General features: G+C 33.0%; 59 protein-coding genes (2 of these 59 cut by a window edge). 18 read left to right on the top strand and 41 right to left on the bottom strand.

The window, feature by feature from the left end; all coding sequences use genetic code 11:
- From rpsD to rpsL, 30 genes are all read right to left on the bottom strand, one after another.
- Window positions 1-597: the 5' portion of a 30S ribosomal protein S4 gene (rpsD, locus tag FUA26_RS10225; protein ID WP_147135371.1), read on the bottom strand. Its footprint begins 9 nt before the window's first position; 597 of the gene's 606 nt are visible here — the first part of the coding sequence; it begins with the start codon at window positions 595-597; its stop codon lies off the left edge, out of view.
- A 201-nt stretch (window positions 598-798) separates the two neighbouring features.
- Entirely contained in the window at window positions 799-1,182 is a 384-nt protein-coding gene (gene rpsK, locus FUA26_RS10220) for a 30S ribosomal protein S11 (RefSeq protein WP_147135368.1), read from the bottom strand.
- Between the two features lie 107 nt (window positions 1,183-1,289).
- On the bottom strand, window positions 1,290-1,658 hold the full coding sequence (rpsM, locus tag FUA26_RS10215; RefSeq protein WP_147135365.1) for a 30S ribosomal protein S13: 369 nt from the start codon (window positions 1,656-1,658) through the stop codon (window positions 1,290-1,292).
- A 104-nt stretch (window positions 1,659-1,762) separates the two neighbouring features.
- Window positions 1,763-1,879 carry a type B 50S ribosomal protein L36 gene (gene ykgO / locus FUA26_RS10210; protein ID WP_013305171.1) on the bottom strand — a complete coding sequence of 39 codons (117 nt, stop codon included), beginning with the start codon at window positions 1,877-1,879 and terminating at the stop codon, window positions 1,763-1,765.
- A 94-nt stretch (window positions 1,880-1,973) separates the two neighbouring features.
- A complete protein-coding gene (gene infA / locus FUA26_RS10205) occupies window positions 1,974-2,189 on the bottom strand; it encodes a translation initiation factor IF-1 (protein ID WP_007094967.1) in 216 nt (71 codons plus the stop codon).
- A 96-nt stretch (window positions 2,190-2,285) separates the two neighbouring features.
- Window positions 2,286-3,632, bottom strand: coding sequence for a preprotein translocase subunit SecY (gene secY / locus FUA26_RS10200; protein WP_147135362.1), 1,347 nt, complete (start codon window positions 3,630-3,632; stop codon window positions 2,286-2,288).
- A 15-nt stretch (window positions 3,633-3,647) separates the two neighbouring features.
- A complete protein-coding gene (gene rplO / locus FUA26_RS10195; protein WP_147135359.1) occupies window positions 3,648-4,100 on the bottom strand; it encodes a 50S ribosomal protein L15 in 453 nt (150 codons plus the stop codon).
- Window positions 4,101-4,117: 17 nt separating this feature from the next.
- The gene (rpmD, locus tag FUA26_RS10190; RefSeq protein ID WP_147135356.1) at window positions 4,118-4,297 is read right to left on the bottom strand and encodes a 50S ribosomal protein L30; all 180 of its coding nucleotides are present in this window, start codon (window positions 4,295-4,297) and stop codon (window positions 4,118-4,120) included.
- Between the two features lie 11 nt (window positions 4,298-4,308).
- Complete coding sequence (gene rpsE / locus FUA26_RS10185; protein ID WP_147135353.1) at window positions 4,309-4,833, bottom strand: 30S ribosomal protein S5; 525 nt, start codon at window positions 4,831-4,833, stop codon at window positions 4,309-4,311.
- Between the two features lie 6 nt (window positions 4,834-4,839).
- Window positions 4,840-5,196, bottom strand: coding sequence for a 50S ribosomal protein L18 (gene rplR, locus FUA26_RS10180; RefSeq protein WP_147135350.1), 357 nt, complete (start codon window positions 5,194-5,196; stop codon window positions 4,840-4,842).
- Window positions 5,197-5,206: 10 nt separating this feature from the next.
- Complete coding sequence (rplF, locus tag FUA26_RS10175; RefSeq protein WP_147135347.1) at window positions 5,207-5,749, bottom strand: 50S ribosomal protein L6; 543 nt, start codon at window positions 5,747-5,749, stop codon at window positions 5,207-5,209.
- Window positions 5,750-5,770: 21 nt separating this feature from the next.
- Window positions 5,771-6,169, bottom strand: a complete 399-nt coding sequence (gene rpsH, locus FUA26_RS10170) for a 30S ribosomal protein S8 (protein ID WP_147135344.1) — start codon at window positions 6,167-6,169, stop codon at window positions 5,771-5,773.
- A 71-nt stretch (window positions 6,170-6,240) separates the two neighbouring features.
- Window positions 6,241-6,510 (bottom strand): 30S ribosomal protein S14, encoded by a 270-nt coding sequence (rpsN, locus tag FUA26_RS10165; protein WP_136480159.1) that lies wholly within the window; start codon window positions 6,508-6,510, stop codon window positions 6,241-6,243.
- A gap of 3 nt (window positions 6,511-6,513) precedes the next feature.
- Entirely contained in the window at window positions 6,514-7,065 is a 552-nt protein-coding gene (gene rplE, locus FUA26_RS10160) for a 50S ribosomal protein L5 (RefSeq protein ID WP_147135341.1), read from the bottom strand.
- Between the two features lie 2 nt (window positions 7,066-7,067).
- Entirely contained in the window at window positions 7,068-7,379 is a 312-nt protein-coding gene (gene rplX, locus FUA26_RS10155; RefSeq protein WP_147135338.1) for a 50S ribosomal protein L24, read from the bottom strand.
- Window positions 7,380-7,391: 12 nt separating this feature from the next.
- The gene (gene rplN, locus FUA26_RS10150) at window positions 7,392-7,760 is read right to left on the bottom strand and encodes a 50S ribosomal protein L14 (protein WP_147135335.1); all 369 of its coding nucleotides are present in this window, start codon (window positions 7,758-7,760) and stop codon (window positions 7,392-7,394) included.
- A 2-nt stretch (window positions 7,761-7,762) separates the two neighbouring features.
- Complete coding sequence (rpsQ, locus tag FUA26_RS10145) at window positions 7,763-8,020, bottom strand: 30S ribosomal protein S17 (protein ID WP_044626931.1); 258 nt, start codon at window positions 8,018-8,020, stop codon at window positions 7,763-7,765.
- Window positions 8,021-8,032: 12 nt separating this feature from the next.
- Window positions 8,033-8,224 carry a 50S ribosomal protein L29 gene (gene rpmC, locus FUA26_RS10140; protein WP_147135332.1) on the bottom strand — a complete coding sequence of 64 codons (192 nt, stop codon included), beginning with the start codon at window positions 8,222-8,224 and terminating at the stop codon, window positions 8,033-8,035.
- 13 nt (window positions 8,225-8,237) lie between these two features.
- Window positions 8,238-8,657 (bottom strand): 50S ribosomal protein L16, encoded by a 420-nt coding sequence (gene rplP / locus FUA26_RS10135; protein WP_147135329.1) that lies wholly within the window; start codon window positions 8,655-8,657, stop codon window positions 8,238-8,240.
- Window positions 8,658-8,676: 19 nt separating this feature from the next.
- Window positions 8,677-9,396: a 30S ribosomal protein S3 gene (gene rpsC, locus FUA26_RS10130; protein ID WP_147135326.1), complete on the bottom strand. Its 720-nt coding sequence runs from the start codon at window positions 9,394-9,396 to the stop codon at window positions 8,677-8,679.
- 9 nt (window positions 9,397-9,405) lie between these two features.
- Window positions 9,406-9,813: a 50S ribosomal protein L22 gene (gene rplV, locus FUA26_RS10125; protein ID WP_147135323.1), complete on the bottom strand. Its 408-nt coding sequence runs from the start codon at window positions 9,811-9,813 to the stop codon at window positions 9,406-9,408.
- A gap of 6 nt (window positions 9,814-9,819) precedes the next feature.
- Window positions 9,820-10,098, bottom strand: coding sequence for a 30S ribosomal protein S19 (gene rpsS, locus FUA26_RS10120; RefSeq protein WP_013869040.1), 279 nt, complete (start codon window positions 10,096-10,098; stop codon window positions 9,820-9,822).
- A 3-nt stretch (window positions 10,099-10,101) separates the two neighbouring features.
- Complete coding sequence (gene rplB, locus FUA26_RS10115) at window positions 10,102-10,929, bottom strand: 50S ribosomal protein L2 (RefSeq protein WP_147135320.1); 828 nt, start codon at window positions 10,927-10,929, stop codon at window positions 10,102-10,104.
- 10 nt (window positions 10,930-10,939) lie between these two features.
- Window positions 10,940-11,230 carry a 50S ribosomal protein L23 gene (rplW, locus tag FUA26_RS10110; RefSeq protein ID WP_147135317.1) on the bottom strand — a complete coding sequence of 97 codons (291 nt, stop codon included), beginning with the start codon at window positions 11,228-11,230 and terminating at the stop codon, window positions 10,940-10,942.
- A 7-nt stretch (window positions 11,231-11,237) separates the two neighbouring features.
- On the bottom strand, window positions 11,238-11,867 hold the full coding sequence (gene rplD / locus FUA26_RS10105) for a 50S ribosomal protein L4 (RefSeq protein ID WP_147135314.1): 630 nt from the start codon (window positions 11,865-11,867) through the stop codon (window positions 11,238-11,240).
- The gene (gene rplC, locus FUA26_RS10100; protein ID WP_147135311.1) at window positions 11,867-12,484 is read right to left on the bottom strand and encodes a 50S ribosomal protein L3; all 618 of its coding nucleotides are present in this window, start codon (window positions 12,482-12,484) and stop codon (window positions 11,867-11,869) included. The genes rplD and rplC overlap by 1 nt, the downstream gene beginning before the upstream one ends.
- Before the next feature lie 141 nt (window positions 12,485-12,625).
- Entirely contained in the window at window positions 12,626-12,931 is a 306-nt protein-coding gene (gene rpsJ / locus FUA26_RS10095) for a 30S ribosomal protein S10 (RefSeq protein WP_007650482.1), read from the bottom strand.
- A 12-nt stretch (window positions 12,932-12,943) separates the two neighbouring features.
- Complete coding sequence (gene fusA, locus FUA26_RS10090; RefSeq protein WP_147135307.1) at window positions 12,944-15,070, bottom strand: elongation factor G; 2,127 nt, start codon at window positions 15,068-15,070, stop codon at window positions 12,944-12,946.
- Between the two features lie 5 nt (window positions 15,071-15,075).
- Window positions 15,076-15,552 carry a 30S ribosomal protein S7 gene (gene rpsG, locus FUA26_RS10085; RefSeq protein ID WP_147135304.1) on the bottom strand — a complete coding sequence of 159 codons (477 nt, stop codon included), beginning with the start codon at window positions 15,550-15,552 and terminating at the stop codon, window positions 15,076-15,078.
- 20 nt (window positions 15,553-15,572) lie between these two features.
- A complete protein-coding gene (rpsL, locus tag FUA26_RS10080; protein WP_147135301.1) occupies window positions 15,573-15,947 on the bottom strand; it encodes a 30S ribosomal protein S12 in 375 nt (124 codons plus the stop codon).
- A gap of 344 nt (window positions 15,948-16,291) precedes the next feature.
- Between rpsL and FUA26_RS10075 the strand changes: the two genes are divergently transcribed.
- The 6 genes from FUA26_RS10075 to rlmB all read left to right on the top strand — a co-directional run bounded on the left by FUA26_RS10075 (window position 16,292) and on the right by rlmB (window position 28,526).
- Window positions 16,292-17,899 (top strand): POTRA domain-containing protein, encoded by a 1,608-nt coding sequence (locus FUA26_RS10075; protein WP_246109119.1) that lies wholly within the window; start codon window positions 16,292-16,294, stop codon window positions 17,897-17,899.
- A gap of 147 nt (window positions 17,900-18,046) precedes the next feature.
- On the top strand, window positions 18,047-21,229 hold the full coding sequence (locus FUA26_RS10070) for a SusC/RagA family TonB-linked outer membrane protein (RefSeq protein WP_147135298.1): 3,183 nt from the start codon (window positions 18,047-18,049) through the stop codon (window positions 21,227-21,229).
- A gap of 6 nt (window positions 21,230-21,235) precedes the next feature.
- Window positions 21,236-22,711 carry a RagB/SusD family nutrient uptake outer membrane protein gene (locus FUA26_RS10065; RefSeq protein ID WP_147135296.1) on the top strand — a complete coding sequence of 492 codons (1,476 nt, stop codon included), beginning with the start codon at window positions 21,236-21,238 and terminating at the stop codon, window positions 22,709-22,711.
- A gap of 300 nt (window positions 22,712-23,011) precedes the next feature.
- The gene (locus FUA26_RS10060) at window positions 23,012-26,215 is read left to right on the top strand and encodes a SusC/RagA family TonB-linked outer membrane protein (protein ID WP_147135293.1); all 3,204 of its coding nucleotides are present in this window, start codon (window positions 23,012-23,014) and stop codon (window positions 26,213-26,215) included.
- Between the two features lie 14 nt (window positions 26,216-26,229).
- Window positions 26,230-27,705, top strand: a complete 1,476-nt coding sequence (locus FUA26_RS10055; protein WP_147135287.1) for a RagB/SusD family nutrient uptake outer membrane protein — start codon at window positions 26,230-26,232, stop codon at window positions 27,703-27,705.
- Between the two features lie 74 nt (window positions 27,706-27,779).
- Window positions 27,780-28,526 (top strand): 23S rRNA (guanosine(2251)-2'-O)-methyltransferase RlmB, encoded by a 747-nt coding sequence (gene rlmB / locus FUA26_RS10050; RefSeq protein WP_147135284.1) that lies wholly within the window; start codon window positions 27,780-27,782, stop codon window positions 28,524-28,526.
- A gap of 17 nt (window positions 28,527-28,543) precedes the next feature.
- Here the strand turns inward: rlmB and FUA26_RS10045 are convergent, their stop codons facing one another.
- Window positions 28,544-29,266, bottom strand: a complete 723-nt coding sequence (locus FUA26_RS10045) for a rhomboid family intramembrane serine protease (RefSeq protein ID WP_147135281.1) — start codon at window positions 29,264-29,266, stop codon at window positions 28,544-28,546.
- A 176-nt stretch (window positions 29,267-29,442) separates the two neighbouring features.
- On the opposite strand from FUA26_RS10045, the gene FUA26_RS10040 reads away from it, so the two are divergent.
- Window positions 29,443-30,723, top strand: coding sequence for a replication-associated recombination protein A (locus FUA26_RS10040; protein ID WP_147135278.1), 1,281 nt, complete (start codon window positions 29,443-29,445; stop codon window positions 30,721-30,723).
- Between the two features lie 4 nt (window positions 30,724-30,727).
- Here FUA26_RS10040 and FUA26_RS10035 read toward each other — a convergent pair whose 3' ends face one another.
- The 4 genes from FUA26_RS10035 to radC are packed head-to-tail and all read right to left on the bottom strand — an operon-like array spanning window position 30,728 to window position 34,334.
- Entirely contained in the window at window positions 30,728-31,585 is an 858-nt protein-coding gene (locus FUA26_RS10035) for a hypothetical protein (RefSeq protein ID WP_147135275.1), read from the bottom strand.
- 43 nt (window positions 31,586-31,628) lie between these two features.
- Window positions 31,629-32,315, bottom strand: a complete 687-nt coding sequence (locus FUA26_RS10030; RefSeq protein WP_147135273.1) for a YjjG family noncanonical pyrimidine nucleotidase — start codon at window positions 32,313-32,315, stop codon at window positions 31,629-31,631.
- On the bottom strand, window positions 32,308-33,609 hold the full coding sequence (locus FUA26_RS10025; RefSeq protein WP_147135271.1) for a polysaccharide deacetylase family protein: 1,302 nt from the start codon (window positions 33,607-33,609) through the stop codon (window positions 32,308-32,310). Before FUA26_RS10025 ends, FUA26_RS10030 begins: the two co-directional genes overlap by 8 nt.
- Window positions 33,610-33,635: 26 nt before the next feature.
- Complete coding sequence (gene radC, locus FUA26_RS10020) at window positions 33,636-34,334, bottom strand: RadC family protein (RefSeq protein WP_147135268.1); 699 nt, start codon at window positions 34,332-34,334, stop codon at window positions 33,636-33,638.
- 53 nt (window positions 34,335-34,387) lie between these two features.
- Between radC and FUA26_RS10015 the strand changes: the two genes are divergently transcribed.
- Both FUA26_RS10015 and FUA26_RS10010 read left to right on the top strand, forming a co-directional pair.
- The gene (locus tag FUA26_RS10015) at window positions 34,388-34,840 is read left to right on the top strand and encodes a DUF1569 domain-containing protein (protein ID WP_147135265.1); all 453 of its coding nucleotides are present in this window, start codon (window positions 34,388-34,390) and stop codon (window positions 34,838-34,840) included.
- Between the two features lie 48 nt (window positions 34,841-34,888).
- Entirely contained in the window at window positions 34,889-35,605 is a 717-nt protein-coding gene (locus FUA26_RS10010) for a hypothetical protein (protein WP_147135262.1), read from the top strand.
- A gap of 7 nt (window positions 35,606-35,612) precedes the next feature.
- Here FUA26_RS10010 and FUA26_RS10005 read toward each other — a convergent pair whose 3' ends face one another.
- On the bottom strand, window positions 35,613-36,968 hold the full coding sequence (locus FUA26_RS10005; protein WP_147135260.1) for a UDP-N-acetylmuramate--L-alanine ligase: 1,356 nt from the start codon (window positions 36,966-36,968) through the stop codon (window positions 35,613-35,615).
- A gap of 204 nt (window positions 36,969-37,172) precedes the next feature.
- Window positions 37,173-38,126: a tetratricopeptide repeat protein gene (locus FUA26_RS10000; protein WP_147135258.1), complete on the bottom strand. Its 954-nt coding sequence runs from the start codon at window positions 38,124-38,126 to the stop codon at window positions 37,173-37,175.
- Between the two features lie 168 nt (window positions 38,127-38,294).
- Here FUA26_RS10000 and FUA26_RS09995 point away from each other — a divergent pair, with 168 nt between their 5' ends.
- The 3 genes from FUA26_RS09995 to FUA26_RS09985 all read left to right on the top strand — a co-directional run bounded on the left by FUA26_RS09995 (window position 38,295) and on the right by FUA26_RS09985 (window position 46,717).
- Window positions 38,295-44,711: an alpha-2-macroglobulin family protein gene (locus FUA26_RS09995; protein WP_147135256.1), complete on the top strand. Its 6,417-nt coding sequence runs from the start codon at window positions 38,295-38,297 to the stop codon at window positions 44,709-44,711.
- Window positions 44,712-44,807: 96 nt separating this feature from the next.
- A complete protein-coding gene (locus tag FUA26_RS09990; RefSeq protein ID WP_147135250.1) occupies window positions 44,808-45,299 on the top strand; it encodes a hypothetical protein in 492 nt (163 codons plus the stop codon).
- A complete protein-coding gene (locus tag FUA26_RS09985; RefSeq protein ID WP_246109118.1) occupies window positions 45,299-46,717 on the top strand; it encodes a M64 family metallopeptidase in 1,419 nt (472 codons plus the stop codon). Before FUA26_RS09990 ends, FUA26_RS09985 begins: the two co-directional genes overlap by 1 nt.
- On the opposite strand, the gene FUA26_RS09980 is transcribed toward FUA26_RS09985, so the two are convergent.
- The 3 genes from FUA26_RS09980 to FUA26_RS09970 form a co-directional block, all read right to left on the bottom strand.
- The gene (locus tag FUA26_RS09980) at window positions 46,714-47,235 is read right to left on the bottom strand and encodes a DUF4136 domain-containing protein (protein WP_147135247.1); all 522 of its coding nucleotides are present in this window, start codon (window positions 47,233-47,235) and stop codon (window positions 46,714-46,716) included. The genes FUA26_RS09985 and FUA26_RS09980 overlap by 4 nt on opposite strands.
- Window positions 47,236-47,314: 79 nt before the next feature.
- Window positions 47,315-48,313 carry a GTPase ObgE gene (obgE, locus tag FUA26_RS09975; RefSeq protein ID WP_147135244.1) on the bottom strand — a complete coding sequence of 333 codons (999 nt, stop codon included), beginning with the start codon at window positions 48,311-48,313 and terminating at the stop codon, window positions 47,315-47,317.
- Window positions 48,314-48,390: 77 nt separating this feature from the next.
- Window positions 48,391-49,500: an adenylate kinase gene (locus FUA26_RS09970; protein WP_147135243.1), complete on the bottom strand. Its 1,110-nt coding sequence runs from the start codon at window positions 49,498-49,500 to the stop codon at window positions 48,391-48,393.
- A gap of 266 nt (window positions 49,501-49,766) precedes the next feature.
- Here FUA26_RS09970 and FUA26_RS09965 point away from each other — a divergent pair, with 266 nt between their 5' ends.
- The 5 genes from FUA26_RS09965 (at window position 49,767) to FUA26_RS09945 (ending at window position 54,589) form a co-directional block, all read left to right on the top strand.
- Entirely contained in the window at window positions 49,767-50,921 is a 1,155-nt protein-coding gene (locus tag FUA26_RS09965) for a 5-(carboxyamino)imidazole ribonucleotide synthase (protein WP_147135240.1), read from the top strand.
- Window positions 50,922-51,009: 88 nt separating this feature from the next.
- On the top strand, window positions 51,010-51,489 hold the full coding sequence (gene purE / locus FUA26_RS09960) for a 5-(carboxyamino)imidazole ribonucleotide mutase (RefSeq protein ID WP_147135237.1): 480 nt from the start codon (window positions 51,010-51,012) through the stop codon (window positions 51,487-51,489).
- Between the two features lie 156 nt (window positions 51,490-51,645).
- Complete coding sequence (locus tag FUA26_RS09955; RefSeq protein WP_147135235.1) at window positions 51,646-53,688, top strand: M3 family metallopeptidase; 2,043 nt, start codon at window positions 51,646-51,648, stop codon at window positions 53,686-53,688.
- 77 nt (window positions 53,689-53,765) lie between these two features.
- The gene (locus tag FUA26_RS09950; RefSeq protein ID WP_147135232.1) at window positions 53,766-54,317 is read left to right on the top strand and encodes a sigma-70 family RNA polymerase sigma factor; all 552 of its coding nucleotides are present in this window, start codon (window positions 53,766-53,768) and stop codon (window positions 54,315-54,317) included.
- An 11-nt stretch (window positions 54,318-54,328) separates the two neighbouring features.
- Complete coding sequence (locus tag FUA26_RS09945; RefSeq protein ID WP_147135229.1) at window positions 54,329-54,589, top strand: hypothetical protein; 261 nt, start codon at window positions 54,329-54,331, stop codon at window positions 54,587-54,589.
- Here FUA26_RS09945 and FUA26_RS09940 read toward each other — a convergent pair.
- A complete protein-coding gene (locus FUA26_RS09940) occupies window positions 54,586-55,422 on the bottom strand; it encodes a UbiA prenyltransferase family protein (RefSeq protein ID WP_147135226.1) in 837 nt (278 codons plus the stop codon). The two genes, FUA26_RS09945 and FUA26_RS09940, sit on opposite strands and share 4 nt — an antisense overlap.
- Before the next feature lie 120 nt (window positions 55,423-55,542).
- Here FUA26_RS09940 and gcvP point away from each other — a divergent pair, with 120 nt between their 5' ends.
- On the top strand, window positions 55,543-57,671 hold the 5' portion of the coding sequence (gene gcvP, locus FUA26_RS09935) for an aminomethyl-transferring glycine dehydrogenase (protein WP_147135224.1). 721 nt of this gene lie beyond the right edge of the window; 2,129 of the gene's 2,850 nt are visible here — the first part of the coding sequence; the start codon lies at window positions 55,543-55,545; the stop codon falls past the right edge of the window.

Here is a 57,671-nt window from a genome sequence, read left to right as displayed (position 1 = left end):
GTATAATTCGACGATGAATTGCTCGTTGATATTCTCAGGTATTTGAATTCTAGCAGGAACAGCTACATAAGTTCCTTGTTTAGTATCGTTATTCCAAGTAATCCACTCATAAACTTGAGATGAATTAGATAAAGAATTTGATATAACTTCTAAAGATTTCGATTTTTCTCTTACTGCAACAACATCACCAGCTTTTAATTGGTAAGAAGGAATGTTAACTAGGTTTCCATTTACAGTTATATGTCTGTGAGACACTAATTGTCTTGCACCACTTCTTGATGGTGAAATACCCATACGGTAAACAACGTTGTCTAACCTAGACTCACATAATTGTAATAAAACTTCACCTGTAATTCCTTGAGAAGCTCTTGCTTTTTTAAATAAACCTCTAAATTGACGCTCTAAAATACCGTAAGTATATTTAGCTTTTTGTTTTTCAGCTAATTGAATAGCGTATTCAGATTTTTTCCCACGGCGTCTGTTGTTTCCGTGTTGACCTGGAGGGTAATTTCTTTTTTCAAAAGATTTATCTTCTCCAAAAATAGCTTCACCAAATTTTCTAGCTATTTTAGTTTTAGGACCAGTATATCTTGCCATTTTAAATTGTTTTTAAGAGTGGTTATGAATTAAGGTCTTAATCTTATCCTTCGATAACCGTATGATCTCTTGTTGATACTTGTTATTATTTTTCAGTTTGCAAATGTACATAAAAAATTAATATCATCTGATAATCAGATGATATTAATTTTTATTTATGATTTTTGAATTAAAAAATTTAATTCTTCATCTAAATTTTAATTAGACTCTTCTGCGCTTAGGAGGTCTACATCCGTTGTGTGGTAGTGGTGTAACATCAATTATTTCTGAAACTTCAATACCTGCATTGTGTATTGAACGTATAGCAGATTCTCTACCATTACCAGGTCCTTTTACATACACTTTTACCTTTTTCAACCCTGCTTCTTTTGCAACACCAGCAGCATCTTCTGCAGCTAATTGAGCAGCATAAGGTGTGTTTTTCTTAGAACCTCTAAATCCCATTTTACCAGCTGATGACCATGAAATTACATCGCCCTTTTTGTTGGTAAGTGAAATTATAATGTTATTGAAAGAAGCTGTAATATGAGCTTCGCCTATAGACTCTACAATAACTTTACGTTTTTTTGTACTTGTTTTTGCCATATTCTTTTAGTTTCTAGCTGTTAGCTTTTAGTTGTTAGAATCCTAAACATTTCTATTTCAAGCAGATTCATCTAACGTCTAAATACTAATGACTAATATCTTATTAATTATGCTTTTTTCTTGTTAGCAACAGTTTTTCTTCTACCTTTTCTAGTTCTAGAGTTGTTTTTGGTACGTTGCCCTCTTAATGGTAAACCAGCTCTATGACGAATACCTCTAAAACAACCTATATCCATTAAACGTTTAATGTTTAATTGTGTTTCAGAACGTAATTCACCTTCAATAGTAAACGCTGAAATAGCTTCACGAATACCACTAATTTGGTCATCATTCCAATCTTGAACTTTAATGTTTTCATCTACTTTAGCTGTAGCTAAAATTTCTGCTGCTCTACTTTTACCTACTCCGTAGATATATGTTAAAGCAATTACTCCTCTTTTTTGTTTTGGTATGTCTACACCTGCAATTCTTGCCATATTTTTTAGTTTCTAGCGTTAGCTTTTAGTTGTTAGAATCCTAAACATTTCTATTTCAAACAGATTCATTCTAACCACTAAAAAACTAATGACTCGTTTCTAATTTAACCTTGTCTTTGTTTAAACCTAGGGTTCTTTTTGTTAATAACGTAAAGTCTTCCTTTTCTACGCACTATTTTACAGTCTGCGCTTCTTTTCTTTACTGATGCTCTTACTTTCATCTTTATATAGTTTAAAAGTTTAAAGTTCAAAGTTTAAAAGTTGAACAACTCTACTTTGCAACTTTTAACTTTATTACTTTATAACTTGATATAATTAATATCTATAAGTTATACGAGCCTTTGTTAAATCGTAAGGACTCATTTCTAATTTTACTTTATCACCTGGTAATAATTTAATATAATGCATACGCATTTTACCAGAAATGTGAGCTGTCACAATGTGACCATTTTCTAACTCAACACGAAACATGGCGTTTGATAATGCCTCTATAATTGTTCCGTCTTGCTCTATTGCTGCTTGTTTTGCCATATTTTAGTTTTTAGTTGTTGTTAGTTTTATTTTGTTATAACTATATTTTTATAAAACATTTTATAAATACTAACCACTAACTTTCTATACTCTAATTTATGCTACTGCTTTTCTGTTTTTACCAGTTTTCATCAAGCCATCATAATGCCTATTCAACAAGTACGAATTAACTTGCTGCATAGTATCAATTGCAACACCTACCATAATTAGTAATGATGTACCACCAAAAAATAATGCCCAACCTTGTTGTACATCCATTAGCTTAACAATAAAAGCTGGAAATATAGCTATTAGTGCTAAAAATATAGAACCTGGCAATGTAATTTGAGACATTATTTTATCTAAATACTCTGCAGTATCTGATCCTGGACGAATACCTGGAATAAAACCACCGCTACGTTTTAAATCGTCAGCCATTTTATTGGTTGGTACTGTAATTGCTGTATAAAAATAAGTAAATATAATTATTAATAAAGCAAATACTAAATTATACCAAAAACCAAAAATATCTGAAAAATTTGTTTGTAACCATGCACCTGCCGTTGTGTCTTTCATAAATGAAGACCCTCCAATTAAACCCGGAACAAACATAATAGCTTGTGCAAATATAATTGGCATTACACCTGATGCATTTAATTTTAAAGGTATGTATTGTCTAGATCCTCCTGCTGCAGCTTTTTCATAACCACCAGAAGCAGTTCTTCTTGCGTATTGAACAGCTATTTTTCTAACTGCCATTACAAGCATTATAGATGCTAATATGATAACAAACCATATTACAAGTTCAAAAAGAATAAGCATTACATTGTTACCTTCCATTCTTGTTGCTGCATTTTGAACAAAAGATTGTGGTAACGTAGCAATAATACCTACCATAATTAATAATGAAATACCATTACCAATCCCTTTATCTGTAATCTTTTCACCTAACCACATGGCAAAGATACACCCTGTAACTAAAATACTAATTGATGAAAAATAGAATAAAGGGCCTGTACCTAATAAAAATGCACTTTGTGGTACACCTAAACTTGGTAAACTAGCTAAGTATGCAGGCGATTGAAATAAACAAATGGCGATGGTTAACCAACGTGTAATTTGTGTTATTTTCTTTTGGCCGCTTGCACCTTCTTTTTGAAGTTTTTGTAAATAAGGAATTGCAATACCCATTAATTGTACAACAATAGAAGCAGAAATGTAAGGCATGATACCTAAAGCAAATACTGATGCTCTTGACAAAGCACCACCAGTAAATGCACTAAGAATTCCCAAGATACCAGAATCTGTATTATCAGCTAAATTTTGTAATTGTTCAGCATCAATACCTGGTAATGTAACTTGCGTACCAAAACGATAAACTAATAACAAACCTAGTGTTACCACTATTCTGTTTCTTAGTTCTTCAATTTTCCAAACATTTTTTATTGATTCTATAAATTTCATACGTTATAGTGGGTCTTATAATGTTACAGCTTCTCCTCCAGCAGCTTCAATAGCAGCTTTAGCCGAGGCAGTAAATTTATGAGCAGATACTTTTAATTTAGCTTTTAATTCTCCTCTACCTAAAATTTTAACTAGATCATTTTTTCCAGCTAAATTGTTAGATAAGATGATATCAAAATCTACAGTATCACTAATTTTTTTATCATCAACCAATTGTTGTAATGTATCTAGGTTAATACCTTGGTACTCTACACGGTTGATATTTTTAAAACCAAATTTAGGAACACGTCTTTGAAGCGGCATTTGACCACCTTCAAACCCTAGTTTCTTAGAGTAACCTGAACGAGATTTTGCTCCTTTGTGACCACGTGTAGCAGTACCACCTTTACCAGAACCTTGTCCGCGTCCTACTCTTTTTCCTTGATTTTTTACTGAACCTTCTGCAGGTTTTAAATTACTTAAATCCATTTTCAGTTTTGTATTATTTAAGCTTCTTCAACAGAAACTAAATGTGAAACTTTAGCAATCATCCCAAGAATATTTGGTGTTGCTTCGTGTTCTTTAACTTGTCCAATTCTTTTAAGACCAAGAGCTTCTAAAGTTCTTTTTTGTCTTTGCGTACGATTGATAGCGCTTTTAACCTTTGTTACTTTAATTTTTCCCATTATTAATGTTATTAAGCGTTAAAAACTTTTTCAAGTGAAATACCTCTATCTTTAGCAATAGTATTGGCGTCTCTTAATTGTAATAAAGCGTCAAATGTAGCTTTTACCACATTATGAGGGTTAGATGAACCTTGAGATTTTGATAATACATCATGCACACCAACAGCCTCTAAAACGGTTCTAACAGCACCACCGGCTATTACTCCTGTACCAGGAGCAGCTGGTATTATGTTTACTCTAGCTCCACCAAATTTACCTTTCTGCTCATGTGGTAACGTACCTTTTCTAATTGGAATACGTACAAGGTTTTTCTTAGCATCTTCTACAGCTTTTGCAATTGCACTAGCTACATCTTTAGATTTACCTAAACCTTGACCTACAACACCAGCTTCATCACCAACTACAACAATAGCTGAAAAACCAAATGCTCTACCACCTTTAGTTACTTTTGTAACTCTTTGTACACCAACTAAACGATCTTTTAGATCTAATCCACCTGGTTTTACTAATTCTGCACTTTTATATTTTTGATACATAATTTCTTAAAATTTTAGTCCAGCTTCTCTAGCTCCTTCTGCTAATGATTTAATTCTTCCGTGATATAAATATCCGCCTCTATCAAAAGCAATAGTTTCAATACCTGCTTTTAAAGCTTTTTCAGCAACAGCTTTACCAACTAGTTTAGCTGCTTCAGTTTTATTTGCTTTTGCGGTATCAATGTCTTTATCTCTAGAAGATGCAGCGCTAATAGTTTTACCAGAAACGTCATCTATAATTTGAGCGTAAATTTCTTTATTACTTCTAAAAACAGCTAATCTAGGTTTTGCTTCTGTACCAGAAACTACCTTACGAATTCTGTTTTTTATTCTTAACCTTCTTTCGTTCTTTGTTAATGCCATAACTTACTTATTAAGCTGATTTACCTGCTTTTCTTCTTATTACTTCACCAACAAACTTGATACCTTTACCTTTGTAAGGTTCTGGTTTTCTGAAACCACGAATTTTTGCAGCTACTTGGCCAACAAGTTGTTTGTCATGAGAAGTTAATTTCACTATTGGGTTTTTACCTTTTTCACTTACTGTTTCAACTTTAACTTCAGGAGCTAAATCTAAAATAATATTGTGTGAAAAACCTAAAGCTAAATCAAGTTTTTGTCCTTGATTACTTGCTCTGTAACCTACACCAACAAGCTCTAGTTCTTTTGTAAATCCTTTAGATACACCTTCAATCATGTTGTTTACTAAAGCTCTATAAAGACCATGTTTTGCCTTGTGTGCTTTAGCATCTGTTGAACGAGAAACTTGTACATTTCCTTCTTCAACTTTGATATCAACTGTATCAAACTCTTGTGTTAACTCTCCTAATTTACCTTTTACAGTAATTACGTTATCTTTTACTTCTACAGTAACTCCTTCTGGAATTGATACTGGGTTATTTCCTACTCTACTCATTGCTTTCTTCCTTTTTATAGATTAGTAAACATAACATAATACCTCACCACCTACATTGTCTCTTTTAGCTTGCTTACCAGTCATTACTCCGTGAGAAGTAGAAACTATAGCAATACCAAGACCGTTAAGTATTCTAGGTAATTCTTTAGCACCAGCATACTTACGTAAACCTGGTTTACTTATTCTTTGAATTTTCTTGATAACAGGTTCTTTAGTTACACTATTGTATTTAAGTGCAATTTTAATGGTACCCTGTGTAGTAGAATCATCAAATTTATAACTTAAAATATACCCTTGTTCGAATAATATTTTAGTTATGTCTTTCTTTAAATTAGATGCAGGAATCTCAACCACTCTGTGGTTAGCACGCACTGCGTTTCTAATTCTTGTTAAATAATCCGCAATTGGATCTGTATACATAATTAATTGATTTTGCGATTTTGGTTTTCAGTGTTGGTAACTGAACCTTAAATCTGATTATATAAATAATATTACCAACTAGCTTTCTTTACTCCAGGAATTAAGCCTTGATTAGCCATTTCTCTAAATGTTACACGAGATATACCAAAAGTTCTCATATACCCTTTAGGTCTTCCTGTTAGTTTACATCTATTATGCTGACGAATAGGAGAAGCGTTTTTTGGTAACTTTTGTAATGCTTCATAATCACCAGCTTCTTTTAAAGCTTTACGTTTAGCTGCATATTTAGCTACTGTTTTAGCTCTTTTTACCTCACGGGCTTTCATTGATTCTTTAGCCATATCTTAGTTCTTTTTAAAAGGTAACCCTAATTCAGTTAATAATGATTTTGCTTCTTTATCAGTTTCAGCAGAAGTTACAAATGTAATATCCATACCAGAAATTTTATTCACTTTGTCAATATTTATTTCTGGGAATATGATTTGCTCAGTAATTCCTAAGTTGTAATTACCTCTTCCGTCAAAACCTGTAGCTTTAATTCCGTTAAAATCTCTTACACGTGGTAATGCAGATGTTACTAATCTATCTAAGAACTCATACATTCTTTCGCCACGTAAAGTAACTTTAGCTCCAATTGGCATACCTTTACGTAATTTAAACGACGCAACATCTTTTTTAGACATTGTTGCTATTGCTTTTTGTCCTGAAATGGTAGTTAATTCTTCTAACGCGTAGTCAATTAACTTTTTATCAGCAACTGCAGCACCTACACCTTTTGATATTACTATCTTTTCTAGTTTAGGAACTTGCATTACGTTTTGATATCCAAATTCTTCTGTAAGAGCAGCAATTACTCTGCTTTTATACTCTTCTTTAAGTCTTGGTGAATATGCCATAACTATATTACTTCATTAGATTTTACTGAAAATCTCACTTTCTTATCGCCTTCCATTCTGTAACCTACTCTTGTTGTTTCTCCTTTTGAAGTTAACAATGATAAGTTAGAAATATGAATTGGCGCTTCTTTTTCTACAATGCCTCCTTGAGGGTTTTGTGCACTTGGCTTAGTGTGTTTCTTAACCATATTTACCCCCTCAACGATTGCTTTATTCTTATCTATTAATACCTTTTGTACTTTACCTTCAGCTCCTTTGTGGTCTCCGGCAATTACTTTTACAGTATCTCCTGATTTTATTTTAAGCTTTGTCATTTTAATAATGTATTAAAGCACCTCTGGTGCTAATGATACAATCTTCATGAATTGCTTATCACGAAGTTCTCTTGCAACAGGACCAAATACACGTGTACCTCTCATTTCACCTTGTGGGTTTAATAAAACGCAAGCGTTATCGTCAAATCTAATATAAGATCCGTCTGGTCTTCTTACTTCCTTTACGGTACGAACAACTACTGCTGTAGAAACTGCTTTTTTCTTAACGTTTCCGTTAGGTGTAGCATCTTTTACAGATACAACTATTTTGTCTCCAACAGAAGCATATCTTCTTTTTGTACCTCCTAAAACACGAATTACTAAAACTTCTTTAGCTCCTGTGTTATCAGCTACTTTTAATCTTGATTCTTGTTGTACCATAATTACTTAGCTCTTTCAATTATTTCAACTAATCTCCAACACTTAGATTTACTTAAAGGACGTGTTTCCATAATCCTTACTGTATCACCTTCGTTGCAGTCGTTTTTTTCATCGTGTGCAACGTACTTCTTCGTTTTTAATACGAATTTTCCATACATAGGGTGTTTTACTTTTTTCACCTCAGAAACCACAATTGATTTCTGCATTTTGTTACTTGTAACAACTCCTATACGTTCTTTTCTTAAATTTCTTGTTTCCATCTTTCAGCAGAATTATTGTAATTCTCTTTTAGTTAATTCGGTTGCAATTCTAGCTACGGTTCTTCTTACAGAACGTAATTGAATTGGATTTTCTAAAGGAGATATTGCATGAGCCAGTTTAAGGTCTGAATAACTTTTTTTTGTCTCACCAAGTTTTTCTTGTAACTCAGCTGTAGATAATTCTTTAATTTCTGATTGTTTCATAATATCAAATAAATTATGCTTCGTAATCGCGAGCAATTAAAAACTTAGTTTTTACTGGTAATTTTTGAGCTGCTAAACGTAATGCTTCTTTAGCTACTTCTAAAGGCACACCACCAACTTCAAACATTACGCGTCCTGGTTTTACAACAGCTACATATAGTTCTACTGCACCTTTACCTTTACCCATACGTACTTCAAGAGGCTTTTTAGTGATAGGCTTGTCTGGAAATATTTTAATCCATAACTGCCCTTCTCTTTTCATGTAACGGGTAGCAGCAATACGCGCAGCTTCTATTTGACGAGCTGTAATAAACGTTGCATCTAATGCTTTTATTCCAAAAGTTCCGTTTGAAAGTTGGTGTCCTCTTTGAGACAGACCTTTCATACGTCCTTTTTGTTGCTTACGAAATTTTGTTCTTTTAGGCTGTAACATGTTTCTTTACTTTAAAAAATTACTTTCTACGACGAGGGTTTTTGTTATTATTACCTCTACCGCCACCTTTTCCTTGCTTCTTAGATAATCCAACAAGCGGAGAAAGCTCTCTTTTACCATATACTTCACCTTTCATTATCCATACTTTAACACCTAATCTACCATAAGTAGTGTGTGCTTCAACTAAAGCATAGTCAATATCGGCTCTAAATGTTGATAAAGGAATACGACCTTCTTTATAGTGTTCGCTACGTGCCATCTCAGCTCCGTTTAAACGCCCACTAATTTGAATTTTTATTCCTTCAGCATTCATACGCATAGTAGCAGCAATAGCCATTTTGATTGCACGACGGTATGAAATACGGTTTTCAATTTGTCTTGCAATACTTGAAGCTACTAAGAACGCATCAAGTTCAGGTCTTTTAATTTCAAAGATGTTAATCTGAACTTCTTTTCCGGTAATTTTTTTAAGCTCTTCTTTTAACTTGTCTACCTCTTGACCGCCTTTACCAATAATGATACCTGGGCGAGCCGTAGTGATAGTAACGGTTACAAGCTTAAGAGTTCTTTCAATAATTACTCTACTCACACTAGCTTTAGATAAACGTGCGTGAACGTATTTTCTAATCTTATCGTCTTCGGCTAATTTATCTCCATAATCATTTCCTCCATACCAGTTAGATTCCCATCCTCTGATAATTCCTAAGCGATTCCCGATTGGATTTGTTTTTTGTCCCATATCTCTATCTTAGCTTTGTGTGTTATTGTTAGAACCAACCACTAATGTTACGTGGTTAGAACGTTTTCTAATTCTGTGTGCACGACCTTGAGGAGCTGGACGTAATCTTTTTAACATAGATCCGCCATCAACTCTAATTTCTTGTACAAATAATTCAGCCGACTCAACATCTGCATCTTCATTTTTAGCTTGCCAGTTAGCAATAGCAGAAAGTAATAACTTTTCTAAACGGTTTGATGCTTCCTTTTGGCTAAACTTTAAGATATTAAGTGCTTTTTCAACGCTTTCACCTCTTACTAAATCAGCTACTAAACGCATTTTTCTTGGTGATGTAGGACAATTATTAAGTTTAGCAAAAGCAACTTGCTTTTTTTGCTCCTTAATAGCGTCTGCCATTTGTTTTTTACGACTTCCCATAGCTTACTACTTTTTACCTTTGTTTTTAGCACCTGCATGTCCACGGAATGAACGTGTTGGTGAAAATTCTCCTAATTTATGACCTACCATGTTTTCTGTCACATAAACAGGTACAAATTGGCGGCCGTTGTGTACTGCTATTGTTTGACCTACAAAATCTGGTGTAATCATACTGGCTCTAGACCAAGTTTTGATTACTGTTTTTTTGTTAGCTTCAACGTTTGCAGCTACTTTTCTTTCTAATTTATAATGAACGTAAGGTCCTTTTTTTAATGATCTTGCCATGTCTTATTTCTTTCTACGTTCTACAATATATTTATTACTAGATTTTGTTTTAGAACGTGTTCTAAATCCTTTTGCAGGAACACCGTTTCTAGAACGTGGGTGACCACCTGAGGCACGACCTTCTCCACCACCCATTGGGTGATCAATTGGGTTCATTACTACTGGTCTTGTTCTTGGTCTTCTACCTAACCATCTTGTTCTACCTGCTTTACCAGATACTAACAATTGATGATCTGAGTTAGAAACAACACCTATTGTAGCCATACAAGTAGTTAATATTAAGCGTGTTTCACCTGAAGGTAACTTAATAGTTGCAAACTTACCATCTCTTGCCATTAATTGAGCAAAAGCTCCAGCACTACGTGCCATAACTGCACCTTGACCTGGACGTAACTCTACACATGAAATAATAGTACCTAAAGGAATTTGGCTTAATGGCATTGCATTTCCTATTTCAGGTGCTATACCTTCATTACCAGACACTACGTTTTGCCCAACTTGCAAACCATTTTGAGCAATAATATATCTTTTCTCACCATCTTGATAGTTCAATAAAGCAATAAAAGCGGATCTGTTTGGATCGTATTCTATAGTTTTAACTTCAGCAGGCACACCTACTTTGTTACGTTTAAAATCAATGATACGATACTTTTTCTTATGACCTCCACCTTTGTAGCGCATGGTCATTTTTCCTTGACTGTTTCTACCACCAGTACGTTTTTTCGGAGCTAATAAACTTTTCTCCGGCTTATCAGTAGTAATGGCGTCAAATCCATTTACCACTCTAAATCGCTGTCCTGGTGTGATTGGTTTTAATTTTCTTACTGACATTGTTGTCTAATTACATATTAGCGTATAAATCAATCATTTCACCTTCCGCCAGTTGTACAATTGCTTTCTTAACAGCATTTGTTTTACCATGTTGAATACCTGTTTTTGTATAACGGGTTCTTCTATCTGGACGGACATTTATAGTACGAACTTTTTCAACAGAAACACCATAAGTAGCCTCTACAGCTTTTTTTATTTCCACCTTGTTCGCCTTTGTATTCACTGCGAATGTATAGCAGTTTCTTAACTCGCTATCAGCAGTCGCTTTTTCTGTGATTATAGGTTTAATTAAGATACTCATTTGTTTCTTATTTACTTAAGTTAGATTCAATTCCTTCTAAAGCGCCTTCCAAAAGCACAATTTGATTTGCATTTAAAATCTTATAAGTGCTTAATTCTGAATTAGTTATAACTTCAGAACCTTTTAAATTACGCGATGACAAATATACGTTATTATTTGACCCACCCAACACAAACAATGATTTTTTGTTTTCTAAGCTTAATGCCTTTAAAACAGCTGTAAAGTTTTTAGTTTTTGGAGCTTCAAAATTGAAGTCTTCTAAAACTGTTATAGCTTTCTCATTGGCTTTAATACTTAATGCAGATTTACGTGCTAAACGCTTTAAGTTTTTATTTAATTTAAAACTGTAGTTTCTTGGTCTTGGACCGAACATGCGACCACCACCTTTAAAAACTCCAGATTTTATACTACCAGCTCTGGCTGTACCAGTTCCTTTTTGCTTTTTTATCTTACGTGTACTTCCAGCAATCTCACTTCTTTCTTTAGATTTGTGAGTACCTTGACGTTGGTTAGCTAAGTATTGCTTAACGTCTAAATATACAGCATGATCATTTGGCTCAATAGCAAACACATCCTTAGAAAGCTCTGCTGTTCTACCTGTGTCTTTTCCGTTTATATCTAAAACTGCTACTTTCATTACTTCTCAATGATTACATAAGCGTTTTTGTGACCAGGAACACATCCTTTTACAACAAGTAAGTTCTTTTCAGGAACAACTTTTAACACTTTTAAGTTTTGTACTTTTACTTTTTCTCCACCCATTCTTCCGGCCATTTTCATGCCTTTGAATACTCTTGCAGGATAAGATGCAGCACCAATAGAACCAGGAGCTCTTAAACGGTTATGTTGACCGTGAGTTGATTGACCAACACCGCCAAAACCATGACGTTTTACAACACCTTGAAACCCTTTACCTTTTGATGTACCAGATATATCAACAAACTCACCTTCGTTGAATAAATCTACATTGATAGCATCACCTAATTTGTACTCCGCATCAAAACCTTTGAATTCAACAACTTTGCGTTTTACAGAAGTACCTGCCTTTTTAGCATGACCTAAGTCTGCTTTTGTAGCACTTTTTTCTGTCGCGTCATCGAAACCAAGTTGCACAGCCTCATAACCGTCAACTTCTTCAGTTCTGACTTGGGTAACGATACATGGACCTGCTTCAATTACTGTACAAGGAATGTTTTTCCCGTTTTCATCAAAGATGCTGGTCATACCGATTTTTTTTCCAATTAACCCAGACATAATTTAATTATTAATTTATTTATTACTTATTTAAAAAAAATCAGGGACAAAATACGTTTCGTCCCTGAAATGTATTTTTCCGTTTTTCCCGCGACCGCATCGGTGGGACATGTTAGATTACCGCTTTCGCGATAATGAAAACTATACTTTAATCTCTACTTCAACACCACTTGGTAATTCAAGCTTCATTAACGCATCAATAGTTTTTGATGACGAAGAGTAGATATCTAATAATCTTTTATAAGAAGATAATTGAAACTGTTCTCTTGATTTCTTGTTTACGTGTGGAGAACGTAATACAGTAAAAATCTTTTTGTGAGTTGGTAATGGAATTGGTCCCGTTACAACAGCTCCAGTACTTTTTACTGTTTTTACAATCTTATCAGCAGATTTATCTACTAAATTGTGATCGTAAGATTTTAATTTTATTCTGATTTTTTGACTCATTTTCTTTTAGATTTAAGCTTCAACGCCTTTAGCTGCTTTAATTACTTCTTCAGAAATGTTTGAAGGAGTTTCAGCATAGTGTGAAAATTCCATTGTAGAGGTTGCTCTACCTGATGATAATGTACGTAATGATGTAACATATCCGAACATTTCAGATAATGGTACACTTGCTTTTACAACTTTAGCACCAGCTCTATCACCCATATCATTTACTTGACCACGACGACGGTTTAAGTCACCTACTATATCACCCATGTTTTCTTCAGGAGTAATAACTTCAAGTTTCATAATTGGTTCCATAATTACAGCTTTTGCTGCTTTTGATGCTGCTTTAAAACCTAATTTCGCAGCTAACTCGAATGATAATTGATCCGAATCCACATCATGGTAAGAACCATCAGTTAAAGTCACTTTTAAAGCATCAACTTCATAACCAGCTAATGGACCATTAGTCATAGCCATTTTGAATCCTTTCTCAATTGAAGGGATAAATTCTTTAGGAACGTTACCACCTTTAATTTCTGAAATAAATTCAAGACCCTGTTTACCTTCTTCTGCAGGCTCCACTGTAAATACAATATCTGCGAATTTACCACGTCCACCAGATTGTTTTTTGTAAACTTCTCTGTGTTCAGCACGTTGTGTAATAGCTTCTTTATACTCTACTTGAGGTTGACCTTGGTTTACTTCAACTTTAAACTCACGCTTTAAACGATCTACAATAATATCTAAGTGAAGCTCACCCATACCAGAAATAATTGTTTGACCTGAAGCCTCATCTGTTCTAACTGTAAATGTAGGATCTTCTTCAGCTAATTTACCTAATGCAATACCTAATTTATCTACATCAGCCTTTGTTTTTGGCTCAACAGCAATACCAATTACTGGATCTGGGAAATCCATAGATTCTAAGATAATTGGTGATTTCTCATCAGATAATGTATCACCTGTTTTAATATCTTTAAATCCTACAGCAGCACCAATGTCTCCTGCTTCTATAAAATCAATAGCATTTTGTTTATTTGAGTGCATTTGGTAAATACGTGAAATACGCTCTTTTTTACCAGAACGATTATTTAACACATATGAACCTGCATCTAAACGACCTGAATACGCTCTAAAGAAAGCTAAACGCCCTACGAAAGGATCTGTAGCAATTTTAAATGCAAGTGCTGAAAAAGGCTCGCTAGCATCTGGCTTACGAACTTCTTCTTTTTCAGTATTAGGGTTTGTACCTACAATATTATCTCTATCTAACGGAGATGGTAAATAACGACATACAGCGTCTAATAAAAACTGTACTCCTTTATTTTTGAATGAAGAACCACATACCATTGGTATAATAGCCATATCCATTACAGCAGCTCTAAGTGCAGCGTGCACCTCTTCTTCTGTAATAGAATCTTCATCTTCCATGAATTTTTCTAAAAGATTCTCATCATACGTTGCTACTTCTTCAATAAGTAAAGCCCTGTATTTTCTAGCTTCTTCTTTTAAATCATCTGGTATTTCAACTACGTCAAAAGTAGCTCCTTGAGTTTCATCATGCCATACAATAGCACGGTTTTTAACTAAATCTACAATACCTTTAAAATCTGCTTCATCACCAATATTTAATACGATTGGCACAGCGTTAGATTTTAACATATCTTTTACCTGTTGGCAAACAGCTAAAAAGTTAGATCCTTGACGGTCCATTTTATTAACGAAACCAATTCTAGGAACTTTATAATTATCTGCTAAACGCCAGTTAGTTTCAGACTGTGGCTCAACACCATCAACTGCTGAAAACAAGAACACTAAACCATCTAATACACGTAAAGAACGGTTTACTTCAACCGTAAAATCTACGTGACCAGGAGTATCAATAATATTAAAATGATATCCTTTAGTTTCAGGAGTTGGTTGTGCATTTTCTAATGGAAACTGCCAAGTACAAGTTGTAGCAGCAGAAGTAATTGTAATACCTCTTTCTTGCTCTTGCTCCATCCAGTCCATAGTAGCAGCACCATCATGTACTTCTCCAATTTTGTGAGATACACCTGTATAATAAAGTATACGCTCTGTAGTTGTTGTTTTACCTGCGTCAATATGAGCAGCAATACCAATGTTTCTTGTGTATTTTAAATCTCTAGCCATTATTTTTAAAATCTAAAGTGTGAGAATGCTTTATTTGCTTCTGCCATTTTATGGGTATCAACTCTTTTCTTAACCGCAGCACCTTCTTCTTTTGAAGCAGCTAAAATTTCTGAAGCTAATCTTTGAGCCATTGATTTCTCATTACGTTTACGAGCATAACCAATTAACCATTTCATTGCTGTAGAAATTTTTCTATCTGGACGAATTTGCATAGGAATTTGGAATGTAGCACCACCAACACGACGACTACGCACTTCTACGTGAGGCATAACGTTTGATAGGGCATCTTTCCAGATTTCTAAAGCAGATTTTTCATCATCTGTTTTTTTAGCATCTACAATATCAATTGCATCGTAGAATACTCTGAACGCTACAGACTTTTTACCGTCCCACATTAAGTTATTCACAAAACGTGTTACCAACTGATCATTAAATCTTGGGTCTGGTAAAAGAGGTCTCTTTTTAGCTTGTCTTTTTCTCATGTCTTCTTGTTAAAGTTTAATTACTTTTTAGGGCGTTTAGCACCATACTTAGATCTACGTTGCGTTCTACCGTTAACACCTGCTGTGTCTAAAGCACCACGCACAATGTGATATCTAACTCCTGGTAAATCTTTTACCCTTCCACCTCTAACCAATACTATCGAGTGCTCTTGTAGATTGTGCCCTTCTCCACCAATGTATGCATTTACCTCGTTACCGTTTGTTAAACGAACCCTTGCTACCTTACGCATTGCTGAGTTAGGTTTTTTAGGCGTTGTTGTATAAACACGAGTACATACACCACGTCTTTGTGGACAAGAATCTAAAGCAGCCGATTTACTCTTCTTGGTTATTTTGGCTCTTCCTGTTCTTACTAATTGTGAAATTGTTGGCATATAAATTCTTATATAAATTTAAAATCCTCTTCTTAGAGGGCTGCAAAGGTAGAAATTATATTTAACAATTCAAACCCTAATTCATTAATTTTCAAAGTAGATAGAAATATTTATTTTTCTAAAGCAAATTAAAAACTAATAAAAACATTAAAACCACACTTTAAATAACATGAATAATACAACCTAATCATTAAAATGCCTACAATAACATTATATATTGTTACTAATTATTTTTACGTTAGTTTTACATAACAAAACATGAAAAAACTACTGTGAAGAAATATATTTTTCTTTCCCTGTTATTATCCTGCTGCTTTTTTTGCGCGTTTGGTCAAAATTTAAATTTGAAAATTTATGGTGCTTCAGAAGTTGAAACACTAAGCATTGACTCATTAAACTATCAAAAAAAACATAAAGATTTAGTTTCGCTAGAAAACGAAATCAACACATCATTACAAACGCTTTATAAAAAAGGGTATTTAGAAAGCTACGCTGAAAACATTAAAAAAATTAATGACAGCTCATTTATCTGCAAAATAAACCTGAACAATTTATATGAATATTTAGAAGTGTTTTATAACACAAAAAAAGACCTTTTAAAAGATATACTTAGAGATAAACACCCAAACCCTTTTACTTTAAAATTTTCAAAAACAGAATCTACTTTAAATGAACTAAACGAAAACATAGGGAATAAAGGATTTCCTTTTATAAAACTTAAACTAGACAATTTTAAAATTAAAGATAAAAAAACAGTAACAGCATATTTAGTTATTGATGATACCTCAAAAAAAAGAACCATTAATAATATAGTAGTTAAAGGTTATGAAAAATTCCCAAAGTCATTTTTAAAATATTATTTAAAAATTAAACCTAAACAAACCTTTAATTTGAATAAAATAAAAAAACAAATACGCGCGTTACAATCTTTATCATTTGCATCTGAAATTAAAACTCCTGAAGTTTTATTCACAAAAGACTCAACAACACTCTACCTCTATATAAACAAAAAACAAAGCAATGCTTTTGATGGTTTTTTAGGATTTGGCAGTAATGAAGACACCAATAAAATTGAATTTGATGGCTACTTAAACCTAAACCTTGTTAACAACTTAAATTTTGGCGAGTCATTTAAGCTACTTTACAAAAGTGATGAAAACGACCAAAAAACATTTAATGCCAACCTATCATTGCCATACATATTCAAATCTCCTGTTGGTTTAGATTTAGGTTTAAATATTTTTAAAAAAGACTCAACATTCACTACCGCCATACAATGTGCTAAATTACATTACCAAATAAATCCTGAACAAAAATTTTACTCCGGTATTATTAACGAAACATCAAGCAATCTTCTAAACAACACGCAAACAGCTTTTTTTGATTATAAGAAAAACTATTTCACAATAGGTTACCAATACTCAAAACCACAAAACAACGACATTCTATTTCCTGTAAACACATTATTTTACATAGAAAGCAATTTTGGTGAACGCAAACAAAAAAACAACACTACAAAACAAAGTTCACAAGCAATTAACACCTTTAAAATTTTCAACCTAAATAAAAAAAATAGTTTATATTTTAAATTAAGCGGAGCTGTAATAAATTCGAGGTCTTTTTTTGAAAATGAATTACTAAGATTTGGAGGCATAAACTCCATAAGAGGCTTTGAAGAAAACAGTCTTTACGCAACACTTTTTGGCGTTATGAATACAGAGTACAGACTAAAACTAAATAGTAACATTTACATACACTCTGTAATTGATGCTGGTTATTATGAAAATGAAATAATTAATGTAAATGAAAAACTTTTTGGTTATGGTTTCGGGTTCGGTATTTTTACCAAATCTGGTTTATTCAAACTTAATTATGCCAACGGAAAAAGTGAAGGACAGCAGTTTAAATTTTCCAACTCAAAAGTACACATTAGCTTAACTACAATTTTTTAGCCAAAAAAAACGCAATGCAAAAAATTGAAACTATTTCTTTATTATTTGTTAAAATTTACCCGTAAAACACAAGTTTTAACCATTATTTATTGTTTTATTAACTTTTTATTTTGATTTTTGACATTGACTAATTCAAATAATTATAAAATGAAAACAAAGTTTAGTGGAATTTTAACGCTAATACTAGCGTTTGTTGTGCATATATCATTTGCGCAAGAAAAGACAATTTCAGGAACGGTAACAGATGAATCTGGCCTACCGCTACCAGGAACAACTGTCTTAGTTAAAGGTACCACATCTGGTACATCATCTGATTTTGATGGTAAATACTCAATTAAAGCAAAACAAGGAGCCGTTCTTGTGTTTAGTTTTGTTGGTTACACTACTAAAGAAGCTACCGTAGGTAGTTCAAGTACGTTAAACGTAACCATGAAAGAGGATGCTGCTTCTTTAGAAGAGGTTGTAGTTGTTGCCTATGGTACACAAAAGAAAGAAGAAATTACGGGATCAGTAACAACTCTAAAAACTGAAGAGTTAAGCAATGTCCCATCAGCATCTGTAGTGCAAGGTCTTGTAGGGCAGGTTTCTGGTGTACAAATAATTAATCAATCTGGTGCTCCTGGTGCTGACCCAACTGTTCGTTTTAGAGGTATTGGCTCTATTAACTCTTCTAGCGCCCCTTTATATGTTGTTGATGGTATTGTTTTCAATGGAAACCTAAATGCAATCAACCCCCAAGATATTGAATCTATGACTTTCCTGAAAGATGCATCTGCAAACGCATTATATGGAAGTAGAGGTGCTAATGGTGTTATAATCATAACAACAAAAAAAGGCGCTTCTGAAAAATTAGAAGTTACATTAGACACTAAAGTAGGTTTTAATTACAGAGCTGTACCTGAATATGATATTATTACCGATTCCGGTCGTTATTATGAAGCAGTTTTTGATAGAACTAGGTTAGACTTAATTAATGGAGGTGCTACTGCCGCTGATGCTGCACAAACAGCTGCTGCAAATATTGTTTCAAACCCAGATTTCCCTCTTGGTTACAATAGTTTTAATGTTTCTGAAGATCAAATAATAGATCCTCTCACAGGAAGACTAAACCCTTCTGCTAATTTATTATATCAGGATAGCTGGTTAGATGAGTCTTATAGAACAGGGGTTAGACACGAAAACTATCTAAGTTTACGTTACAGAAATGAAAAACTAAGCACATTCTTATCATTAGGTCATCTTGATGATGAAGGTATAATAGTTAATTCTGGGTTTGAAAGAATAACTGCCAGACTAAGTTCTGAATATCAAGCAAAAGATTGGTTAAAGTTTAGTGCAGGTATTAATTACTCAAATACTGTTGCAGACAACCCTCTAGGAGGTTTTGGCTCTAATAGTGTTAGTAATATAGCAGGTTGGGCACGAGGAACAGCCCCTATTTATCCTGTATATAGTAGAGATGCTAATGGCAACTACATACTTGATTCAAATGGAAAAAGAATATTTGATTTTGGATTAGGTACAGGGGGTTCTGTTGGCACAAGACCCAGTTTTAAATCAAATTCAAATCCTGTTGGTACAAGTATCTTAGATGTTAATGATAATATCTCTGACAACCTTTCTGGTAGATTTAGTGTTTCTGCAAAATTTTTAAGAGATTTTGAATTCACTTACAATGTTTCTGCTGATTTAACACTAGCCAACATAACAAGATATGCAACTCCTGAAGGTGGTGATGCTCTTTCTTTTAACGGAAGAATAACAACCAGATCTAACAGAGGCATAACCGTTGCACACCAGCAATTATTAAACTGGAATAAAGATTTAGGAAAACATAGCTTATCTGTTTTAGTAGGGCATGAAAGCAATGATTACAACTTTAGGCTTTTAGCTGGTCAAGTTACAGAAACTGTACTTACAGGTTTACCAGTATTAAATAATGGTACTAATATTCAATTTTTAACGGGTTATCAAAAAGACTATACTGTTGAAGGTTATTTATCGAGGTTAACATATGATTTTGACGATAAATATTTCTTAAACGCAAGTTTTAGAAGAGATGGCTCATCAGTTTTCCACCCTGACAACCGATGGGGAAATTTTTACGGTTTAGGTGGTGCTTGGTCTGTTCACAAAGAAGATTTTTTCAATGTTTCTTGGTTAAATAGCTTACGTTTAAAAGCTAGTTATGGTCAACAAGGTAATGATGCTATTCTTTATGAAGACACTAGAACAATTGTTGGAGACAATGATAATCGTAACTATTACGCTTATACAAACCAATCTGATATAATTAATGCTGGTGGTAACATTCCTGGAATAACTTTCTTCCAACTAGGAAACAAAGATTTAGTTTGGGAAACATCAACAAACATAAACGCCGGTATAGAGTTTTCATTATTTAATAATAGATTGACTTTTAACGGAGAATACTTTGTTAGAGAAGTTGAAGATTTATTATTCTTTGAACCATTAGCCCAAAGTGATGGTGTAGGAACAAAACCTGCTAACGTTGGAGACATGGAAAACAAAGGTTTTGAAGTTTCATTATCAGGTGATATAATTTCAACAGAGGACTTTCAGTGGTTCTTATCACTAAATGGTACTCATTATAAAAATGAAATTACATCTTTACCAGAAGAGTTCATTGATGATGGATTATTTAGACTTAAAGAAGGTCAATCAAGATATGATTACTTTATTAGAGAGTTTGCAGGAGTAGATGAAACTAACGGAGACGGATTATGGTATACCGATGTTATTGAAAACGGAGAGCCTACAGGAGAAAGAGAAACTACTAATGACAGAGTTAATGCTACTGAATATTTTGTTGGCAAATCTGCTATCCCTGATTTATACGGAGGTTTCTCTACAAACTTTAGATATAAAAACTTTTCATTAGGAATTAATTTTTCTTATCAAATTGGAGGCTATGGTTATGACGGTGTCTACCAAAACTTATTAGGAACAACATCTGCTGGTGATAATTTTCATAATGATGTATTTAAATCTTGGACACCAGAAAACCCTACAGCATCAATACCAAGGTTAGATATTAGTGATGTTAACCAAGCTGGAACATCTTCATTTTTCCTTGTTGATGCATCATATTTAAACCTTCAAAATGTAACTTTAACTTACAACTTTAACAGTAGGTTATTAGACCGATTAGGTATAACTGGAGCAAAAATATATGCTACAGGCAATAACTTACACTTATGGTCAAAAGCCAGAAAAGGCTACGATCCTAGATTAAGTATTACGGGTAATGCCGTTAATGAGTTTGGTTTATCTAGAACTACTTCTTTAGGTTTAACTCTTAATTTCTAAAAAACTATGAAAAAATTTAAATTTTTATTTATTATATTACTAGGAGGTCTTTTCTCTTGTGAAGAAGATTTCTTAGATACTGAACCTGCAAATTCTATTTCGGATGAACAGGTAGCAAGTACACCTGCGGCTAACGAAGCTATTTTAAGAGGTATATACGCCAACTTAAGGTCTTTTGGAGTTGGTAATCCAGCTCGAGTAGATGTAGATTATGGTCAAAAAGGTATTATGGCCATTACAGATATGATGGGTCAAGACATTGTTTTAAATAATTTCAACTGGTATATATTTTTGTATAACTACAATGGAAGACAACAAACAAGTTCTAGAACCAATATAGTTTGGAATACATATTATACTGCTATCGCTGATGCAAATATTGTTATTAATGGCTTGCAAGATAAAGAATTTAGAACAGCAAGTGAAGACGCATTACTTGGTCAAGCTTTAGCTATAAAATCATTTTCTTTATTTAACTTAGTCCGTGTTTATTCAGATACTTACATAGGTAATGAAAATTCACCTGGTGTACCAATTCCAGATCGTGTTGATTTTTCAGGAAAAAGTAGAGGAACAGTTCAAGATGTTTATGACCAAATCATCCCTGATTTAGAGCTAGCAAAAACTCTTTTAGACGGATACTCTAGAGCTAACAAACAAGAGATAGACAAGAATGTTGTAGAAGGTTTTCTTGCAAATGTTTATTTAGAAACTGGCAATTGGCAATTAGCTGCAGATAACGCTGCTGCTGCTAGATCATCATATACTTTAATGCCTGGAGAAAATTACGCTACTGATGGGTTTGATGATATAAACAATGTAGAATGGATGTGGGGAGCTGACATAGACAATCTTACTTCTACTACTTTTATTTCTTTCTTTTCTCACTTTGACAGTACTGCTGACGGCTATGGTGGTGTAGGTTTTGGTTTTGGTTTTAAAATGATTGACGCTAGACTATATGATCAAATTCCTGATACTGACTTACGTAAAGCTGCATGGATTGACCCTGTAGATGGAAACCCTGATTTTCCTGCTGAAGAAGGTTACATTGGATATGCTAACGTAAAGTTTATTGATGCTGGCGGGTCATTTGAAGGAGATTATTCATATATGAGATCTGCTGAAATGTACCTAATTGAGGCAGAAGCGAAAGCTAGATTAGGAGACGCCACTGCTGCTGATGTTTTGTTTGAATTAGTTAGCAACAGAGATCCTGGCTATACAAAATCAACAAATACAGGCATGGATTTAGTTGAAGAAATATATTTACAAAGAAGAATTGAATTGTGGGGAGAAGGCGTTTCTTGGTTTGATTTAAAAAGATTAAAGAAACCATTAGATAGAACTGGAGAAGGCTCTAACCATAGAAGTTTTGGAGCAATAGATATTCCTGTTGGAGGTGATTTCTTTAAAATGCAAATACCACAAGGAGAAATCAATTCTAACCCTAACATAAACGTTGGTGATCAAAATCCATAATTTAAACTCTAATTAAAATAGAGTAGAATATAAACCACCCTTAAAGGGTGGTTTTTTTATTATATTAGATTATCACTACAAATCTTAGCTATCTAAAATGAGGCTTAAAAACCAAAACTTACATTAACATTGAAAAATAATGATTAAACGTACAATCATTTATCAATATCTAATTTAAATCAACAAATTTTATAAAACACACATATTTTAACACAAATTAGAAAGTTTTAAGTCAAATTTATTGTTTTATTAACATTTTATTATGATTTTTGGAGTTGACTAATTCAAATAATTATAAATATGAAAACAAAGTTTAAAGGAATTTTAATGCTATTCCTAGCGTTTGTTGTGCAAATCTCTTTTGCTCAAGACAAAAAAATTTCTGGTGTTGTTAGTGATGAAAGCGGATTACCGTTGCCAGGAACTACAGTATTAGTAAAAGGGTCAACATCAGGAACCTCAACAGATTTTGATGGTAAATATACCATAACAGCTAGCCAAGGTGCCACATTGGTCTATAGTTTTGTAGGCTATATTACCAAAGAAGTAACTGTTGGAGCTTCAAACACAATTAATATAGTAATGAGTGAAGATGCAGCAGCATTAGAAGAAGTTGTTGTTGTTGCTTATGGTACACAAAAAAGAGAATCAATTACAGGTTCTGTTAGTGTAATTAAATCTGATCAAATTGAAAATGCAACATTTTCAAACCCTGTAAAAAGCTTAGAAGGCTTAGTATCAGGACTTAGAGTTATTCAAGCTAATGGTCAACCAGGTTCAGATCCTTTAATTAGAATTAGAGGTTTTGGCTCTATTAATGCTGATAGCGCTCCTCTTATTGTTCTTGATGGAGTTCCTTACTCAGGTAGTTTAAGTAGTATTAACCCTCAAGATATTGAATCAACTACAGTTTTGAAAGATGCTTCTTCTACATCGTTATATGGAAACAAAGCATCTAATGGTGTTTTATTAATTACAACAAAAACTGGTAAAAAGAATAGAAAACCTAAAATCAGCTTTGATACTAGGTACGGTTTAACTCAAAGAGCAACCAAAGAATATAATATTACTGAATCGCCACAAGAATTTTATGAAGCGTACCATAGTGTATTAACTAACTCAGAATTTTATCGTCAAAACGAAGCAGGTACACCTATAACTATTGAACAAGCTAGACAATTTGCTTCAGATAATTTAATTGATAGGTTGGGTTACAACTTATACGATGTTGCAGATAATGTTTTAATTGACCCTACAACTGGAAGACTAAATACTTCTGCAAATTTATTAGTTAACGATAGATGGGAAGATGCTCTATTTAGAGATAATGCTTCTTTTAGTTCTACTAATTTAAATATATCAGGAGGTTCTGAAAACATTGACTATTACTTTTCTTTAGGAACTGAAGAAAATAATGGATACACTGTAAGAAGTAACTTTAAAAGACACACAACTAGATTAAAAGTAAATGCAACAAATATTGCTGAAATTATCACTTTATCTGGAGATGTTGCCTACGCAAAATCTAAAAGTCAAGCTGTGCCTAGTACAGTTGATGCTGCTGGCGTGCCAACAACAAACTTTGCAAATGCATTTTTCTGGAACAGAAGAATTGCACCAATTTATCCTGTATATCAATATGATGAAAACTGGAATCATATATTAAATCCCAACAACCCAAATGGCTATGCTTATGATTTTGGTCAGCCACAAAACTTTGCTAACGGTACAAGTAGGGGTCCAAGAAACTATGCACCGGGTGAACACCCACTTGCCGTTATTGAAAATACTGAAGAAACCAATGACAGAGACAATTTCAATGCAGCATTAAGAGCTCAAGTAGATTTACCTTTTGGATTTAAATTTCAATATGTAATGAACTACTTGACTGAAATTGATAAAGGTACTGATTTCACAAAACCTGGAGCTGGTGCTTTCGCTGAGGCTAACAATGGTTTATTAACCAACAATAGAGATAATTTTTCTGCCTTTACTAATCAGCAATTATTAACATGGAATAAAGAATTTGGAATTCATAGTTTTGATGTGCTTTTAGGTCATGAAACCTACGAAGAAAACTTCACTACACTCTCACTTTCTAAAAGAAACATCATAGGGAATTTCAGCCCTATTTTAGATAATACTTCTGTATACGCTTCAGCAAGTAATTATAATACAAACTATACTACAGAAGGTTATTTCTCAAGATTTATTTATGGTTTAGACAATACTTACTATGCAAATTTAACAGCAAGACATGATGCTTCTTCTGTTTTCCATCCAGATGCTCGTTGGGGTACATTTTGGTCTGCAGGTGCCTCTTGGATAATTAGCAACGAGGATTTCTTAAGTAATTCATCAACTATCAATTATGCTAAGTTAGCACTAAACTACGGTACAACAGGTAATGATAGAATTTTTTATGAAGGAACAACTACAAGAAACTTAGTTGCCTATGAAAACCAATATTCAATTGGAGAAAATAATGGGCAGTTAACACAAACGCTATATAGCTTAGGAAGTAAAGAGATTACTTGGGAAAAGGCAGCAAGTCTTGATATAGCTTATGAAATGAGCTTATTCAATAGTCTTAATTTATCTCTAGGCTACTACAGAAAAAAGTCTGAAGATTTATTATTCAACAATCCATTACAGTTATCTACAGGACAAGCCTCTAGACCTGAAAATTTTGGTTCTATGGTAAACAGTGGTTTTGAAGCTGAAGTTTCATGGAATGCTGTTAAAAAAGAAAAATTTAACGTTACTTTTAATGCTAACGTTTCTACTCTTAAAAATGAAATTACAGAATTACCGAGAGATTCGATCCAATCAGGTAATTTCCGTAGAGTTGTAGGTAGAAGTATTTATGATTATTTCATGGTTCAATCTGCCGGTGTAAATGCTGATAATGGTAATGCTCAGTACTACACTACTGATGAAACTACAGGAGAAAGAATTATAACTGAAGATTACGCTGATGCTGTAAGCAACGGAAGAACGTTTTTAGATAAAACCGCTATTCCTGATATTACAGGTGGTTTTGGCACTAACATAACCTTAGGTAATTTCTCTCTTGGTTTACAATTCGCCTACCAAGTTGGTGGATATGGTATTGATAACGAATATTTTGGATTATTAGGAGCCACACAAAATGTAACTAACTTTGCTGATTACAATAAAACTTGGACTGTAGATAACCCAACAGCTAGCTTACCAAGGGTTGATCCTTTAAGTCCTGATCAATACAGAATTTCTGATATGTGGCTTGTAGACCTAAGTTATTTAAGTTTAAATAACATAAACTTCGGATATACATTACAAACCGAAGCCTTGAAAAAATACCACATTGAAAATGTTAGATTTTACGGAACAGTTAATAACGCATTTTTGTTATATAGAGCTAGACAAGGTTATGACCCACGTCTAAACTCAGTTGGATCTTCTTCTGCTGAGTATGGAGCCAACAGAACTATTGCTTTTGGTGTCAATATAAATCTTAATTAAAAAAAATGAAAAAGATGAAAGAAAATAAATTTATAAAATTGAATTTTAGCAGATGCTTTGCTTACATCATCACATTAACACTTTTCGTTTCGTGTGCTGATTTTGACAGAGATTTTGAAGAAGAAAGATACCTAACTTCTTCTCATGCTGAAGCTAACAATGCTGCCGGTGGTACAGTTGGCTTACAAGCACTTGATGGGGCAATACTATCATACCTAAGAGATGGTGAAGCTGTTACTGATGAATTCGGTATAAAAGCAGTTGATCTAGGAATGGATTTAAGAAGTAATGATATGGATATGAGTAGAAACACTTGGTTTGGTGCTTTCAACAATTATGATAATATCATCCTTACATCAAATGACAATGACTTCATGTGGGAGTTCTTCTATAAAGTTATAAATAATGCAAATGGAATTATTAATACAATACCAGAAGGTTCACCTGAAGAAACATTAATATTCAAATACAAATCACACACTTATAGAGCAATAGCATACTTCTATTTGTTAAGAATTTATCAACACACAAAAGCTAGTGATGATACAGAAGCTATTCCTATAGATTTTGGTGATTTTGTTGGCCAACCTAAATCTACAGTAGGGGAAGTAAAACAACTTATCTTAGATGATTTAACAATAGCTTATAATGGTTTGGAAAACTACGCAAGAGAATCAAAAGAAGAAGTTGATGCAAGTGTAGTTGCCGCATATTTAGCGCGTTATCATTTAACTTATGAAAACTGGACTGAAGCAGAAAAATATGCAGATATTGCTATGTCTGTTGGTAGTATAGAAAGTGATGTTATGCACGGTTTTGATGAGCTTGCATTATCAGAAGTTATCTGGGGTGCTGAAGTAACTGAAGCAACAAGTGAAGTTTATCAGTCTTTCTTCTCTCATGTAAGCCAAATAAACGATGGTTACAGTGGTTGGAATCATTTTAAAACTGTAAATTCAAACCTTTATGACATGATACCTGACACTGATCTTAGAAAAGGTTGGTTTGCAGACCAGCAATACGACCCTGGTGTAATTTTAGTACCTGGTACTTGGGGGCACTATAACATAACCCCTAAATACACTAGTTTAAAATTTATAGCACAACCAGGTCCTGGAGTTTTTATTGGTGATTACATTTATTTAAGAAATACAGAGTTCTATCTTACAAAAGCTGAAGCTTTGGCTAGACAGAACAAAGATACTGAAGCGCAACAAGTACTTTTCGATTTGAATTCTGTTAGAGATGAAAACTATACATTATCTACTAAAACTGGTCAAGATTTAATTGATGAAATTCTAATGTACAGACGCATAGAATTATGGGGTGACGGTGTTGCTTCTTTTGATATGGCTAGATTAGGTGTTGGATTAGATAGAAAAGATGGTAGAGAGAACTTAGTAATGCCTGGTGCAGATTTAGTTATCCCTGCTTTAGATGAAAAAATGATTTATCAAATTCCTATTAGAGAGGTTGATGCTTCAAACTAAGCCACTTTAATTATATTAATTTTTAAATTAAACCAGAGAAAATAATTTCTCTGGTTTTTTTTTACCTTTACCCCATGCAAAACCAAACACAAATATTCGGTATAAGAGCCATTATTGAAGCCATAAACGCTGATAAAACAATAGATAAAGTTTTCTTACAAAAAGGATTAAAAGGTGATTTATATTCTGAATTAGAAACTCTTATTAGAAAGCAAAGCATCAACATGGCTTATGTACCTATTGAAAAATTAAATAGGCTCACAAAAAAAAATCATCAAGGTGCAGTTGCAAACATTTCACCTGTTGATTTTTTTAATATTGAAGATTTGGTTTTAAACACTATTGAAGCCGGTAAAACACCGTTATTTTTACTTTTAGATCAGCTTAGTGATGTTAGAAATTTTGGTGCTATAATTAGAACTGCTGAATGTACAGGAGTAAACGGTATTATTTTCCAGAAAAAAGGCGGAGCACCTGTAAATGGTGATACTATTAAAACAAGTGCAGGAGCTGTTTTTAAAATACCTTTATGTAAAGTTGACCATATTAAAGATGCCGTTTTTTACATGCAAGCGTCGGGTATTAAAGTAATTGCTGCAACTGAAAAAACAGAAAATTCACTGTATGATATATCATTTAAAGAGCCATGTGCTATCATTATGGGTTCTGAGGATAGAGGTATAAATCCGTCTACATTAAAAGTTGTAGATGAAAAAGCAAAACTACCGTTATTGGGTGATATTGAATCATTAAACGTATCTGTAGCTTGTGGTGCATTTTTATACGAAGCTGTTAGACAAAGAATTTCTATTAGCAATTAATAATTGTATTTTTAATATTATTTATTTTCCTCTTTATAAATGTAATTTATTGTTGCATTTTCTTGAGTTTCTTCTGGTGGTTTAGTTTCAATAAAGTTACCATTTTCATCAAAATGCTTTAAAAAAGGATCATCGTTTTCATTATAATCATCCTTTTCCCAATCGTACTTTTTAGGTTTTGCTATATTATTCTTAAAAAACATAGCAAACAACAAACCTGTTATTAAACCCGATAAATGCCCTTCCCAAGAGACACCTTCTTTTATAGGCATTACATACCAAACCATACTGCCATATAAAAACACCACCAATAAGCTAAGCGCTATTAAACGGTAATGTTTTGCAAAAATTCCTTTGAAAAATGTAAAACTTACAAGCACATAAATAAGTCCGCTAGCGCCAATATGGTATGATGGTCTGCCAATGCACCAAGTTAAAAAGCCTGATAGTAAAATACCGTATAGTAAAACTTTCCATGCTATTGGCCTGTAGAAATAAAACAAGGCCATTGTTAATACAAAAAGCGGCACAGTATTATGGTATAAGTGCGCTATACTGCCATGAATAAATGGACTAAATACAACACCCCGTAAGCCTTTTAGGGTTAAAGGATAAATACCATATTTATTGAAATTTGCATGAAATTGCACTTCAAAAGACATAACAGACCATATTATTAATACAAAAAATATTGGATATGCTATTACGCCTGTACTAAATTTAAAGTGCTTGCTGCTCATACTACTAAAATAGCAAATAGTAAACCAATTATGATAAAGATGTTATTTTGGCAGATACCTGCGTGAGGGATTGCAGCGGTATCCTTTTTTGAGGCACGAAAAAAAGATTTAGCGGAAAGCCCGACCCAAATGCATTTGGGGCACGCTAAAACAAAAAAATAGATTAATTTTACTGTATGAATGAACCTTTAGCTGAGAGATTACGTCCTAAAAAACTGCAAGATTATGTAAGCCAAAAGCATTTGGTTGGTGAAAACGGTGCTTTAACTAAGAGTTTAGAGCATGGTTTAATTCCGTCTATGATTTTTTGGGGGCCACCTGGTACTGGCAAAACAACACTTGCTAATATTATTGCTACACAATCTGGCAGACCTTTTTATACTTTAAGTGCCATAAGTTCTGGTGTTAAAGAGGTTAGAGAGGTTATTGAAAAGGCGAAACAAAGTGGTGGGCTTTTTACTACTAAAAACCCTATTTTGTTTATTGATGAAATTCATAGGTTTAGCAAATCGCAACAAGATTCATTATTACAAGCTGTTGAAAAAGGTTGGGTTACACTAATTGGCGCTACTACTGAAAACCCAAGTTTTGAGGTTATTTCTGCACTACTATCGCGCTGTCAAGTATATATTTTAAATGCTTTTGAAAAGAAAGATTTAGAAACGCTACTTAACCGCGCTATTAAACATGATGAATTTTTAGCTAAAAAAAATATTACATTAAAGGAAACTGCTGCGCTTTTGAGACTTTCTGGAGGTGACGGACGCAAACTTTTAAATGTTTTTGAACTTATTGTAAGCACCTTTGAAGACGATAAAAAAATTGTAATTACTGATGCTGTTGTGCTTGATAAGGTACAAAATAACACCGTACGCTACGATAAAACTGGTGAGCAGCATTATGATATTATTTCGGCTTTTATTAAGTCTATTAGAGGTAGTGATCCCAATGGCGCTGTGTATTGGCTAGCTAGAATGATTGAAGGCGGCGAAGATATAAAGTTTATTGCACGCCGTTTGCTAATTTCGGCTAGTGAAGATATAGGTAATGCCAACCCTACGGCTTTGGTTATTGCTAATAACACGTTTCAAGCGGTTTCAACTATTGGGTTTCCTGAATCTCGTATTATTTTAAGTCAATGCGCCACATATTTAGCTTGCTCACCTAAAAGTAACGCAGCGTATATGGCTATAAACGAAGCGCAACAAAAAGTACGCGAAACTGGTGATTTAAGTGTGCCTTTAACTATTAGAAATGCCCCAACAAAACTTATGAAAGAACTTGGTTATGGCGAAAACTACAAATACGCACATAATTACGAAAACAATTTTGCCGAACAAGAATTTTTACCAAATGAAATAAAAAACACTACATTTTATAAACCCGGAAATAATGCACGCGAAAACGCGCACCGTGAATTTTTAAAACAACGCTGGAAAGACAAATACAATTATTAAAAAATTAAAATTTAATGTTAAGTGTTTCCTGTTTTAACTGGCTATTTTGGTAATACTCTAAAACCCAAACGCTTTCTTTTTTGTATAAAATAGCCGATGTGTTTTCAACTAAATACACATTATTTAAACCTGTGGCCTTAATTTTATAAACTACTTTAGGTGAGCTATCAACTAACTGAAAGCCATTTTCAATAGCTTGTGCATATAAAACATTACTGGTTGGTTGTTGCTCTACTTTTGTTGTAACTTTTGGTGTTTCTGTTGGTGTTTGAGTGGGCGTATTAACTTCTGCTACTTGTTTTTTTGAAGTTTTTAAGCTTTCTATTTCAGCTTTTAAAGCTTCTATTTCTTTTGATACTTCATTTTTTTCAGAAGAATTTTGTGGTTGTGCTTTTGCTACTGTAGAAATTGATGTAATTGCCTCACTTGGTTTATACGTGTAATTTAAGTTTGCAATATGATTAAAAGCAGCTCTTAAAGCTAAGTTATAAGCTTTGTCATATTCTTTTTCTCTACTTTCTCCAACAGGCGATGTGTACACTACTCTATCATTACAATCTTTTAATTCAACTTGCAACTTCGTTTTAAACATACCTGAATCTTTTAAAACATCTGAACGTAAACCTAAGCAACGATTAAATTTTAAATCATCTGGATATTCTTCACCTTCCATAATGGCGGTAAAACCGTATTTATTAAATAAAAATTGCGCTAAACCATTTAGTTGATATTGGTTTTTTTCTTTTAAAAAATCAAACTTATTAGGTACAATTATATATTTATAATTATTCAAATTTTGTTGCGCATAAACTGATGTAAAAAGTAAACATGTAACTAGTATTGATATAAACTTAAATTTCATTGTAATATTTTATTATTAGTGGTAATTGTAAATATACGTTTTATTATAAATATTTTTTTAACTGAAGTAAATTATCTATTGTTTTAACGCCATTAACGTAAGGTGTATTATTCACTTTTAAGTAAATTACATGCATACCTATATTTTGAGCGCCTATAATATCGGCTTCATAACTATCTCCTATCATAATACTATTTTCAGGATTAACTTGCGCTTTATTTAAAGCAAAATTGAATATTTTAGGATTTGGTTTTTTAACGCCTACCATTTCAGAATTTGTTACGGTTTTGAAGTAATGTAAAATATTAGATTTTGTTAATTTTTTATGCTGAACCTCATCAAACCCATTTGTTATAATATGTAATTTATACTGGTTTTTTAGGTAATTTAAAACATTTATGGCATTATCTAGCAAATAATTATAGCTTGATAAATGTGTAATATAATCGTTGGATAGTTTTAAAATAAGGTCTTTTTCAACATTTTTACTTAACGCTGAAAAAGCATCATGTAGTCTGCCAAAACGTAATGATTCTTTATCTATTTTTTCTTCACGATATAGTTTCCAATAGTTAAGGTTTATAGGCTCGTAAGCTTTCAAAAACTCATCAACATTAATATCAATATTATTTAGTGTGAATATTTTATTGAAGGTAAGTGCAGAGTTTTTATCAAAATCCCATAGCGTATGGTCTAAATCAAAAAAAACATCAGTTATATTTTCAGTCATTTTGAGCAGATTCTATTATTATATTAAATAGTTCTTTAAATCCTTTCCATCTGTAAACATCAGAAAAGGTGTAATTATGAAAAACAGGCACAAACTGTCCATTTACTTGCTTAACTTGGTTAATAATTTTGTAAAGTGTTTGTTTTTTATCTAACAATGAACGGTTTTGCAACAGCACAAAATCCATAATATGGTACGGGTGAATCATTAAAGGTGTTTGCACCTCATAATCTAAATCATAAAATAGAAAAGGTGTGCATGAACCTGCCCTGAAACCGGCATGATTTACATAACCCATACTATAATCTTCATTAATTTCTAAATCCACTAAATTCCTGTAAGATTCAGGCAGATTTAATCTAGAAAATGAATGCCTTGAGGCTTGCAAGGTCATGTTTACTATAGACTCCATTCTGTTTTTTTCTTTTTTAAGAATTTCAACATCATCAATAGCAAAATAAGATACTTTAAGCCCTACATTGCAATAATCGGCAACATGTTTAATTAACGATATAAAGTTTTTTTTATTCGGATTTATACCTTTATCAAAAGTAGAATAATCGCCAATTAAAAAGAAAAACAAAAATTTATAATTGCTAGATTTTTGTCTGTTTATTATATACTTAAACGCGTCATATGGGTCATGCTTTAAGCCTAAAAGCACTGCAAACCTTAAGTATAAACTTTTAAACCTAAATCTGAGCACATCTTTAACAACGCCGCCCATTGTGCGTACAATGCCCTTTAGTTTGTAATTATAAGCACAGGGTACATCAATAATGGGTTTTATACTATATGTTCTATTTGGGAATTCAAAATCTGGAAACTGTTGCTGTAATGCTGCTTTAAATTTATATGCCCAAATATCTACAACAGGTTGGTGTAAAAAACCGTGTTTATACGCTAAACTTTGTGTTGCTGTAAAGCGGCCGTATTCATCTTTTACATGTGGCAAATACTCTTCATAACGAGAAAGCAGGTAAAATGCGGCCGAAAATATATCAAAAGGGATAGCGCTTTTTTCACCTGTATAAAAAAAGCATTTGGTGTTTTCCCATTCATGCACGTTTATACTGATATCAGACAACCCTTGCTCAAACATTATTTCATGACTTTTTATAAAAAACTCATTTCCTAACTGTTGTTTGGTATATGACATTTTTAGGCTATCATGCGCTATAAATTTTTCAATAGTTGTTGTAAAATCTACATCTATACCTAAAACACGCGTACAAACATGCTTAAAAGCATACTTAACTCTGGGTGATATTTTATGTGTATAAACTAATAACATTACAACTTTAAAATTTATTTGAATACCTATAGAATAGCTTCATCGGCAAAACTAAAATAGGCTTTTTCAGTAATAATTAAGTGATCTAACACTTTAATATCTAAACTTTGTGCTGCAATTTTAAGTTTGTTAGTAATTTGTTTATCGGCTTCACTTGGTTTTAAAGTTCCTGATGGATGATTATGTACCAAAATTAAAGCAGTAGCACCTAGCTCTAAAGCTTGTTTAAATACCAAACGTACATCAACCAAAGTACCTGTTATACCGCCTTTACTTAACTGATTTTTTTGTAAAACTTTATTTGAATTATTTAAATAGATAATCCAAAACTCTTCATGCTGCAGCTCACCAATTATGGGTTGCATGAGCTCAAAAACTGAGATACTTGAAGTTATTTGTTTTTTCTGCAGTGCTTCTTCACCTCGCCTTCTTCTTCCCAACTCTAAAGCTGCGGCAATAGTTATAGCTTTAGCTTCACCAATACCTTTAAATGCCATGAGTTGCTTAATAGATAATTTACCAAGTTCACTTAAATTATTGTCAACACTAGCTAAAATACGTTTGCAAAGTGCTACAGCACTCTCGTTTCTATTCCCTGAGCCAATTAAAATAGCCACTAATTCGGCATCACTTAACGCTGTTTTTCCTTTGTAGAGTAACTTTTCACGGGGCTGATCATCTTGTGACCAATTTTTTATTGAAAACGATGTGCTTTTTTCTTGCATTTGATAAAGATAATTATTGTAAATTACTGCTGCAATAATAAATTAACTTACCCATGAAATCTTTATTTGAAAAAGAAGCAAAAGCTGAAATACTTAATAGGCTGAATAAATTATCACCAAAATCTCAAGCAAAATGGGGTAAAATGAATGTTAACCAAATGCTTGTGCATTGCCAAAGACCTATAGCTTTAGCCCTTGATGAAATAACAATAAAAAAACCTAACTTTTTAGTAGGATTAATGATGAAAATGGTAGCGCCCAGTTTATATAATGATAAACCTTGGAAACAGGGCTTACCAACCGCTAATGAGTTTGTTATTGCTGGCCAAAAAGATTTTGATACTGAAAAAAACATTCTGAATGAAAAAATTGAAAAAATGAGTAGCTCAAAAGGTTATTTTGAACCAAAAAAGAAGCATCCTATTTTTGGAAGTTTTACTGCAGACCAATGGGGAAAAGCTCAATATAAACACCTAGATCACCACTTTAAACAATTTGGAGTTTAACCACCCTATTAAAATAAACTAAAGACACTAAAATTGCTACTAAAAAACATGAAACAACAGCAAAAAATCACATTAATTTTAAGTATATTTTTCATACTTTTTTTATTTATTGACCCTGTTTATGCAGGTCCAGGAGGCACTGTAGCCAAAGCACTATTTAAAACTTGGTGGGGTAAATTAATAATGTCTCTTCTGGCAATAATTTTACTTCCTCTAATATTTTATATAAAAACTATTGAATTTATTGCTGTTAGAAAAGCAAAAAAACAGTTAGCTAAACTTGGCAGAATTAACAAAGACTTTATGTGGTTAAACATTCAAAAAAATGTTTCTAATGTGTTTAGTAGAGTACATATAGCTTGGGATAAAGAGGACATGAGTGAAGTATCTAACTATGTTAACCATTGGTATTGGCAAAACCAACAACTAATTCATTTAGACCGATGGAAAAGCGAAAACCTTAAAAACATTTGCAAATTAGAACGTATTAAAAACGTTAAGCCTTTATACCTTGAGATATCTGATAGTAAAAATTTTGAAGGTTCTAAAATTGCTTTTAGCATAACCGCAAATATTGAAGATTATTTAATTAACAAACAAACTAGAAAAATTGTTGAAGGCAAAAGAGGTTTTGATGATGAAACCAAAATTTGGATTATGGAATATAACGAAGGAAAATGGCTATTAGACGATATAAGAGATAACGGATTTTCTTTAAGTTTTGCTAAACTTGAAAATATTGTCCCTGTTTTTGAAACAGCATAAATATCTACTACTCTATCAATCCTTTAATGGCATCAAAATCCAAGCCGCCATAATTACCGCTACTCATTAATAATAAGGCTTTATTATCAAATTTTTGAGAGAACAGATAGTTTTTAAAATCATCAGGGTTTGTGTAAATTATTAAATCCTCTCGTTGAAAAGCATCAGCTATTTGTTCATGTGAAACGGCATCAAGTTTTTTAATTTCAACGGCATGAGGTGAATAAAATACAACTGCAACATCGGCAGCATTTAATGTGCCTTTGTATTCCTTTAAAAACTCGGCATTTAAACTGCTGTAGGTATGCAATTCTAAACAAGCCACTAAGGTTCTATTTTCATACTGTTCTTTTACCGCTTTTGTGGTTGCTTCTACTTTACTTGGAGAATGTGCAAAGTCTTTATAAGCAACACTATTTGAGCTTTCGGCTATTTTTTCTAGTCGTTTACTAGCGCCTTTAAAAGTGGCTATAGCTTCATAAAACTCATCTTCTTGAATACCCATGTGCTGACAAATCCATTTGGCTCCAGCTAAATTATTAAGGTTATGTTTGCCAAATACTTCAATAGGCAAATCTCCTTCAGGGGTTTCTAAAAGTGTTTCGCCATTTACAACGGTATATTGGGGTGTTTGGTATGGTATTTTTCTAATGGTATTATTACTTGCTTCAACTACGCGCTTTACCTCAGCATCTTCTTCGTTAAAATTTATACTACCACCGCTTACAATAGAATCTACAAAAATACTGAACTGTTCTACATAATTTTCATAGGTAGGAAATACATTAATATGATCCCATGCTATACCGCTTAACAACGCAATGTTTGGTTTGTATAAATGGAATTTTGGACGCCTATCAATGGGTGAACTTAGGTATTCATCGCCTTCAAGCACAATAAAATCATTTTCTTCGGTAAGCTTCACCATAACATCAAAACCTTCTAACTGTGCGCCTACCATATAATCTACATCTTTGTCATGGTAATGCATAACGTGTAAAATCATTGATGTAATGGTTGTTTTACCATGGCTACCACCAATAACCACGCGGGTTTTGTGTTTACTTTGCTCATACAAAAACTCTGGATAGCTATATATTTTTACACCTAATTCTTGAGCTTTTAATAATTCTGGGTTATCTTCTTTGGCATGCATACCCAGTACAATAGCATCTAAATTACTTGTAATTTTATTAGGAAACCATCCAAACGCATTTGGCAATAGGCCTTTTGCTTGTAATCTAGATTTTGAAGGCTCAAAAATAGTATCATCGCTACCAGTTACGTGGTATCCTTTGTTGTGTAATGCCAATGCTAAATTATGCATTGCAGCGCCACCTATAGCTATAAAATGTACGTTCATATTGTTGCTTTACAACAAATATCTGTTTCTAATTTCAAAGTACAAAGTTTAACTGTTGAAAAGTTTAATACCTTAATGATATTGGTATAATTTAGTTGGTTTTGATTTGCGTTAGGGATTGAGGCATTTGTTGGAGCTCTTTTGTGAGGCACGAGCAAAAAGCGACTGCCGAAAGCCCGACCCCTTATGGGTAACGCCCATAACTTAAAGTTTTAATATTTTTGCTTTTTCTTCTTTGGCTTGTTTAAAGTTTGCACGGGTTGCTAGGGCTTTGTCTATCCATTTTAATGCCGCTGTTTTATCTAATTTGTTTTTGTGAATTTGCGCTAATCTAAAATACGCCCATTCAATAGGCACACCGTCTTTAACCGAATGATTTTTAATATAAGCATGTAAACATTTTTCGCCTTTTTCTAATTGAATATTATAGTCTGCACACACTTTTCCTATTTGATAATGCATGGCGTTACGGTTGTGTTTTTGGTAAGCGTGCTCAATATTTTCTATGGCTTTTTGGGGTTTATTTTGCTTTTCGTAAAAATTGGTTAATTTTTCAAAACACGTTACAGAGCCGCCAGTATTTAGTGCTAATTTATAGTATTTCTCAGCTTGTTCGGGTTCTTTATCGTATTCATAAATATAGCCTTTTGCTAAATAGCCATCTACTTTTGAAAGGTTTTGCAACTCATTGGCATAGTGCAATGCTTTGCTTTTACTGCCGCCTATTATACCGGGTAGTTGCATGTATAATTCTACCAAAGCCCAACGGGCATCAACGTGTTCTTTATCTAATTCGGCAGCTTTTAAAAATGCAGCTTTTACATCATCAATAATAGTTAAGGCTTTTATTTTACTTACCGATAGGGCTTTCATGCCCAAAGCACCACCATATTTATATTGGTAATTGGCATTATTAGGATTGGTATTAACTAAAACTTTGTAATTACTTATGGCTTTATCCCATTTTTTTTGATGCCCATAGGCGTCACCTAACAGCTCTATACCTAAAGTATTTTTAGGGTTTTGCTCAACAAATTTTACCAAAACAACTTCGGCTTTTGCATACTGTTTTTTTGCTAACATGGCTTGTGCTTGCTCAATATGTAACTGACCATAAGTTAAAACGGGCAACAACAGTAGGTATATTAATTTGTTCATAAGTTTTTTGTCGGATTCACAAAGTTAAACATTACAAGTTTCTTTTAAAATGAGTAAATTCACTCACCCAAAATACAGGTTTGCTCATTGGCTATTTTTTGGTATGGCTTTTGAATTTAGCTTAGCAAAATAAGCTATTATAAAGTAACCTTTTACAACACACAATTCATGAAAAATTCACTACTTATTTTAATGATTCTATTTTTTGCCAACATAACCAATGCACAACACAACAATTACGAAGCGCTTTGGCTAAAAGTTGAAAAATTTGAAATTGAAGGTTTACCAAAATCTGCATTAAAAATTGTTAATGATATTGCCCTTAAAGCTAAAAAAGATAATAACGCCCCACAACTTATTAAAACACTTTTATTTAAGAGCAAGTTTGCTTTAATTTTAGAAGATGATGCTCAATTAAGTATAATTAATGATTTTAAAACTAATATTGAAACCAGCAGTTTTCCTGTAAAAAATGTTTTAGAAAGCCTACTAGCTAATTTATACTGGCAGTATTTTAAACAACATAGGTGGCAATTTTACAACCGTACTAAAACCGATGAAAAAATAAATACTACCGATTTTAGAACCTGGGATTTACAAACTTTATTTACCGAAATTCATGTACATTACCAAAACTCCTTACAAAATGGATTAATGCTTCAATTAGAAAATTTAGCTAATTATGATGCCATTTTAAACACCCACAAAGACTCTAAAATTTATAGACCAACACTTTTTGATTTTTTAAACCATAATGCTTTAGAATTTTACAAAACCAACGAAACACACATTACCAAACCTGCTTATAAGTTTGAAATTGATAATCCTGATTTTTTAGCCAATGCTAAAATCTTTTCTACTTTAAATATCACCTCAAAAGACAGTACGTCTTTACAATTACAGGCTTTAAAAATTTATCAACATTTAATTCAATTTCATTTAAAAAATAAAAACCCCAAGGCTTTAGCTAATGTAAATATTGAACGCCTAAAATTTGTTGAAGCACACGCTACTTTTACCAACCAACAAACACTGCTTTTAAACGCTTTAAAAACCGAAAGGCTTCAAAATAAAACACATGAAACATCTGCTTTATATGATTTTGAAATAGCATCTATGTATGTTAATTTAAGCAAAACGTATAATACAAAAACCAATAAGGAACACCGTTTTAAAGCAAAAGAGGCGCTTGCTATTTGCAATACAGCCATTACTAATTTTTCTGAAAGTTTAGGCGCCCAAAAATGTAAAATACTTAAAACTCAAATACTACAACCTACCTTAAACATTACTACCGAAAATTATTTACCAACACAGCAACATGCTAAGGTTTTAGTTAGCTATAAAAATATTGATTCACTTTATTTTAAAGCCTATAAGCTTAATGAAAAACAATTTGAAAAATTTGGTAAAATTTACAATAAAGATGATAAATGGGAATTTTTAAACAAATTAAATGCTACAAAATCGTGGAGTAATACGCTGCGAAATGAAAACGATTACCTACAACACAGCACCGAGTTGTTATTACCAAAATTAAATAATGGCCGTTACATTATTTTAGCTACAAATAAACAAAACAATAGTGTATTTTTTGCCTATACAACCATACAAATTACTAACATAGCATTGGTTGATGCCGAAAATAACACACATCAAATTTTCCAATTAATTAACAGAAATAACGGTGAACCCATGGCTAATGCCACCATTGAAATGTCATACAGCACACCATACAATGGCAAAAGAAAACTACAAAATTACACCACAGATAGTCAAGGAAGAATAAGCATTAAAAAAACAAATAGCTACTACCGCAATATTACCATAGAAGCAAGCTACAATAATGAAACTGCTTATTTTGGTAATTACTGGATGGGTTCTCGCCAAAATAAACAACAACCAAAAACAGCATATAAAGCATTCGTTTTTACTGATAGAAGTATTTACAGACCAGGACAAACGGTATTTTTTAAAGCAATTGCGCTTAAAACTAAAAACAATACTTCTGAAGTTTTAGCCAATGAAAATTTATATGCCGTTTTATACAACGCAAATAGTGAAGAAATTAAAGAACTAGAATTAAAAACTAATGAATATGGCGCTGTTAATGGCCAATTTATTTTACCCAACACAGGTTTAAATGGCCAATATTACATTGAAATTGATGGAGATAGAAGTGATTTATACACCAATCATTATTTCTCGGTTGAAGAATACAAACGCCCTAAATTTGAAACCACATTTAAAACCGTAAAAGAAACCTATACAATTAACGATTCGGTAACTGTAAAAGGTAATGCTATTGCTTTTACAGGCAGTAATATTACAAATGCTAAAGTTGTATACCGTGTACACCGAAAAGTACAATACCCGCATTGGTTTTATTGGTACAGACCAAATTTTAATAGTGAACCTCAAGAAATAACCCACGGTGAAACAGTTACCAATGCTAATGGTGAATTCAGCATTACGTTTAAAGCGCTGCCAGATTCAAGCGTAGATAAAGAAAGTCTTCCTATTTTCAGATATGAAATTACCGCCGATGTTACCGATTTAAATGGTGAAACCCGAAGCGCAACAACACTTGTAAATGTTGGTTATCATGCGTTAACCGCCAACATTATTGTAAACAGTGTTCTTAATAAAAGTAATAAAGAACACACTATAAACATTGAAACTAAAAACTTAAATGGCGAATTTGCACCTGCTAAAGGCAGTATTAAAATTTATAAACTTAAAGCCCCTAATAACGTTGTAAGACCTCGCCCATGGCCTGCACCAGATTATCAAGATTTTTCAAAAGAAAACTTTAAAAACTTATTTCCAAACGAAGCTTACACAAACGAACATTTACCAAATGAATGGGAAAAAGGCGCACTAGTTTTAAACAAAACGTTTAATACTGAAACCTCAAAAACACTCCATTTAGGTAAAATTAAAAAATGGCAATCAGGACAATACATTATCATTCTAGAAACTAAAGATAAGTTTGGTAAAGCGGTAAAAGACGAAACTAAAATAACATTGTTTAGTGATAAAGATGATAGTTTAGCAGATAATCAATTATTCAATATTACAACAAACAAAACCACATATAATGCAGGTGAAATAGCCTATGTAACATTAGCTTCAGCAGCAAAAAACATTGCAGTAACCGTATCAATTGAAAAAAATCATGATATTATAAAAACCCAAATAGTTAAGCTAAACAACAATAAAAAAGTATTAAGCATTCCTGTTTCTCAAAATGATATTGGTGGCTTTGCTATTCATTACAGCTATGCAGCTTATAACAGCGCACACCAAGGTACGTTACCCATTTCAGTACCATACCCTATAACAAATTTGCAAATTGAAACCAACACGTTTAGAGACCGGTTACAACCAGGAACTAATGAAACTTGGAGCTTTAACATAAAAGGTCCAAAAAGCGATAAAGTTAGTGCTGAACTTTTAGCGAGTATGTATGATGCATCATTAGACCAGTTTAAAGATCACAACTGGCACTTCAACCCTATTTACAAACCTAATTATTACAGCGCTTTTAGAAATAATATGCAACAAAGTTTTGGTACCAAAGGCTTTAAAACTTATAGTAACTACAATATTTCGCACCATTACCCAAACCTGTATTATGACTCATGGAATTGGTTTGGTTTTTCAATGAATTTTAATAAATGGACTTATAACCGGTATTTAAATACGCTAAGGCCAAAACATACACCAAAACACCAAGAAACGTTTAATAAAACATTTAAAGAGGGTATTATTACAGGTACTATTTATGATGAAACAGGAGAACCATTACCTGGTGCTAACATTACTATTACAGGAACAAATAATAAAACAACAACAGATTTTGATGGGAAATTTACTATTGAAGCAAAAAAAGGAAACACACTTAAAATTAGCTTTTTAGGATATTTAGACTATAATGTTACAATTAATAAAAACAATGTATTAAACATAACACTAGTTGAAGATAGTGCTCAATTAGATGAAGTTGTTGTGACTGGGTACGGTACCCAAAAAAGAAAGGAATTAACAGGAGCCGTAGCTGAAGTTGTGGTTGAAGAAGCTGAAGTATCACAAGGGCAAGCAATGATAAAAGGGCAAGCAAACGACAATGAACTTAATATACCTGCGCCTCCCAAACCAGAAAAACAAACTAAAACAGATTTCAGTAATATTAAAATCCGTAAAAACTTAAACGAAACCGCCTTTTTCTTTCCGCATTTAAAAACAGATGATGAAGGCAATGTAAGTTTCAGTTTTACAACACCCGAAGCCCTAACACAATGGAAATTACAATTATTAGCGCATACTAAAAATTTAGAAAGTGCTACAAAAACATTAACTACCGTAACTCAAAAAGAGTTAATGGTTACACCTAATGCGCCACGTTTTTTACGCGAAGGTGATAGCATTAGTATTAGTACAAAAATTTCAAATCTTACTGAAAAGGAATTATCAGGTAAAGCGCTATTAATTTTAACAGATGCTATTTCAGGAAAAGATATAACATCAAAATTATTTGTGAGTACTAAAAATAACGCTTCAACACTTCAAAGAGCGCAAAATTTCACAGTATCATCAAAAAACAACACACAAGTATCATGGCGTTTATTAATACCTGATGATGTGCAAGCTATTCAATATAAAATAGTTGCAAAATCTGAAAGCTTTAGTGATGGCGAGCAAAACGCCTTACCTGTACTTTCAAACCGCATGTTGGTAACAGAAACATTACCCATGTGGATAAAAAGCAATGAAACAAAAACCTTTTCTTTAGAAAAACTTGTTTCTACTTCAAAAAACAACGAAAAATCTACATTAAAACACCACAAGTTAACTTTAGAAATAACTTCAAACCCGGCATGGTATGCAGTACAAGCATTACCATATTTAATGGAATACCCTTATGAATGTAATGAGCAAACATTTAGTAGGTATTATGCCAATGCGCTGGCTAGCCATATAGTAAATTCTAACCCAAGAATAAAAGAAGTTTTTAATCAGTGGGCATCACAAGACGCGCTCATTTCTAACCTTGAAAAAAATGAAGAATTAAAGTCTATCTTAATTCAAGAAACACCATGGTTACGTGATGCTAAAAGCGAAACCGAACAGAAAAAACGCATTGCTTTATTATTCAATTTAAACAAAATGAATAACGAATTGCAATTGGCTTTAAACAAACTTAAAAACAATCAAATGTCATCGGGCGCATGGCCTTGGTTTAATGGCGGCTATGAAAACCGATGGATTACACAACATATTATTACTGGTTTTGGGCACTTGCAAAAACTTGAGGTAATTCATAACAATAACGAAGTATCTCAAATGATTAAAACGGCTATTAATTTTTTAGATGAAGCTTTTGTAAAAGAATACAAAAACCTAAAAAAGTATAATAAAAATATTGATTTAAATAAAGACCATTTAAGCCATAATCAGTTGCATTATTTATATATGCGAAGCTTCTTTCCGCAGATAAAAACATCTAAAGAAGTTGAAAACATTATTGCATATTACCAATCGCAAATTCAAAAATACTGGTTAAACCGTTCATTATACGCTAAAGGTTTAATGGCTTTAATTTCATATAGAACTAATGACACACAAACAGCTTCGAAAATTTTAAAATCATTAAAAGAAAACAGTATTACCAACCAAGAGTTAGGCATGTACTGGAAAGAAAATACCAACTCTTGGTTTTGGTATCAAGCACCTATAGAAACGCAAGCGCTACTAATTGAAGCGTTTTCTGAAACTGGTACACTTATTCAAAATGAAGCTAAAAATTTAGAAACTATTGACAATCTTAAAATTTGGCTACTTAAAAACAAACAAACTAACCGTTGGAAAACTACAAAGGCAACTACCGAGGCGGTTTATGCATTACTACTTCAAGGTAATGATTGGATTAGTGTTACCGAAATGGTTGATGTTTCCGTTGGCGGTTCAATTATAAATCCTTCAAAATTAAAAAACTCTAAAATTGAAGCCGGCACTGGGTATTTTAAAACTTCTTGGAATGCTCAAGAAATTAAACCCAATATGGGCAACGTTACACTTACAAAAAAGGATAATGGTGTTGCTTGGGGCGGATTGTATTGGCAATATTTTGAAGATTTAGATAAAATAACATCAGCTGCAATATCATTAAACATAACTAAAAAATTATTTTTAAAACAACACACAGATACTGGTGAAGAAATTAGTGAAATAACCCCAAAAACATCATTAACTGTTGGTGATTTAGTAAGGGTTAGAATTGAAATTAAAAACGACAGACCTATGGAATTTGTACATATGAAAGACATGCGTGCCGCTGGTTTAGAACCTATAAACGTTATATCTACTTACAAATGGCACGACGGATTAGGCTATTATGAAAGTACAAAAGATGCCAGTACAAACTTCTTTTTTGATTATTTACCAAAAGGTGTTTTTGTGTTTGAATATGATTTACGCGTAAACAATGCCGGAAACATGAGCAACGGTATTACCACCATACAAAGTATGTATGCCCCTGAGTTTAGCAGTCACAGTAAAGGCGTAAGGATACAGGTTAAATAATTTAACTAAAACAACAACAAAACCAGAAGCTCTTAAAAAAAGGAGCTTCTGTAGTTTTAACAAACAACACTTAACGGTTTTTAGTAACTTTGTGTTATGCAACGCCCCACTTTATTATTTTCTCTTTTTTTTAACTCATGGTTGTTATTAAGCATAACGGCATGCGCAAGTAAAAATATTGAGCCACCAACCCTTACTAAAAACGGTAAACCAAAGCTGCTTTTTATAAATTTTAATATTACGCAAACTAATAATGGCAAACATATTAGCTTAATTAATAAAATTGAAACCGAAGGCGCTCCCAAACAAAATACCCTTTTAAATAATGGCACCCAAGGAGATTTGCTTTGTAACTTACTAAATAAAAAAGGGCGCACGCTTAAACAATTCAGTATAAAAAATCCGTTAAAGAAACATATGGAATATATTAACGATAATAAGCAACTACAAACCCAACATGTACAGCTAACAAAAACATCATTCACATTACGGTTCCCAGCATACACTAATGTGCATTATTTAAGTATTTTTGAAATTGATACATTAAACAAAAAATCAAAACCATTAATTACAACTACAACTAACTAGTGAAACATCTGCTACATATTATTGTTATATTTATAAGTTTGGCACCAGGTTTTGCTCAAAATTTTGATGTTGAAGCTATAAAAATAGCTGGAGATAATACCACACGTATAAACTTAGTTATTTTAAGTGAAGGCTACCAAACCCAAGAGCTAAACACGTTTATTTTAGATGCTACAAACTTTAGCAATTACCTTTTTAGCCAATCGCCTTTTTTAGAATATGCTAATTATTTTAATGTGTATGCTGTAAAAGTACCTTCAAATGAAAGTGGCGCAGACCACCCAGGCACTGGTAACGTTGCTCATGAATCTGGTTGGCCAGTTCCCACACAAACAGTAGACACGTATTTTAATGCAACTTATGACGCTTTTGGGAATCATTTTTTACTGTACTATGAAATTGATGGACTTAGCGCCAATAATACTCAAGCTAAAATAGAAACTGTTTTAGCTAACAATTTTCCCACCTATGACCAAGCACTTATTCTTGTAAACTCGCCTTATTATGGCGGTAGCGGTGGTAAATTTCCAATGGCTTCAACGGGTTCAAGTTCGTTAGAAATTGCTGTTCATGAATTAGGACATTCACTTTTTGATTTAAAAGACGAATATTATCCTGGAGATGAATTGGCTGCCGAAGCCATAAACATGACTCAAGATACAAACCCTAACACTGTAAAATGGAAAAACTGGATTGGTACTAATAATATTGGCATACACCAGCATACGGGCAATGGCAATGCTTCATTATGGTATAAACCAAGACATGCCGAGTGCAAAATGGAAGTTTTAAACAAACCTTTTTGTGCCGTTTGTAAAGAAGGGATGATTGAAAAAACACATAGCCTTATTACGCCTATTGAAAGTTTTAGCCCTGAAGAAACTACTTTAGAAGCATTAAGCTTTCCATTAAATTTTCAGCTTAATTTAATTAAACCAATACCTAATACTTTAGAAAGTGTTTGGACACTTAACAACGTTAATTATGCCAACAATGTTGATGACGTTTCTATTAATGAAACTAATTTAAGTGAAGGTAACAACACGCTTTCAGTAACCGTTACTGATAATTCTAATATGCTTAAGGTTGATAACCACGAAACGTTTCACATTTACAATGTGAATTGGACTATAAATTACAGTGCCTTGGGTGTTGAAACTATTTCTAGCAGTAGCCATAGTTTTAAAATAAAAATGTTTCCAAACCCAACTGATGAGTTTTTAAATTTCACTATTGAAAATAATAACAGCCAAACATTACGTGTAGTTTTAAATACAATTGATGGTAAAAAAATTATATCAAAAAAATTAAATACTTCAACCCAACTTAACACAAGTTATTTAAAAACAGGAATTTACATTGCTAACATTTATGCAAACAATACACTTATTGCAAGTAAAAAAGTAGTAAAACACTAAGGCTTTGGCGGGTAACCCGCTAAAATTTTATCGGTAATAGCTTTTAAGCGTGCTTCTCTGTTTTCTGGTGATGCGTTTGGGTTAAAACTAGATTCACTAACAGCTTGCCAAAATAAACCAATACCTTTTTCATCAACAAAATCAACAGTAATTTGGCGGCTTACATTAGGTTGCCCAATGGGTATACCAATTGATACGCCACCACCAACATTACGGCCACCGCCACCTAAACCAACCCCCACACTTTGTCTTGGTGTTCCTTGAAATTCGGCACTTTTTATATCAATTAAAAAATCAGGGGTTTCAGAAATTGAAAATCCTAAAGCGGTCATTTTAGCATCAAAAGCATCTAAAAAACGTTTGGTGTCTAATGCGCTTAAACCCGTTTTCATGTCACCAAAATACTGGTAGGTTTTGTACTTTGAAAAATTAGTAGTGCGCTCATAATCATAATTCACTCTAATTGGCGCGCAACTTACTATTAAAAATACAAGCAGAAGTATTTGTATATGTTTCATTTTTAGCTAATTTTTAATTTAAAGATAATCAAAAATTATTCCAATGCCTTTTTTTATAATTGACTCTGATTGTGAAATATTAATCATTTAGCATTTTCCAAAGTATATCTTTAAGCTCTGTAATGCCTTTTTGTGCCACCGATGAAATAAACATATACGGAATTGGTAAATTATTATCAAGCTCTTGCTTCATTTCAGCTTTAAGCTCATCATCTAACATATCAGTTTTAGATATTGCTATAAAACGCTCTTTATCTAGCATTTCTGGGTTGTAACGCCTAAGTTCATCAAGTAAAATATCATATTGCTTTTTAATATCATCTGCATCGGCAGGAATTAAAAATAACAACACTGAATTTCGCTCAATATGGCGTAAAAAATAATGCCCTAAGCCCTTGCCTTCAGCAGCACCTTCAATAATACCTGGAATATCTGCCATTACAAAGGTTTGATAGTCTCGGTATTTCACAATACCTAAATTAGGTTTTAGGGTTGTAAACTCATAATCGGCTATTTTAGGTTTTGCTGATGTTATTACAGATAGCAATGTAGATTTACCCGCATTAGGGAAACCTACTAAACCAACATCGGCTAATACTTTAAGCTCAATAGTAACGTATTTTTCTTGCGTTGGCATTCCTGGTTGCGCATATCGGGGGGTTTGATTTGTAGACGATTTGAAATGCCAATTACCTAAACCACCTTTACCTCCTTCAACAATAATACGCTCCTGTTCATGCTCTGTAATTTCAAAAAGCACATCATTAGTTTCAGTATCTCTAACAACGGTTCCTAAAGGCACATCAATGTAAACATCTTCACCATCGGCACCGGTGCTTCTACTTTTACTTCCATGTTCACCATGGCCAGCACGTATATGTTTTTTAAATTTTAGGTGTAGTAATGTCCATAAGTTTTCATTACCGCGTATTATAACATGCCCACCACGACCACCATCGCCTCCGTCGGGGCCACCTTTTTCAATATATTTTTCTCTGTGTAAGTGAGCAGACCCTTGTCCGCCTTTACCAGAACAAACATACATTTTTACGTAATCTACAAAATTTCCTTCTGTCATTTATCTATGTTTATTTGTTTTGCGTTAAGTCGTTTAGTCGTATATGCACTTTAAACAACTAAACAAATAAACGTTTACTATAACGCGTCTATTACTGTACTTAAACGTTTTGTAATATCTTCAATGCTACCTACGCCATTAACACCGTAGTATTTATTTTGTGCAGAGTAATAATCTTTTAAAATAGCTGTTTTGTTGTAGTATTCTTTAATACGATTTCTAATAATAGATTCATCAGCATCATCAGGTCTTCCGCTAGTTTTACCTCTTTCAAGTAAACGCTGTACTAAAACTTCATCATCAACTTCAAGAGCTATCATTGCGTTAATTGAAGAGTCTTTAGAATCCATTAATGTATCTAAAGCTTGTGCTTGGGCATCAGTACGTGGAAAACCGTCAAAAATAAAACCGTTAGCATCGGCATTTTTTTCAACCTCGGCATTTAACATATCAATAGTTACTTGATCTGGCACTAACTCACCTTTATCAATGTATGATTTTGCAAGCATTCCAAGCGCTGTTTCATTTTTAATATTAAACCTAAAAACATCACCGGTTGAAATATGAACTAAGTTGTATTTTTCTTTTAAAAAGTTTGCTTGTGTTCCTTTACCTGCTCCTGGAGGGCCAAATAGCACTAAATTTGTCATGTGTTGTGTTTCTTTTATTTGATATATTTCTGGTAAATCTCTACCTAAATTATCGTAGTCTAAACCATAGCCAACAATAAATTTATTAGGTATTTCTATACCAACATAATGTAGTTTAAAGTCTTTTTTATAAGCTTCGGGTTTGTAAAAAAGGGTAGCTATTTTTAATGCTTTAACGTTTTCATTTTGAAAAATACGATGCACTTCGGCTAAGGTATTACCAGTATCAATAATATCTTCTAAAATAACAACTGTACGCCCAGTTAAATCTTGTGTTAAACCTATTAAACGCTGAATATCTTCGGTAGATTTTACGCCTTCATATGATGCTAGTTTAATAAACGTAACCTCGCATGGTTTTGGATATTTTTTCACAAAATCACTTGTAAACATAAAAGAGCCGTTTAGTATGCCTATAAAAACAGGTATTTCGTCTCCTAAATCGTTTGCTATTTCTTCAACCAATTTATCAATAGCTGTATCAATTTGATTTGCAGTAATAAACGGTTTAAAATATTTGTTATGTAATTTTACCACCCTAAACTTATTTTAAAGCAGCAAAGATAATTAAATGATTTACCTTTTTAGGTTTTTGAATTACGTTTTAGAATCCTTTTTTTAACTTTTAAGTACATTTTTATAATTAACCCAAAAAAAATGTGTGTAATAATTGCGTAAATTTTAGTTTTATGGCAATATAATGCGCATTATTTACAATGTTTTCATTCGGTTTTAAGAATTTCTGAATGAAAAAATTCATGTACTTTTGCATAACTTAAATCAGTTTCACAAAAAAAATAGTAATGAACTACTTCTCTTCTAACTTTAAACTAGGTATTTTAGGTGGCGGTCAATTAGGTAAAATGCTGCTTTACAACACTAGAAAGTTTGATATACAAACCAACGTAATGGATGCTAGCCCAGAGGCTCCAAGTAAATTAGCTTGCAACAATTTTACACTTGGTGATTTAATGGATTACGATGCCGTTTTTAACTTTGGAAAACAAGTTGATGTATTAACTATTGAAATTGAAAATGTAAATGTTGATGCTTTAGAAGCTTTAGAAAAAAAAGGCATACAAGTTTACCCCGCAGCAAAAACACTACGTACCATACAAAACAAAGCAAAACAAAAATTGTTTTATGTTGATAATAACATACCAACAGCTCCTTTTACACGCTTTGCTTATACTTCAGAAATTAAAGAAGCCATAAATCATGGCGGATTAACACTGCCTTTTGTATGGAAAAGTGCCCAATTTGGGTATGATGGCCAAGGTGTAAAAATTGTTAAAACACTTGATGATTTACAAAATTTACCAAACGTAGAATGTATAGCCGAAACATTGGTACCCTTTAAAAATGAATTAGCTGTTATTGTTGCCCGTAGTGCCAATGGTGACGTTAAAAGTTACCCAGTGGTTGAGATGGAATTTCACCCTGAAGCCAACCAAGTTGAGTACGTAATTTGTCCGGCAAGAATTGATGATAACGTAGCAAAAAAAGCTAAAGATATTGCTTTAAAAGTATCTGAAGCATTTAACCATGTTGGGCTTTTGGCCGTTGAAATGTTTCAAACTGAAAATGATGACATTTTGGTTAACGAGGTAGCCCCAAGACCTCACAACTCTGGGCACCAAACTATTGAAGCTAGTTACACATCACAATTTGAGCAACACATACGTGCCATTTTAAATTTACCTCTTGGCAGAACCGATAGTAAAGTTGGTGGCGTTATGGTAAACCTTGTTGGTGCTGAGGGTTTTACAGGCAATGTGGTATACCAAAATATTGAAACCATTATGCAAATGGATGGCGTTACACCGCACATTTATGGAAAAAAAGAAACCAGACCGTTTAGAAAAATGGGGCACGTTACCATTGTAAATGAAAATTTAAATGAAGCCAGACGTGTTGCCGAAGAAGTTAAAAAATCCATTAAAGTAATAAGCGAATAAATTACAATAAACAACCATTAAATTACTAAAAATTGCCCAAGTAAATTTAAAATTTAATGTTTGAATATTTAGAACTTAAAATTTAGTTATGAGTAAAATAGGCGTAATTATGGGAAGCAAAAGTGATCTTCCTGTTATGCAAGATGCTATAGACATCTTAAAAGGGTTTGATATTGAAGTTGAAGTAGATATAGTATCTGCACACCGTACTCCCGAAAAGTTATTTGACTACGGAAAAAATGCGCACTCGCGTGGTTTTTCAGTAATAATTGCTGGTGCAGGTGGTGCTGCACATTTACCTGGTATGATAGCCTCATTATCACCTTTACCTGTTATTGGTGTGCCTGTAAAAAGCAGCAATTCAATTGACGGATGGGACTCTGTTTTATCTATTCTACAAATGCCTGGTGGTGTACCTGTTGCTACAGTAGCTTTAAACGGCGCTAAAAATGCTGGTATTCTAGCTGCTCAAATTATTGGAGCGCATGACACCTGTGTTTTAGATAAAATTATAGCCTATAAAGAAGGATTAAAAATAAAAGTAAACGAATCTGCTAAAGATTTATAGCCATAAAAAAACCTCGAATAAAAATTCGAGGTTTTCAAGCTATTAACATATAATCCTTATGAGTTAGTCACTCGCAAAAATCTGTCGGGTGCAAATATATAACTTTTTTTTATTATGCATGCATAATAACTAAACTTTAACATTTTACTTGAAATTATGTCTTATAAAATATTACTTGAAACCTTCAATACACCTTTTAACACAGCTCCGTTTTCAAAAATTGAAGATAGTTTTTACCTTCCTGCCTTCAAAGAAGCTATAAAAAAAGCTAAAGCTGAAATTGATGCCATAGTTAATAATTCTGAAGCTCCAACATTTGAAAATACTATTGAAGCTTTAGATTTTTCAGGTGAACAATTAGACCGTATTTCTAGTATATTTTTCAATTTAAACTCTGCTGAAACTAATGATACTATTCAAAAAATAGCTCAAGAAGTATCGCCTTTACTTTCTGAATTTAGTAATGATATTACTTTAAATCAAGCTTTATTCCAACGTGTAAAAACCGTTTACAATGCTAAAGATACTTTAAATTTAACCATTGAACAACAAACCTTACTTGATAAAAAATATAAAGGTTTTTCTAGAAACGGTGCTAATCTTTCTGAAGAAAAAAAAGAAAGCCTCAGAGCTATTGACAAAGAGTTAAGCAAGCTAAAACTTAAATTTGGCGAAAATGTTTTAGCTGAAACTAATGCCTTTGAAATGTTAATTACCAATGAAAAAGACTTAAGTGGTTTACCCGAAGGTACAATTGAAGCCGCAAAACAATTAGCCGAAAGCAAACATAAAGAAGGTTGGCTTTTCACTTTAGATTACCCAAGCTACATCCCTTTTGTAACCTACGCAAATAACCGACAACTACGCAAAAAACTAAGCTTAGCAGCAGGTAGCAAAGGTTTTAAAAACAACAGTTTAGACAACCAAGAAATTGTTTTAAACATTGTAAAACTAAGGCACCAACGCGCCAACCTTTTAGGTTACAAAACACACGCTCATTTTGTTTTAGAAGAACGAATGGCGCAAACCCCAGAGAATGTATCAAATTTTTTAAACGAATTATTAGAAAAAGCTAAACCAGCAGCAACTCAAGAATTTAAAAACCTTCAAGAATTTGCTAAAAACTTAGATGGTATTGAGCAACTACAAAAATGGGACGGTGCTTATTATGCCGAAAAATTAAAACAAAAACTTTTCAGTTTAGATGATGAAAAACTAAAACCTTACTTTAAATTAGAAAATGTAATTGAGGGCGCATTTACAGTAGCTAAAAAATTATTCAATTTACATTTTGAAGAAATTGATACTATAGACAAATACCATACTGATGTTTTAACATACAAAGTAACCAACACCAACGGCGATTATGTTGCCATTTTATATGCCGATTTTTTTCCAAGACCAGGAAAAAGAAACGGTGCGTGGATGACGGTTTACAAACCACAATACATTAAAAATGGTGAAAACTCAAGGCCACATATATCTATAGTTTGTAATTTCACAAAACCAACAAAAAGCAAACCATCATTACTTACATTTAATGAAGTAACTACACTTTTTCATGAATTTGGTCATGCACTACACGGTATGTTAGCCAACACTACTTACCCAAGTTTATCAGGCACCAGTGTATTTTGGGATTTTGTAGAGCTACCAAGTCAAGTAATGGAAAATTGGTGTTTTGAAAAAGAAGCGTTAGAGCTATTTGCTACACACTACCAAACAGGCGAAGTTATACCAATGGATTTGGTTTTAAAAATTAAAGATTCTGCAACATTTCATGAAGGTATGCAAACGCTGCGTCAATTAAGTTTTGGGTTGTTAGATATGAGTTGGCATGCCAATGAAAACCCATCAAAAATAACAACCGTTAAAGCGCATGAAAACAAAGCCTTTAGTAACACAAAACTATATCCTGAAGTAGAAGAAAACTGTATGAGTACTGCTTTTTCACATATTTTTCAGGGCGGATATTCTTCAGGTTATTATAGTTATAAATGGGCTGAAGTTTTAGATGCTGATGCTTTTGAATATTTTAAACAAGAAGGTATTTTTAATAAACAAGTTGCCAATAAATTTAAAGATAACGTTTTGAGCAAAGGCGGCACCGAAAACCCAATGACACTCTACAAACGCTTTAGAGGCCAAGAACCAAAACCAGAAGCTTTATTAAAACGGGCAGGGTTACTGAAGAAATAACAATTTTTGTATTGTATATTCTATGTTTAAACCATTTCATTTTTTTATTATACTTTTGATAAAAGAAAACAAGCAATATGCCCAATCATCAAATTAATCCAAATAAGTGGATCGATTTATATTCCGACTATCTTTACAATTACACAATAACCCGTGTAAATGATAAAGTCATTGCGCAAGACCTTGTACAAGATACATTTTTGGCGGGCTTAAAATCAATGAAAAACTTTAAAGGAGAAGCCAGCGAGCGCACTTGGCTTATTAGTATTCTTAAAAGAAAAATTATTGATTATTACCGAAAAATAAATTCTAACAAAGGTAAGGCCGAAGTAAGAATGAGTTACAATGATGCTGAAACCGAAGGTGATTGGTTAGAAGAACGCGTAGCAGATCCGTTTGATAAAACTGCCGAAGACGACATGCAAAACAATGAGCTTGGTAATGCCATACATAATTGCTTAGGCAAACTACCTAGCAAACAAGCCGATGTTTTTAAAATGAAAACCATTTTAGGCTATGAAACAGAAACCATTTGTAATGAACTAAACATTACACCGTCTAACCTATGGGTAATTATACACAGAGCACGTACTGCTATGGCCGATTGCCTAGAAAAAAACTGGTTTTAATAATGGAAAATATGAAGAAGAGCTTTTTATTTGTAAGCTGTGATGAAGCGCAACATTTATGTGACAAGGCACAATATAATGAGGCTAGTTTATTTGATAAAATAAAACTTAACCTAAGACTTTCTTGGTGCAGAGTAACCAGAGCATATTACAAGCGCAATACCAAACTAACTAAAAAAATTAATGAAGCTAATGTTGATTGCCTAACACCAGAGTGTAAAGAAAACATGAAAAAAGAACTTGAAAAGGCTATAAAAAACCAAGCTAGTTAGTTTGCTAAAAACAGTAGAATTACACCCCACAAAATAGGTATTCCTTCAACCCAAAACGCACTATAGTATTTAGTTTGTTGCTTTTTGGCAAACAACAAAAACAGTAATGTAATTAGCAGTATAAGCAACATAACCAATGTGTGTATTAACTGCTTTTCAGTTTTAAAAACCTCTAAAACAACTATTAATACTAATAATAACACTCCAATTATTTTAGTACGCTTTATGCCTATTTTTTGCGGTATAGTAGATAGTTTTACGCTATCAAACTGTAAATCTCTAATTTCAAAAGGTAACATTAATACTATAATGTAAATATAACGCTGTAAAGCTGTTAAAACAACAGTTGTAGTAACACTAAAAGCATTATTAATTACTGGTAATAAAACGGTAACACCAGCCCAAACCAATGCTATTAAATACACTTTTAAGCCACCAATACTTCTTAAGTTTTGCTGGTTATCAACAAATAAATGTTTTGGTAAAAACGGTATAGCATAAAAAAAAGTAACTACACCAAAACAAGCAATATACACAAGCGTTTGGGCAGGCAATTGGCTACCGTGGTAACACATAAAAACAAAACAAAAAAACGAAAACACTTGTATAGCCTTTAACCAGTTTGCTAAACGCCTATGATGAAATTTAGCTATCCCAAAAAACTTCACAAAATTATAACCACTTATGGTGGCAAAAAACAAAAATAGTAACAACACAATATCTGTAGAAATGCTAAACTCTATTAACGTAACAAGCGCTAATGCGCACACCGATAAAGCTACGTGAACACTACTATTTATATAAAAATTTAAAAGCTGTTTAAAATATTGCATTAAACAAAAGTAATTAAACTGTTAACAACACCTTCAAATAGTTAAAAACTTTCCATTTTATGCAACAAAACCCTTTAAATTTTACTTATTTTTGCGAATTATTTAACAATTTGAAATTAAATGAACACAAACGCTTTTGCTTTACGTCATATTGGTCCTAATGAAACAGACCAACAAGAAATGCTTAACGCCCTAGGCTTAGAGTCTTTAGATCAGTTAATTTACGAAACGCTTCCAGACGATATTCGTTTAAAAAAACCTCTAAATTTAGACGAGCCAATGACCGAGCATGAGTATTTACTTCATATTCATGATGTTTCAAAAAAGAATAAAGCTTATAAAACATATATTGGTTTAGGTTATCACCCAACCGTTATGCCTGCTGTAATTCAGCGTAATATTTTAGAAAATCCGGGTTGGTACACCGCATACACTCCATATCAAGCCGAAATTGCTCAAGGTCGTTTAGAGGCTCTTTTAAATTTTCAAACCATGGTTATTGAACTTACAGGTATGGAAATTGCCAATGCTTCTTTATTAGACGAAAGTACGGCTGCTGCCGAAGCTATGAGTTTACTTTTTGCGGTGAGAGAACGTGAACAAAAAAAAGCTGGTGTAAATAAGTTTTTTGTTTCTGAAAATATTTTACCGCAAACACTTTCTTTGTTAGAAACCAGAGCAAACCCTATTGGTATTGAATTGGTTATTGGTAATGAAGAGTCATTTGATTTTTCTTCAGAATTTTTTGGAGCTATTTTACAATACCCCGGAAGAGACGGTCAAATAACCGATATTAAATCGTTTATTGAAAATGCAAAAAGCGCGCAAATTAAAGTAGCTGTAGCTGCCGATATTTTAAGCTTAGTAAAACTAGAAGCGCCTGGTCATTTTGGTGCCGATGTTGTTGTAGGCACCACGCAACGCTTTGGTATACCAATGGGTTATGGAGGGCCGCATGCAGCTTATTTTGCCACAAAAGAAGCGTATAAACGTGATATTCCTGGACGTATTATTGGTGTAACCAAAGACGCCAATGGAAACAGAGCGCTAAGAATGGCTTTACAAACCCGCGAACAACATATTAAAAGAGACAGAGCCACATCAAACATTTGTACTGCACAAGTTTTACTTGCTGTAATGGCCGGTATGTATGCTGTATTTCACGGGCCAAAAGGCTTAAAGTTTATAGCCAATAAAGTACATAATAAAGCATCAAAATTAGCCGAAATTTTAGAAACACTTGGTTATAACCAAGTAAACACATCATTTTTTGATACGCTTCAAATAAAAACTAAAGCTATCAAAATAAAAAAGATAGCTACAAAGAAAAAAGTAAATCTTTGTTACCCCGATAAAAACACGGTTACCATTTCCATTAATGAAACTACATCAATACGTGATATAAATTATTTAATTAGTGTTTTTGCTGAGGCGGCAAACAAAAAGCCTATTATAGTTTCTGAAGCAACACCAGCTAATAATATAGAACCTTCAGTAAAAAGAACCACACCATTTTTAGAGTTAGAAGTATTTAACCAACACCACTCTGAAACGCAGTTAATGCGTTATATAAAAACATTAGAGCGTAAAGATTTATCATTAAACCACTCTATGATTTCATTGGGTTCTTGCACCATGAAATTAAATGCAGCTGCTGAAATGCTACCTCTAAGTTGGTTTAAATGGGGAAACATACACCCTTTTGCACCTAAAAAACAAGCGCGTGGTTACAGAAAAGTTTTAAAAGCTTTAGAAAACCAACTTACTGAAATTACAGGTTTTGCTGCTACATCATTACAACCAAACTCTGGTGCTCAAGGTGAATTTGCTGGCCTAATGGTTATTAAAGCATACCATGAATCTCGTAATGAAAGCCACAGAAACATATGTTTAATTCCATCATCTGCACACGGAACAAATCCTGCAAGTGCTGTTATGGCGGGTATGAAAGTTATAGTAACAAAATCTACTGAAGAAGGTAATATTGATGTTGAAGATTTAAGAGAAAAAGCCATTAAGCATAAAGATAATTTAGCAGCTTTAATGGTAACTTACCCTTCAACACACGGTGTGTTTGAATCTGCCATTAGAGAAATAACACAAATAATTCATGACAATGGCGGACAAGTATATATGGACGGAGCTAATATGAATGCGCAAGTAGGTCTTACAAACCCGGGCAGCATTGGTGCCGATGTTTGTCACCTAAATCTTCATAAAACATTTGCAATACCTCATGGTGGTGGTGG

The sequence above is a fragment of the Seonamhaeicola algicola genome (assembly GCF_007997385.1).
Classification (GTDB): domain Bacteria; phylum Bacteroidota; class Bacteroidia; order Flavobacteriales; family Flavobacteriaceae; genus Seonamhaeicola; species Seonamhaeicola algicola.
This window is presented reverse-complemented; position numbering and strand designations above follow the sequence as displayed.

Excerpts from the sequence above, each read along its gene's own strand:
- rpsK (WP_147135368.1), bottom strand. The coding sequence starts at position 1,182 with ATGGCAAAAACAAGTACAAAAAAACGTAAAGTTATTGTAGAGTCTATA.
- rpsM (WP_147135365.1), bottom strand. The coding sequence starts at position 1,658 with ATGGCAAGAATTGCAGGTGTAGACATACCAAAACAAAAAAGAGGAGTA.
- ykgO (WP_013305171.1), bottom strand. The coding sequence starts at position 1,879 with ATGAAAGTAAGAGCATCAGTAAAGAAAAGAAGCGCAGACTGTAAAATA.
- infA (WP_007094967.1), bottom strand. The coding sequence starts at position 2,189 with ATGGCAAAACAAGCAGCAATAGAGCAAGACGGAACAATTATAGAGGCA.
- secY (WP_147135362.1), bottom strand. The coding sequence starts at position 3,632 with ATGAAATTTATAGAATCAATAAAAAATGTTTGGAAAATTGAAGAACTA.
- rplO (WP_147135359.1), bottom strand. The coding sequence starts at position 4,100 with ATGGATTTAAGTAATTTAAAACCTGCAGAAGGTTCAGTAAAAAATCAA.
- rpmD (WP_147135356.1), bottom strand. The coding sequence starts at position 4,297 with ATGGGAAAAATTAAAGTAACAAAGGTTAAAAGCGCTATCAATCGTACG.
- rpsE (WP_147135353.1), bottom strand. The coding sequence starts at position 4,833 with ATGTATCAAAAATATAAAAGTGCAGAATTAGTAAAACCAGGTGGATTA.
- rplR (WP_147135350.1), bottom strand. The coding sequence starts at position 5,196 with ATGGCATTAACAAAGAACGAAAGAAGGTTAAGAATAAAAAACAGAATT.
- rplF (WP_147135347.1), bottom strand. The coding sequence starts at position 5,749 with ATGAGTAGAGTAGGAAATAACCCAGTATCAATTCCAGAAGGAGTTACT.
- rpsH (WP_147135344.1), bottom strand. The coding sequence starts at position 6,169 with ATGTATACAGATCCAATTGCGGATTATTTAACAAGAATTAGAAACGCA.
- rpsN (WP_136480159.1), bottom strand. The coding sequence starts at position 6,510 with ATGGCTAAAGAATCAATGAAAGCCCGTGAGGTAAAAAGAGCTAAAACA.
- rplE (WP_147135341.1), bottom strand. The coding sequence starts at position 7,065 with ATGGCATATTCACCAAGACTTAAAGAAGAGTATAAAAGCAGAGTAATT.
- rplX (WP_147135338.1), bottom strand. The coding sequence starts at position 7,379 with ATGACAAAGCTTAAAATAAAATCAGGAGATACTGTAAAAGTAATTGCC.
- rplN (WP_147135335.1), bottom strand. The coding sequence starts at position 7,760 with ATGGTACAACAAGAATCAAGATTAAAAGTAGCTGATAACACAGGAGCT.
- rpsQ (WP_044626931.1), bottom strand. The coding sequence starts at position 8,020 with ATGGAAACAAGAAATTTAAGAAAAGAACGTATAGGAGTTGTTACAAGT.
- rpmC (WP_147135332.1), bottom strand. The coding sequence starts at position 8,224 with ATGAAACAATCAGAAATTAAAGAATTATCTACAGCTGAGTTACAAGAA.
- rplP (WP_147135329.1), bottom strand. The coding sequence starts at position 8,657 with ATGTTACAGCCTAAAAGAACAAAATTTCGTAAGCAACAAAAAGGACGT.
- rpsC (WP_147135326.1), bottom strand. The coding sequence starts at position 9,396 with ATGGGACAAAAAACAAATCCAATCGGGAATCGCTTAGGAATTATCAGA.
- rplV (WP_147135323.1), bottom strand. The coding sequence starts at position 9,813 with ATGGGAAGTCGTAAAAAACAAATGGCAGACGCTATTAAGGAGCAAAAA.
- rpsS (WP_013869040.1), bottom strand. The coding sequence starts at position 10,098 with ATGGCAAGATCATTAAAAAAAGGACCTTACGTTCATTATAAATTAGAA.
- rplB (WP_147135320.1), bottom strand. The coding sequence starts at position 10,929 with ATGTCAGTAAGAAAATTAAAACCAATCACACCAGGACAGCGATTTAGA.
- rplW (WP_147135317.1), bottom strand. The coding sequence starts at position 11,230 with ATGAGTATCTTAATTAAACCTATAATCACAGAAAAAGCGACTGCTGAT.
- rplD (WP_147135314.1), bottom strand. The coding sequence starts at position 11,867 with ATGAAAGTAGCAGTTTTAGATATAAACGGAAAAGACACAGGTAGAACA.
- rplC (WP_147135311.1), bottom strand. The coding sequence starts at position 12,484 with ATGTCTGGGTTAATTGGAAAAAAAATCGGTATGACCAGCATCTTTGAT.
- rpsJ (WP_007650482.1), bottom strand. The coding sequence starts at position 12,931 with ATGAGTCAAAAAATCAGAATAAAATTAAAATCTTACGATCACAATTTA.
- fusA (WP_147135307.1), bottom strand. The coding sequence starts at position 15,070 with ATGGCTAGAGATTTAAAATACACAAGAAACATTGGTATTGCTGCTCAT.
- rpsG (WP_147135304.1), bottom strand. The coding sequence starts at position 15,552 with ATGAGAAAAAGACAAGCTAAAAAGAGACCTCTTTTACCAGACCCAAGA.
- rpsL (WP_147135301.1), bottom strand. The coding sequence starts at position 15,947 with ATGCCAACAATTTCACAATTAGTAAGAACAGGAAGAGCCAAAATAACC.
- FUA26_RS10070 (WP_147135298.1), top strand. The coding sequence starts at position 18,047 with ATGAAAACAAAGTTTAGTGGAATTTTAACGCTAATACTAGCGTTTGTT.
- FUA26_RS10065 (WP_147135296.1), top strand. The coding sequence starts at position 21,236 with ATGAAAAAATTTAAATTTTTATTTATTATATTACTAGGAGGTCTTTTC.
- FUA26_RS10060 (WP_147135293.1), top strand. The coding sequence starts at position 23,012 with ATGAAAACAAAGTTTAAAGGAATTTTAATGCTATTCCTAGCGTTTGTT.
- FUA26_RS10055 (WP_147135287.1), top strand. The coding sequence starts at position 26,230 with ATGAAAGAAAATAAATTTATAAAATTGAATTTTAGCAGATGCTTTGCT.
- rlmB (WP_147135284.1), top strand. The coding sequence starts at position 27,780 with ATGCAAAACCAAACACAAATATTCGGTATAAGAGCCATTATTGAAGCC.
- FUA26_RS10045 (WP_147135281.1), bottom strand. The coding sequence starts at position 29,266 with ATGAGCAGCAAGCACTTTAAATTTAGTACAGGCGTAATAGCATATCCA.
- FUA26_RS10040 (WP_147135278.1), top strand. The coding sequence starts at position 29,443 with ATGAATGAACCTTTAGCTGAGAGATTACGTCCTAAAAAACTGCAAGAT.
- FUA26_RS10035 (WP_147135275.1), bottom strand. The coding sequence starts at position 31,585 with ATGAAATTTAAGTTTATATCAATACTAGTTACATGTTTACTTTTTACA.
- FUA26_RS10030 (WP_147135273.1), bottom strand. The coding sequence starts at position 32,315 with ATGACTGAAAATATAACTGATGTTTTTTTTGATTTAGACCATACGCTA.
- FUA26_RS10025 (WP_147135271.1), bottom strand. The coding sequence starts at position 33,609 with ATGTTATTAGTTTATACACATAAAATATCACCCAGAGTTAAGTATGCT.
- radC (WP_147135268.1), bottom strand. The coding sequence starts at position 34,334 with ATGCAAGAAAAAAGCACATCGTTTTCAATAAAAAATTGGTCACAAGAT.
- FUA26_RS10015 (WP_147135265.1), top strand. The coding sequence starts at position 34,388 with ATGAAATCTTTATTTGAAAAAGAAGCAAAAGCTGAAATACTTAATAGG.
- FUA26_RS10010 (WP_147135262.1), top strand. The coding sequence starts at position 34,889 with ATGAAACAACAGCAAAAAATCACATTAATTTTAAGTATATTTTTCATA.
- FUA26_RS10005 (WP_147135260.1), bottom strand. The coding sequence starts at position 36,968 with ATGAACGTACATTTTATAGCTATAGGTGGCGCTGCAATGCATAATTTA.
- FUA26_RS10000 (WP_147135258.1), bottom strand. The coding sequence starts at position 38,126 with ATGAACAAATTAATATACCTACTGTTGTTGCCCGTTTTAACTTATGGT.
- FUA26_RS09995 (WP_147135256.1), top strand. The coding sequence starts at position 38,295 with ATGAAAAATTCACTACTTATTTTAATGATTCTATTTTTTGCCAACATA.
- FUA26_RS09990 (WP_147135250.1), top strand. The coding sequence starts at position 44,808 with ATGCAACGCCCCACTTTATTATTTTCTCTTTTTTTTAACTCATGGTTG.
- FUA26_RS09980 (WP_147135247.1), bottom strand. The coding sequence starts at position 47,235 with ATGAAACATATACAAATACTTCTGCTTGTATTTTTAATAGTAAGTTGC.
- obgE (WP_147135244.1), bottom strand. The coding sequence starts at position 48,313 with ATGACAGAAGGAAATTTTGTAGATTACGTAAAAATGTATGTTTGTTCT.
- FUA26_RS09965 (WP_147135240.1), top strand. The coding sequence starts at position 49,767 with ATGAACTACTTCTCTTCTAACTTTAAACTAGGTATTTTAGGTGGCGGT.
- purE (WP_147135237.1), top strand. The coding sequence starts at position 51,010 with ATGAGTAAAATAGGCGTAATTATGGGAAGCAAAAGTGATCTTCCTGTT.
- FUA26_RS09955 (WP_147135235.1), top strand. The coding sequence starts at position 51,646 with ATGTCTTATAAAATATTACTTGAAACCTTCAATACACCTTTTAACACA.
- FUA26_RS09950 (WP_147135232.1), top strand. The coding sequence starts at position 53,766 with ATGCCCAATCATCAAATTAATCCAAATAAGTGGATCGATTTATATTCC.
- FUA26_RS09945 (WP_147135229.1), top strand. The coding sequence starts at position 54,329 with ATGAAGAAGAGCTTTTTATTTGTAAGCTGTGATGAAGCGCAACATTTA.
- FUA26_RS09940 (WP_147135226.1), bottom strand. The coding sequence starts at position 55,422 with ATGCAATATTTTAAACAGCTTTTAAATTTTTATATAAATAGTAGTGTT.